Source organism: Dyella sp. AtDHG13, from assembly GCF_003201105.1.
Taxonomy (GTDB): domain Bacteria; phylum Pseudomonadota; class Gammaproteobacteria; order Xanthomonadales; family Rhodanobacteraceae; genus Dyella; species Dyella jiangningensis_B.
This window is the reverse complement of the sequence record NZ_QICJ01000002.1, coordinates 172,688-229,242: the sequence shown is the minus strand read 5'-3', so window position 1 is coordinate 229,242 and position 56,555 is coordinate 172,688. Positions and strand designations below refer to the sequence as shown.

The 56,555-nt window shown below is 65.1% G+C and carries 54 protein-coding genes and 1 tRNA gene (2 of these 55 running past the window's edge); 17 read left to right on the top strand and 38 right to left on the bottom strand.

Annotated features, from left to right (window positions below):
* The 13 genes from BDW41_RS03810 to BDW41_RS03750 form a co-directional block, all read right to left on the bottom strand.
* Window positions 1–192, bottom strand: partial view of an EexN family lipoprotein gene (locus BDW41_RS03810; RefSeq protein ID WP_074546724.1) — the 5' portion only. 84 nt of this gene lie to the left of the window's left edge; only the first 192 of its 276 coding nucleotides appear in the window; it begins with the start codon at window positions 190–192; the stop codon falls past the left edge of the window.
* A complete protein-coding gene (locus BDW41_RS03805) occupies window positions 189–1,118 on the bottom strand; it encodes a LysR substrate-binding domain-containing protein (RefSeq protein ID WP_074546723.1) in 930 nt (309 codons plus the stop codon). The genes BDW41_RS03810 and BDW41_RS03805 overlap by 4 nt, the downstream gene beginning before the upstream one ends.
* Before the next feature lie 96 nt (window positions 1,119–1,214).
* Window positions 1,215–2,144 carry a copper homeostasis membrane protein CopD gene (gene copD / locus BDW41_RS03800; protein ID WP_110301525.1) on the bottom strand — a complete coding sequence of 310 codons (930 nt, stop codon included), beginning with the start codon at window positions 2,142–2,144 and terminating at the stop codon, window positions 1,215–1,217.
* Window positions 2,145–2,148: 4 nt separating this feature from the next.
* On the bottom strand, window positions 2,149–2,535 hold the full coding sequence (gene copC / locus BDW41_RS03795) for a copper homeostasis periplasmic binding protein CopC (RefSeq protein WP_074546722.1): 387 nt from the start codon (window positions 2,533–2,535) through the stop codon (window positions 2,149–2,151).
* A gap of 134 nt (window positions 2,536–2,669) precedes the next feature.
* The gene (locus BDW41_RS03790) at window positions 2,670–5,156 is read right to left on the bottom strand and encodes a heavy metal translocating P-type ATPase (RefSeq protein WP_074546721.1); all 2,487 of its coding nucleotides are present in this window, start codon (window positions 5,154–5,156) and stop codon (window positions 2,670–2,672) included.
* 276 nt (window positions 5,157–5,432) lie between these two features.
* Window positions 5,433–8,609, bottom strand: coding sequence for a CusA/CzcA family heavy metal efflux RND transporter (locus BDW41_RS03785; RefSeq protein ID WP_074546720.1), 3,177 nt, complete (start codon window positions 8,607–8,609; stop codon window positions 5,433–5,435).
* Window positions 8,606–9,907, bottom strand: coding sequence for an efflux RND transporter periplasmic adaptor subunit (locus tag BDW41_RS03780; protein WP_074546719.1), 1,302 nt, complete (start codon window positions 9,905–9,907; stop codon window positions 8,606–8,608). The genes BDW41_RS03785 and BDW41_RS03780 overlap by 4 nt, the downstream gene beginning before the upstream one ends.
* Entirely contained in the window at window positions 9,904–11,175 is a 1,272-nt protein-coding gene (locus BDW41_RS03775; protein WP_074546718.1) for a TolC family protein, read from the bottom strand. Before BDW41_RS03775 ends, BDW41_RS03780 begins: the two co-directional genes overlap by 4 nt.
* A gap of 80 nt (window positions 11,176–11,255) precedes the next feature.
* Complete coding sequence (locus BDW41_RS03770) at window positions 11,256–11,675, bottom strand: hypothetical protein (RefSeq protein ID WP_074546968.1); 420 nt, start codon at window positions 11,673–11,675, stop codon at window positions 11,256–11,258.
* A 186-nt stretch (window positions 11,676–11,861) separates the two neighbouring features.
* Window positions 11,862–13,904: a DUF4396 domain-containing protein gene (locus BDW41_RS03765; RefSeq protein WP_074546717.1), complete on the bottom strand. Its 2,043-nt coding sequence runs from the start codon at window positions 13,902–13,904 to the stop codon at window positions 11,862–11,864.
* A 123-nt stretch (window positions 13,905–14,027) separates the two neighbouring features.
* Window positions 14,028–15,146, bottom strand: a complete 1,119-nt coding sequence (locus BDW41_RS03760) for a c-type cytochrome (RefSeq protein ID WP_074546716.1) — start codon at window positions 15,144–15,146, stop codon at window positions 14,028–14,030.
* 11 nt (window positions 15,147–15,157) lie between these two features.
* A complete protein-coding gene (locus BDW41_RS23650; protein ID WP_233496762.1) occupies window positions 15,158–16,441 on the bottom strand; it encodes a copper resistance protein B in 1,284 nt (427 codons plus the stop codon).
* Window positions 16,438–18,210: a copper resistance system multicopper oxidase gene (locus BDW41_RS03750; protein ID WP_074546715.1), complete on the bottom strand. Its 1,773-nt coding sequence runs from the start codon at window positions 18,208–18,210 to the stop codon at window positions 16,438–16,440. Before BDW41_RS03750 ends, BDW41_RS23650 begins: the two co-directional genes overlap by 4 nt.
* A gap of 260 nt (window positions 18,211–18,470) precedes the next feature.
* Here BDW41_RS03750 and BDW41_RS03745 point away from each other — a divergent pair, with 260 nt between their 5' ends.
* Window positions 18,471–19,154, top strand: coding sequence for a heavy metal response regulator transcription factor (locus BDW41_RS03745; protein ID WP_074546714.1), 684 nt, complete (start codon window positions 18,471–18,473; stop codon window positions 19,152–19,154).
* Window positions 19,144–20,580: a Cu(+)/Ag(+) sensor histidine kinase gene (locus BDW41_RS03740; protein ID WP_074546713.1), complete on the top strand. Its 1,437-nt coding sequence runs from the start codon at window positions 19,144–19,146 to the stop codon at window positions 20,578–20,580. The genes BDW41_RS03745 and BDW41_RS03740 overlap by 11 nt, the downstream gene beginning before the upstream one ends.
* Before the next feature lie 292 nt (window positions 20,581–20,872).
* Here the strand turns inward: BDW41_RS03740 and BDW41_RS03735 are convergent, their stop codons facing one another.
* The 9 genes from BDW41_RS03735 to BDW41_RS03685 all read right to left on the bottom strand — a co-directional run bounded on the left by BDW41_RS03735 (window position 20,873) and on the right by BDW41_RS03685 (window position 28,208).
* On the bottom strand, window positions 20,873–22,834 hold the full coding sequence (locus BDW41_RS03735; protein ID WP_074546712.1) for a relaxase/mobilization nuclease and DUF3363 domain-containing protein: 1,962 nt from the start codon (window positions 22,832–22,834) through the stop codon (window positions 20,873–20,875).
* Between the two features lie 436 nt (window positions 22,835–23,270).
* Window positions 23,271–23,858, bottom strand: coding sequence for a S26 family signal peptidase (locus tag BDW41_RS03725; protein ID WP_074546710.1), 588 nt, complete (start codon window positions 23,856–23,858; stop codon window positions 23,271–23,273).
* A complete protein-coding gene (locus BDW41_RS03720; RefSeq protein WP_074546709.1) occupies window positions 23,855–24,388 on the bottom strand; it encodes a DUF2840 domain-containing protein in 534 nt (177 codons plus the stop codon). Before BDW41_RS03720 ends, BDW41_RS03725 begins: the two co-directional genes overlap by 4 nt.
* Complete coding sequence (locus tag BDW41_RS03715; RefSeq protein ID WP_074546966.1) at window positions 24,385–24,636, bottom strand: chromosome partitioning protein ParB; 252 nt, start codon at window positions 24,634–24,636, stop codon at window positions 24,385–24,387. Before BDW41_RS03715 ends, BDW41_RS03720 begins: the two co-directional genes overlap by 4 nt.
* Complete coding sequence (gene parA, locus BDW41_RS03710; protein ID WP_074546708.1) at window positions 24,633–25,271, bottom strand: ParA family partition ATPase; 639 nt, start codon at window positions 25,269–25,271, stop codon at window positions 24,633–24,635. Before parA ends, BDW41_RS03715 begins: the two co-directional genes overlap by 4 nt.
* A 241-nt stretch (window positions 25,272–25,512) precedes the next feature.
* Entirely contained in the window at window positions 25,513–26,349 is an 837-nt protein-coding gene (locus tag BDW41_RS03700; RefSeq protein ID WP_199535269.1) for a replication initiator protein A, read from the bottom strand.
* 26 nt (window positions 26,350–26,375) lie between these two features.
* Entirely contained in the window at window positions 26,376–26,657 is a 282-nt protein-coding gene (locus BDW41_RS03695) for a helix-turn-helix domain-containing protein (RefSeq protein ID WP_199535268.1), read from the bottom strand.
* Window positions 26,658–26,782: 125 nt separating this feature from the next.
* Window positions 26,783–27,535: a DUF2285 domain-containing protein gene (locus BDW41_RS03690; RefSeq protein WP_074546704.1), complete on the bottom strand. Its 753-nt coding sequence runs from the start codon at window positions 27,533–27,535 to the stop codon at window positions 26,783–26,785.
* A gap of 322 nt (window positions 27,536–27,857) precedes the next feature.
* Entirely contained in the window at window positions 27,858–28,208 is a 351-nt protein-coding gene (locus tag BDW41_RS03685) for a DUF2958 domain-containing protein (RefSeq protein ID WP_074546965.1), read from the bottom strand.
* 317 nt (window positions 28,209–28,525) lie between these two features.
* Between BDW41_RS03685 and BDW41_RS03680 the strand changes: the two genes are divergently transcribed.
* Window positions 28,526–28,819: a helix-turn-helix transcriptional regulator gene (locus tag BDW41_RS03680; protein ID WP_074546703.1), complete on the top strand. Its 294-nt coding sequence runs from the start codon at window positions 28,526–28,528 to the stop codon at window positions 28,817–28,819.
* Between the two features lie 71 nt (window positions 28,820–28,890).
* On the opposite strand, the gene BDW41_RS03675 is transcribed toward BDW41_RS03680, so the two are convergent.
* On the bottom strand, window positions 28,891–29,205 hold the full coding sequence (locus BDW41_RS03675; protein ID WP_074546702.1) for a DUF736 domain-containing protein: 315 nt from the start codon (window positions 29,203–29,205) through the stop codon (window positions 28,891–28,893).
* A 780-nt stretch (window positions 29,206–29,985) separates the two neighbouring features.
* Here BDW41_RS03675 and BDW41_RS03665 point away from each other — a divergent pair.
* Entirely contained in the window at window positions 29,986–31,035 is a 1,050-nt protein-coding gene (locus BDW41_RS03665; RefSeq protein WP_074546701.1) for a DMT family transporter, read from the top strand.
* A gap of 123 nt (window positions 31,036–31,158) precedes the next feature.
* On the opposite strand, the gene BDW41_RS03660 is transcribed toward BDW41_RS03665, so the two are convergent.
* The 4 genes from BDW41_RS03660 to merR all read right to left on the bottom strand — a co-directional run bounded on the left by BDW41_RS03660 (window position 31,159) and on the right by merR (window position 35,534).
* On the bottom strand, window positions 31,159–31,362 hold the full coding sequence (locus BDW41_RS03660) for a hypothetical protein (RefSeq protein ID WP_074546700.1): 204 nt from the start codon (window positions 31,360–31,362) through the stop codon (window positions 31,159–31,161).
* Between the two features lie 62 nt (window positions 31,363–31,424).
* Complete coding sequence (locus tag BDW41_RS03655) at window positions 31,425–33,461, bottom strand: ParB/RepB/Spo0J family partition protein (protein WP_074546699.1); 2,037 nt, start codon at window positions 33,459–33,461, stop codon at window positions 31,425–31,427.
* Window positions 33,462–33,542: 81 nt separating this feature from the next.
* Window positions 33,543–34,370, bottom strand: a complete 828-nt coding sequence (locus tag BDW41_RS03650; protein WP_074546698.1) for a DUF932 domain-containing protein — start codon at window positions 34,368–34,370, stop codon at window positions 33,543–33,545.
* 744 nt (window positions 34,371–35,114) lie between these two features.
* Complete coding sequence (merR, locus tag BDW41_RS03645) at window positions 35,115–35,534, bottom strand: Hg(II)-responsive transcriptional regulator (RefSeq protein ID WP_074546697.1); 420 nt, start codon at window positions 35,532–35,534, stop codon at window positions 35,115–35,117.
* A 74-nt stretch (window positions 35,535–35,608) separates the two neighbouring features.
* On the opposite strand from merR, the gene merT reads away from it, so the two are divergent.
* Genes merT through merA form a run of 3 tightly spaced genes read left to right on the top strand, consistent with a single transcriptional unit; the run spans window position 35,609 to window position 37,955 of the window.
* Window positions 35,609–35,959, top strand: coding sequence for a mercuric ion transporter MerT (gene merT / locus BDW41_RS03640; RefSeq protein WP_019183730.1), 351 nt, complete (start codon window positions 35,609–35,611; stop codon window positions 35,957–35,959).
* A 12-nt stretch (window positions 35,960–35,971) separates the two neighbouring features.
* Entirely contained in the window at window positions 35,972–36,250 is a 279-nt protein-coding gene (gene merP, locus BDW41_RS03635; protein ID WP_012480190.1) for a mercury resistance system periplasmic binding protein MerP, read from the top strand.
* Window positions 36,251–36,260: 10 nt separating this feature from the next.
* Window positions 36,261–37,955 carry a mercury(II) reductase gene (gene merA, locus BDW41_RS03630; RefSeq protein ID WP_074546696.1) on the top strand — a complete coding sequence of 565 codons (1,695 nt, stop codon included), beginning with the start codon at window positions 36,261–36,263 and terminating at the stop codon, window positions 37,953–37,955.
* A gap of 82 nt (window positions 37,956–38,037) precedes the next feature.
* On the opposite strand, the gene BDW41_RS03625 is transcribed toward merA, so the two are convergent.
* From BDW41_RS03625 to BDW41_RS03600, 6 genes are all read right to left on the bottom strand, one after another.
* Window positions 38,038–39,378: an ISL3-like element ISStma11 family transposase gene (locus BDW41_RS03625; RefSeq protein ID WP_019183731.1), complete on the bottom strand. Its 1,341-nt coding sequence runs from the start codon at window positions 39,376–39,378 to the stop codon at window positions 38,038–38,040.
* Window positions 39,379–39,574: 196 nt separating this feature from the next.
* Window positions 39,575–39,970, bottom strand: coding sequence for an ATPase (locus tag BDW41_RS03620; RefSeq protein ID WP_074546695.1), 396 nt, complete (start codon window positions 39,968–39,970; stop codon window positions 39,575–39,577).
* A 331-nt stretch (window positions 39,971–40,301) separates the two neighbouring features.
* Complete coding sequence (locus BDW41_RS03615; protein ID WP_074546694.1) at window positions 40,302–41,366, bottom strand: PDDEXK nuclease domain-containing protein; 1,065 nt, start codon at window positions 41,364–41,366, stop codon at window positions 40,302–40,304.
* Window positions 41,363–42,562: a site-specific integrase gene (locus BDW41_RS03610; RefSeq protein WP_074546693.1), complete on the bottom strand. Its 1,200-nt coding sequence runs from the start codon at window positions 42,560–42,562 to the stop codon at window positions 41,363–41,365. Before BDW41_RS03610 ends, BDW41_RS03615 begins: the two co-directional genes overlap by 4 nt.
* Before the next feature lie 287 nt (window positions 42,563–42,849).
* A complete protein-coding gene (infA, locus tag BDW41_RS03605; RefSeq protein ID WP_019466733.1) occupies window positions 42,850–43,068 on the bottom strand; it encodes a translation initiation factor IF-1 in 219 nt (72 codons plus the stop codon).
* A 143-nt stretch (window positions 43,069–43,211) separates the two neighbouring features.
* A complete protein-coding gene (locus BDW41_RS03600; protein ID WP_074546692.1) occupies window positions 43,212–43,487 on the bottom strand; it encodes a polyhydroxyalkanoic acid system family protein in 276 nt (91 codons plus the stop codon).
* A gap of 205 nt (window positions 43,488–43,692) precedes the next feature.
* Between BDW41_RS03600 and BDW41_RS03595 the strand changes: the two genes are divergently transcribed.
* The 5 genes from BDW41_RS03595 (at window position 43,693) to kdsB (ending at window position 49,011) form a co-directional block, all read left to right on the top strand.
* Window positions 43,693–44,460, top strand: a complete 768-nt coding sequence (locus tag BDW41_RS03595; RefSeq protein ID WP_074546691.1) for an FHA domain-containing protein — start codon at window positions 43,693–43,695, stop codon at window positions 44,458–44,460.
* Between the two features lie 99 nt (window positions 44,461–44,559).
* Window positions 44,560–45,645, top strand: a complete 1,086-nt coding sequence (gene serC / locus BDW41_RS03590) for a 3-phosphoserine/phosphohydroxythreonine transaminase (RefSeq protein ID WP_074546690.1) — start codon at window positions 44,560–44,562, stop codon at window positions 45,643–45,645.
* A 78-nt stretch (window positions 45,646–45,723) separates the two neighbouring features.
* On the top strand, window positions 45,724–46,812 hold the full coding sequence (gene pheA / locus BDW41_RS03585; protein ID WP_074546963.1) for a prephenate dehydratase: 1,089 nt from the start codon (window positions 45,724–45,726) through the stop codon (window positions 46,810–46,812).
* Window positions 46,813–46,854: 42 nt separating this feature from the next.
* Complete coding sequence (gene aroA, locus BDW41_RS03580; protein WP_074546689.1) at window positions 46,855–48,159, top strand: 3-phosphoshikimate 1-carboxyvinyltransferase; 1,305 nt, start codon at window positions 46,855–46,857, stop codon at window positions 48,157–48,159.
* A gap of 78 nt (window positions 48,160–48,237) precedes the next feature.
* Window positions 48,238–49,011, top strand: coding sequence for a 3-deoxy-manno-octulosonate cytidylyltransferase (kdsB, locus tag BDW41_RS03575; RefSeq protein WP_074546688.1), 774 nt, complete (start codon window positions 48,238–48,240; stop codon window positions 49,009–49,011).
* A 4-nt stretch (window positions 49,012–49,015) separates the two neighbouring features.
* On the opposite strand, the gene BDW41_RS23500 is transcribed toward kdsB, so the two are convergent.
* Complete coding sequence (locus BDW41_RS23500; protein WP_199535267.1) at window positions 49,016–49,174, bottom strand: hypothetical protein; 159 nt, start codon at window positions 49,172–49,174, stop codon at window positions 49,016–49,018.
* 64 nt (window positions 49,175–49,238) lie between these two features.
* Entirely contained in the window at window positions 49,239–49,658 is a 420-nt protein-coding gene (locus BDW41_RS23315; RefSeq protein WP_074546687.1) for an energy transducer TonB, read from the bottom strand.
* Between the two features lie 190 nt (window positions 49,659–49,848).
* Between BDW41_RS23315 and BDW41_RS03565 the strand changes: the two genes are divergently transcribed.
* The 4 genes from BDW41_RS03565 to BDW41_RS03550 all read left to right on the top strand — a co-directional run bounded on the left by BDW41_RS03565 (window position 49,849) and on the right by BDW41_RS03550 (window position 53,040).
* Window positions 49,849–50,322, top strand: coding sequence for a low molecular weight protein-tyrosine-phosphatase (locus tag BDW41_RS03565; RefSeq protein ID WP_074546686.1), 474 nt, complete (start codon window positions 49,849–49,851; stop codon window positions 50,320–50,322).
* Between the two features lie 17 nt (window positions 50,323–50,339).
* Window positions 50,340–52,166, top strand: a complete 1,827-nt coding sequence (gene uvrC / locus BDW41_RS03560) for an excinuclease ABC subunit UvrC (RefSeq protein ID WP_074546685.1) — start codon at window positions 50,340–50,342, stop codon at window positions 52,164–52,166.
* Between the two features lie 129 nt (window positions 52,167–52,295).
* Window positions 52,296–52,904 carry a CDP-diacylglycerol--glycerol-3-phosphate 3-phosphatidyltransferase gene (pgsA, locus tag BDW41_RS03555; RefSeq protein ID WP_074546684.1) on the top strand — a complete coding sequence of 203 codons (609 nt, stop codon included), beginning with the start codon at window positions 52,296–52,298 and terminating at the stop codon, window positions 52,902–52,904.
* Window positions 52,905–52,964: 60 nt separating this feature from the next.
* Window positions 52,965–53,040, top strand: a tRNA-Gly gene (locus tag BDW41_RS03550).
* A 363-nt stretch (window positions 53,041–53,403) separates the two neighbouring features.
* Here BDW41_RS03550 and cycA read toward each other — a convergent pair.
* The 3 genes from cycA to BDW41_RS03535 all read right to left on the bottom strand — a co-directional run bounded on the left by cycA (window position 53,404) and on the right by BDW41_RS03535 (window position 56,258).
* The gene (cycA, locus tag BDW41_RS03545; protein WP_074546683.1) at window positions 53,404–54,816 is read right to left on the bottom strand and encodes a D-serine/D-alanine/glycine transporter; all 1,413 of its coding nucleotides are present in this window, start codon (window positions 54,814–54,816) and stop codon (window positions 53,404–53,406) included.
* A gap of 76 nt (window positions 54,817–54,892) precedes the next feature.
* On the bottom strand, window positions 54,893–55,621 hold the full coding sequence (locus BDW41_RS03540) for a 2OG-Fe(II) oxygenase (RefSeq protein ID WP_074546682.1): 729 nt from the start codon (window positions 55,619–55,621) through the stop codon (window positions 54,893–54,895).
* A gap of 97 nt (window positions 55,622–55,718) precedes the next feature.
* Complete coding sequence (locus BDW41_RS03535) at window positions 55,719–56,258, bottom strand: DUF2058 domain-containing protein (RefSeq protein ID WP_074546681.1); 540 nt, start codon at window positions 56,256–56,258, stop codon at window positions 55,719–55,721.
* A 135-nt stretch (window positions 56,259–56,393) separates the two neighbouring features.
* Here BDW41_RS03535 and BDW41_RS03530 point away from each other — a divergent pair, with 135 nt between their 5' ends.
* A protein-coding gene (locus BDW41_RS03530) for a DUF202 domain-containing protein (protein WP_074546680.1) crosses the window boundary here: on the top strand, window positions 56,394–56,555 show its start. It continues 222 nt past the right edge of the window; 162 of the gene's 384 nt are visible here — the first part of the coding sequence; its start codon is at window positions 56,394–56,396; its stop codon lies beyond the right edge, outside the window.

Below are 56,555 nucleotides of genomic sequence, written 5' to 3'. Positions count from 1 at the left end.
GTTGCACAGTTCGTCGCCCAGCTTGGCACGGTCAGTTTTGCACTGCTCGCGCAGCGCCTTCAACCGCTCGGGGTTGGCAGCGAGAGATTCCACCGTTTCGGTTGACGAGGACGTAGGCGCCGTTCCGGTCTGCTCTGTTTTTCCACAGGCGACCAATGTCGCAGCAACTGCGAGTGGCACAAGAATCTTCATGGATCGGTCTCCTCTAGTGCATCGGGGCGCGGCAGTACGACGGGCGGCCCGATGGTTCTGGCTCTCTCGATAAAGCGCGCCAACGTCTCCGAAGGCTCACTGTCCGGACGAAGTAGATAGGTGGTGAGCATAGTCGTTCGCCCAGCCAGCGGGCGTGCCACGACGCCCGGTTCGCGGCTGGCTGAGATCTGCGAACCGCCGGCCAGGCCCAACGCGTAGCCCGCCGCCACGAGGGCCATCATGAGATCGATGGATGCCACTCGTTCGGCGATCAACGGCTCTTGATCGACCCGTCGCAGCACGCGCTCGATCTGCTTCGCATAGCCTTCGCAAGCATGAGGGTCGCCAAGCACCAGGGGATAGCGCAGCACCTCATCGAGTGGAATGCGTTTGAATGTCAGCAGTGGATGCCGCGCTGGCACGGCCACCATCAACGGGTCGTTCCAAATGGCTTCAGCAATGAAGCCATCGGAGACCTCGTCCGACCGAGCAAACCCTACGTCGTACAGGTCGTCGTGAAGACCTTTGAGTTGCTGCGCCAGCGGAACCTCGGACAGACGTATCTCGATTTCGGGTTCCTCTTGGCGGCACAACGCCAAGAAGGTCGAAAAGCGCGACGGCGGGATGCCGTCCGACAACGCGACCCGCAACTGGCTGTGAAAGCCGTTGACGGCAGCCTTCACACTGTCGCGCGCCTGCTCCAAGGCAGTGAAGACACGCGGGACGTGCTCCAGAAATAGTTTGCCTGCGCGAGTCAGGCGAGTGCTGCGGGTAGTGCGCGCGAAAAGCTGGGTGCCCAAGTCCTCTTCCAGCTCCTTTATGGCACGCGATAAAGGCGATTGCTCGATATGCAGCCGCTCCGCCGCGCGCGCGAAGTGAAGCTCCTCTGCTACTGCCAGGAAACAACGCAGATGACGAAGCTCCACTAGCTTATCTCCTATGGGCTTTTCTACCCAGCTACGTTTCAACCGACTACAGTTGCTGACGTGCTCTTAGCCTCCGCAATGAAGGTGTTGAAAACCTCATGGCGCGGCAGGGTCCAGAATCCCGAGCCACGCGACGCACGCCAGGACCACCACCGCCAAGGCGATCTCGGCGAACAGGCTGCGGCGTAAGATCTCGACAGCCTCGGCGTGCTCCCCACCAGTCGCCAATGCCGCTTCCAGGCGCGGACTCAGCCGATAACGGTTTGCGGCTGCCAGCACGAGCATTCCCGCTAACAACGCGAGTTTCCCCAACAGCAATCGGCCGTAGAACGTCGTGACGATGGGGGAAAGCGAAGGACCCGCGATCAGCACGTAGTTGACGGCACCGCTAAGCGTCAGCGTTGCGACGATCACAGTTCCGATTCGAGCAAATCCGTTCGACGTTCTGCTCAGGATTTCGATCGAACTGCGAGTGTCGTCCGGCTTGATAGCAGAAAGCATCAAGAAAGCGAGCAACGCCCCGGACCAAGTACCGGCCGCCCATAAATGAGCGATGTCCGCTGTGAGATGCATGTAGCCGCGCACACCGTCGTCCATCGCCCCGTGTCCCGACCACGCGAGCGTGGCGAGAGCTATACCGCTTGCAGTGGTTAGTCCGACGAAGCGGGAAGTCATGTTCCGCTTCGTCGTAGCAAGCACGACGCAAGCCGCCAAGGCAAATATGCGCACTATCCAAGCGACACCCATGTGGGTACCCGTCAGCATCATGCTGAAGATGTCGCTCGACAATTCACCATAGCTCTGCGCGCCAGACATGGTCTTGGCCAGAACGGCCATGCTCAATAGCGACAACACGATGCTGATGGCGGCCGCGCACCCGATCACGGCTCGAAAGCGGCGCGCGATCGGTGAAGATCGCTCGCTTCCGTGCAAGGCGTAGACGCCGAACGCGGCGACGCCGAACGGCGTCGCCATGTTCGCATAGAGCGCGAAGCGCAATGCGATATTCAGCCAGTCATCGACCACCGGTTCATTTCACCTGGAAAGTGAAGTTGCCGGTGATCGTATGAGTGTCCGACGAGACGGCGCGCCACTCCACGCGATAGGCACCTGGCTGCAACGGTTGCGCCGGCGTGATGACCATGGTCTTTCCATCGCTGGCGCCCGACACGTTCACACTGACCTTCATGGGTCCGTGATCGGCCATGCCAGGCATGCTTGTCATGACGAGACTCGCGGCAGAGAGCTTCGTAACGAGAGTTTCGGAGAACTTCAGCTCAATGTTCGACGGCGCGGCAACTTCGGACTTGTCCGCTGGCGTCGAGGAAAGCAGCTTGGGATGGGCAAATGCTGCCGTGGCGAGCAGTGCTGCACTGAGGAATACGGCGACTTTGGATATGAAACGTGGCATGGACATGGTGGCTCCTTTGCGTGACTTGAACTGCTGAGTGAGTGTGGTGGGCCAATACAAAACCTGACGGCGATTTAGCTTCGATTTGCGATGTGCGACTTCAATGCGGAACTCCTCTGTTTAGGCGAAGGGATGATTTTTCACGGCCTGTCGCGCCGCAGCCGAAGCGCGTTGCCGACGACCGAAGCCGAACTCAGGCTCATCGCCAATGCGGCGATCAAAGGCGACAACAACCAGCCCGTGACCGGATACAAAACACCGGCAGCGATAGGGATGCCCAGCGCGTTGTAGAAGAACGCGAACACGAGGTTTTGCTTCATGTTGCGTACCGTGCTCACGGAGAGCGCACGCGCAACGACGATCCCGCGCAGATCGCCCTTGACGAGCGTCACTTGCGCGCTGTTCATCGCCACGTCGGTCCCAGTGCCCATCGCGATACCGACGTCCGCCTTGGCGAGAGCCGGCGCATCATTGATGCCGTCGCCGGCCATGGCGACGATGCGACCTTCTTTCTGAAGGCGTTCGATCAGCAAGAGTTTGTCTGCCGGCTTGACCTCGCCATGCACGTCGTCGATGTCGAGCCGCGCACCTACCGCCTTGGCGGTGGTCTTGCCATCGCCAGTCGCCATGATGACGCGCAGGCCCGCTGCCTTTAGCGCAGCAAGAGCTTCGGGCGTGCTGGCCTTGACCGGATCGGACACCGAAAGCAGGCCGGCGAGCTGGCCGTCTACGGCCAAGTACATGACACTGGCGCCCTCGGTGCGAAGCGTCTCGGCCTGCGGAACAAGCGGTGCGACCGACACGCCCACTTGCTCCATCAACACCGTATTGCCTAGCGCCAGTTGCTGGTGTTCCACGTTGCCACGCACGCCCAGGCCGGAACCCGACTCGAAGGTCTGAGGCTTGACGAGAGTCAAGCCTTGGGCACGTGCGGCCTGCACGATGGCTTCAGCCAGCGGATGCTCACTGCCTTGATCGAGGCTGGCAGCAAGGCGCAGCACCTCCTCGGCTGCGAAGCCGGCGGCCGGTATCACGCAGTTAAAGACGGGCCGCCCTTCGGTCAACGTGCCGGTTTTGTCGATAACCAGCGTGTCAACCTTGCGAAGATTCTCAATAGCCGCCGCGTCGCGGAAAAGAACACCCTGTGTTGCGGCACGGCCGGTTGCGACCATGATCGACATGGGTGTCGCGAGTCCTAGCGCGCAGGGGCAGGCAATGATCAACACAGCTACGGCATTGATCAGTCCGTAAACCCAAGAGGGTTGTGGCCCGAAAAATCCCCAGACGAAGAAAGTTGTGATGGCAATAGCAACGACAGTCGCCACGAAGTATCCGGCAACGATGTCCGCCATGCGCTGCATCGGCGCCTTGGAGCGCTGGGCCTGCGCAACCATCTGGACGATCTGCGACAACACGGTTTCCGATCCGATCCGCTCCGACCGCATGACAAGCGAACCATGGGTGTTGAGCGTCGCCCCGATGACCTTGTCTCCTTCGCGCTTGCTGACTGGCAGCGGCTCGCCCGTCAGCATGGATTCGTCCACCGAGCTGGTGCCCTCGAAGACCACTCCATCGACGGGGACTTTCTCACCTGGCCGAATGCGCAGCAGGTCGCCGACGTGGACATGGCTAAGCGGTATGTCCTCCTCGCCACCGTCAGCGCGGATGCGGCGCGCAGTCTTCGGGGCGAGCCCAAGCAAGGACTTGATTGCGGCGGAGGTCTGCGAGCGGGCTTTGAGTTCCAACACTTGGCCCAGCAGGGTGAGCGAAATGATGACGGCTGCGGCCTCGAAATAAACGCCCACGCGACCCATGGACATGAAGGACTTCGGAAACACCTCCGGCGCGACCGTTGCGACCACGCTGTAGATGAAAGCCGCGCCCGTGCCGAGGCCGATGAGTGTCCACATGTTCGGACTGCGATTGATTACGGACAGCCACCCGCGCGCGAAGAATGGCCATCCGGCCCACAGAACGATCGGCAACGACAGCACCAGCTCGACCCAGCTCTGCACCGTCATGTCCATGAGATGCAGGCGCTCGCCCAGCATTGCCAAGGCCAGGACCACCAGCGTCAGGGGCAGCGTCCACCAAAAGCGCCGTGAAAAGTCGCGTAGCTCCGGGTTATCGTCGTCGAGTTCGGGCAGTAGCGGCTCTAGGGTCATGCCGCATTTGGGGCAGGTGCCCGGATGATCCTGGCGGATCTCGGGATGCATCGGGCAGGTATAGACCGTCCCAGGTGCCACGACCGATGGCTGTTGAGCGGTTGGACTGGATTGATGGCAGCTGTGAGTGAGGGTGTCGTTTCCGGCGGTGCTAGAAATGTCGCTGACGTACCGTGCTGGATCGGCGTCGAACTTGCGCTTGCAGCCCGCGCTGCAAAAGAGGTGCGTGTGTCCGCGATGAATGGATCGGTGCGCCGACTGTGCAGTAACCGTCATGCCACAAACCGGGTCACGCCGCGTCGTATCAGTCGGCAATGCGGAATCGGATTGAGGCAGGCCATCGCCTTGTACGGGCACGCCGCCATCAGGGCTGTGGCTCCCAGGTGTCCCGAGGGCTGCAGCACTCAGGGGCACACCCTCTTGCGAATGAGCGTGTTTCGATGGCTTGCCAGGGTGGTTCATAGGGATGCTCCCAACCTTTTGGATGGACCAATGCCTACGCCCAGCCGCCGGCCAAGCGATGGCCGGCAGATAGAGGCGGCAGCCGAATGCCAGAAATGCCGGTCCCAATGAAATTCGTCATCGGGAAACTGTAGGTAGCGGCTGCTGTCGGGCGAATGACCTCCCCGTTACCTTTCTGTAATCGTTATGTCATTCAATTGGGCGCGCCGGCCGGCGATCCTGATACGTAGGCGTAGTCACGCCGCCGAACGTCAGGGCTTTACGGGCGCGATCGCGTCAGGACTGCTCCCGATAGGCACTGGGCTTCGGGCTCGACTGCTTGGCCCTGTGCAGCCGGTGCCGCATCAGAAGCTGGAACGCTGCGGGCAGCACGAGCATGGACAGCAGGGGCGCGGTAAGCATGCCGCCGACCATCGGCGCAGCGATGCGCTGCATCACTTCCGAACCGGCCCCGTGGCCGAGCAGGATTGGCAGCAGACCGGCCAGGATGACGGCGACGGTCATGGCCTTCGGCCGGACCCGCTGCACCGCACCTTCGCGGATCGCCTCGTCCAGTTCGGCCAAGCCCGCGTGCGGATCGGTGGCCATCCGGCGATCCCACGCGTGGCGCAGGTACAGCATCATCACGACGCCGAATTCGGCGGCGACCCCGGCCAGCGCGATGAAGCCGATCATCGTCGCCACCGACACCGCATGGCCGAGCAGCCAGATCAGCCACAGTCCGCCCACCAGCGCCAGTGGCACGCTGGCCATGATCAGCATTGCCTCGCTGGCTCGACGAAACACGACGTAGATCAATACCAACACGATCAACAATACGACCGGCACCACCAAGGTCAGTCGCTGCATTGCCTGCGCCAGATACTCAAACTGACCCGACCACGACAGCGTGACGCCTGGCGGCAGGCGCACCTCGCGGGCCACGGTCCGCTGTAGATCGGCCACCACCGCACCGAGGTCTCGGCCGGCGGTATCGACGTAGACATAGGTTGCCAGTTGACCGTTCTCGCTCTTCAGCATCGGCGGCCCGCCGACGACCTCAATATCGGCTACTTGGCCCAGCGTCAGCTGCGCGCCGTTTGCTGCGACGATCGGCAACTGCGCCAGCGCGGCCAGCGAGTCGCGCGCCGCGCGTGGATAGCGCAGTACGATCGGATAGCGCTCGCGCCCCGCGACCACCTGGTCGATCGGGTCGCCGCCAACCACCGTCGCCACCAGCTGCTGCACCTGCTGCTGGCTCAGTCCGTAGCGAGCCGCTTCGGCGCGGCGGACTCGCACGTCGATGTAGCGTCCGCTGGCGGCGCGTTCGGCAATCGCCGAGCCCACACCGGGTACGTTACGCGCGACCGCCTCGATCCGGTCGGCCACCGCTTGCAGGCTAGCCACGTCGCTGCCTAGCACCTTGATCCCGATCGGGCTCTTGATTCCGGTGGCCAGCATGTCAATTCGGTTGCGCAACGGCGGCACGAACAGGTTGGTCAGACCCGGCACGTGCACCGCTTGATTCAGCTCCATCTTGAGCTTGTCCATCGTCATGCCGGGACGCCACTGCGCTTTCGGCTTGAACGTGATCGTGGTTTCGAACATCTCTATCGGCGCTGGATCGGTGGCCGTGTCGGCACGGCCAGCCTTGCCGAACACATGCTCGACCTCAGGCACGGTCTTGATCATGCGATCGGTGAGCTGCAACAGTTGCGCGGCCTTGCCCGAGGACAGGCCCGGCAGCGCGGTAGGCATGTACAGCAACGTGCCCTCGTCCATCGCAGGCATGAACTCGCTGCCGAGCCGGCTAATAGGCAGCAGTGCGGTAAGCAGCAACAGTCCGGCCAGCGTAAGAGTCGTCTTCGGATAACGCAGCACCGCTTCCAGGATCGGCCGGTACAAAGCGATCAGGCCGCGGTTGAGCGGGTTGGCGTGCTCGGGCCGGATGCGCCCGCGGATCAGGTAGCCCATCAGCACCGGCACCAGTGTCACCGCCAGCCCGGCCGCTGCCGCCATCGCGTAGGTCTTGGTGAACGCCAACGGTTTGAACAACTTGCCCTCCTGCCCGGTCAGCGCAAACACCGGGATGAAGGACAGTGCGATGATCAGCAGGCTGACGAACAGCGCAGGACCCACTTCTGCCGCAGCCTCGGCGAGCAGCGACCAGCGCACCTGGCCCCGCGGTTCGTCGCCGCCGTGCGCGTCGCGCCAGTGCTCCAGATGTTTGTGCGCGTTCTCGATCATCACCACTGCGGCGTCGACCATCGCACCGATCGCGATGGCGATGCCGCCGAGCGACATCAGGTTCGCGGTCACGCCCTGCAGGTGCAGCGCGATGAAGGCGGCGAGCACGCCCAGCGGCAGGCTGACCACCGCCACCAGCGCCGAGCGCAGGTGGCCGAGGAACAGCAGGCAGACCAACGCGACCACCAGGAACTCTTCCAGCAGCTTGTCCCAAAGGTTCTCCACCGCTGCGTCGATCAACTGTGAGCGGTCGTAAGTCGGCACGATCTCGACGCCGGCCGGCAGGCTGCGCTTAAGTTCGGTGAATCTCGCCTTGACCGCCTCGATCGCGGCCTTCGCGTTCTTGCCCGAGCGCAGCACGACGATGCCGCCGGCCACTTCACCCTGGCCGTCCAGTTCGGCGACGCCGCGCCGGAAGCTCGGCCCACGCTGTACCGTGGCGACCTCGCGCAACAGCACCGGTACGCCGTTTGCACCGGTGGTGACGGGTACATTCTCGAAGTCCGTGCGGCTGCGCAGGTAGCCTTCACTGCGCACCATCAGCTCCGCCTCGCCTTGCTCGACCACCGAGCCGCCGCTGGCACCATTGGCCGCGCGCACCGCATCCACCAGTTGTGCAATCGTGATGCCGCGTGCGGCCAGCGCCTGCGGATCCGGCACGATCTGCCAGGCGCGCTCCATGCCGCCCAGGCTGGCCACCTCGGCCACGTCCGGAACGGTCTTCAGTTGGTAGCGTAGGAACCAGTCCTGCAGCGCACGCAACTCGCCGAGATCGTGCTGGCCGGTGCGATCGACCAGGGCGTACTCGTAGATCCAACCCAAGCCGGTGGCATCGGGTCCCAGCGACGGGTTGACCCCGGCCGGCAGGCGGTCGCGCACCTGGCTCAGGTACTCCAGCACACGCGAGCGGGCCCAGTACAAATCCGTGCTGTTGTCGAACAGCACATAGACGTAAGAATCGCCGAAGAACGAGTACGCACGCACTGTGCGGGCGCCAGGCACCGACAGCATCGTGGTGGCCAGCGGATAGGTGACCTGATCCTCCACCACCTGCGGCGATTGCCCGGCCCAACTGGTGCGGATGATCACTTGGGTATCGGATAAGTCCGGCAAAGCGTCCAGCGGCGTGCGCACGACCGAGAACACCCCGACCGCGGCGAGCGCCAGCGCGGCCAGCAGTACGAAAACGCGGTTCGCGATCGCCGCGCGGATGATGGCGGCGATCATGGGTGATCTCCCGGATGCGCGGGACGGGACGTGGCGTGATCCACCTCGCTTGAGGCCGGTACCGGCGATCCTCGTTCGTCACCCAAGCGTTCCAGCGCGCCGGACAGACTGGCCTCCGAATCGATCAGGAACTGGCCCGACACGACGACCTTCTCGCCACCGTGGAGGCCGGTCAAAATCTCCGTGAAGCCATCAGCCGAGCGGCCCGTGCGCACGGCGAGCGGGCGGAAATGGCCGTCTGCTTCCACCACGATCACCCGCGTCTGCTGGCCGGTTGCGATCAGTGCGTCGTCGGGCACCACTGGCAGCGCCTCGCCATCGGCCGGACGCAGTTGCACGACAACGAACATGCCCGGACTCAGCCGGCCATCCGGGTTTGCGAGTACGATGCGCGCTCGCTGAGTCCGCGTGACGTTATCGACATCCGGCAAAAGCGCCTCAACGCGGCCGTGAAACTCCTGACCGGGCAGTGCGTCGGCCGTGACGGTGACGGATGTACCGCCGCGCACGGCGCCTGCGACCGCCTGTGGCAGCGCCGCTTCGACCCAGACCGTAGCCAAGTCGCTCAACGTCATCAGCGTTTGCCCGGCGCTCACCCGCTGTCCCTCGCGCACATCCAGCGTGGTGACAACGCCCCTCCGAGGCGCATGCAGCGTGATCGCCGCTCCCGCACCGCCGCGTGCTGCGCGGATGTCCGCGGAATCCAGGCCCAGCACCTGTAGCCGCTCGCGCGCGGCGGCGCGCAGAGATTGCGCATCGGCTGACTGGGCGCCCTGCAGCGCGTCGTACTCGGCCAGCGCGCTGCTCCACTGCGGCGCCAGCAGCTCAGCCAGTGATTCGCCTTCTGACACTTGCGTGTACGGCGCACGTACCCGCAGTTTGCTGACCACCGCATCGACGCGGGCGCTGACCGTGACCGTCTCGCGGGAGTTCCATGCCACCGTGCCAGGGACTTTCACCACTGCGGACAGCACGCGGCGTTCGACCGGCGCGATGCGCACGCCCAGATTCTGCACGACGGCGGGATCGATGCGCACCACGCTCGGGTCCGTCGCGGCATCGGCATACTTCGCCACCATTTCCATGCCCATCGGCGACAGGCCCGGCTTGTCGAAATGTTGTTCCGGCACCATCGGGTCGTACCAGTACAGCACCTTGCGGGCAGCCGCCGACACAGGCGCCGACGGATGGGCTGTCATGGGCGCGGTGGCGGCCTGACGACGGCCACCGAAATACCCGACCACGAGCAATACGGCAGCCGCGATGACGGCGGCAAAGATGATCAACGGACGCTTCATGGCGTCACCTCCGCAGGAAGCAGGTAGGCAAGCGAGGCCCACAACCGTGCGCGTGATGCCAGCGCGTCAGCGTAGTTCAGGCGCAGCTCGATCTCGGCGCGGCGTGCATCCAGCCACGGTTGCAGCGAACTTCCGGCGCGGTAGCCGGCCAGCGCGGTTCGTGCGCGGTCGCGCGCGAGCGGCAGCAGGGTTTGCTGGTAGCGCTCGATCTGCCCATCCCAGCCTTGCCAGCTGGCAATCGCCCGCGTCACCGCTTCGCGCTGGGCGCGGCGCGCGTCTTCGTGATCGGCTTGCACGGCGTCGCGTTGCGCCAGGCGGGCGCTGATGCCGCGGTCCTGCCGGTCGTGCGTGAACAGCGGCAGGCTGACCCCTACCTCCAGCATCACCATGTCCGACATGCCAGGCGCGCGCTTGCCGTAGCTGGCACTCACGCTCCAGTCTGGGTGTTTCGCTGCGCGAGCCTGGTCAAGCGCCGCCTGCGCGAGTTGCTCACGCGCGGCCCACGCTTGAAGCGGCGCCTGTTGGTCAACGCTGGACACCAGGCGATCGGCGGTTACCGGCAGCCGGCTGAAGTCCTGCGTCGCGGCAAGCACGCCGGGCGGCACTCCCAGCCATCGTTGCAGGCCGGCTTGCGCAGCCGCCAGATCGGCGTCGGTCGCTTCCAGTCGATTGTCCAGCGCAGCGAGTTCGGCCTGCGCCGCCAGCGCATCGACGGCGCTGCCTTCGCCGCCGCGCAGGCGCGCTTGTGTGATCCGCACAGCCAGCGTCGCCTCGTCGTGCAGGTCGAGCAGCAGTCCACGCCGCTGCTCGATCGCCCACACGTCGATCCACGTATCGGCGATGCGTTCGCGCACGTTTTGCTCGACGGCCACGCGCTCGGCCTCCGCCGCGTCTACCTGCGCGGTGGCCAGCGACCGCTCGGCCGTGCGCGCTGCACGCGATGGGATCGCCTGCGTCACGCCGATGGTGCGCATGGTCATTCCGTCCGACCGCAAGCTGAATGCGCCCGGTTCGGTGACGGGAAAGTTGGAAAGCCCGAACTTCAGGGTGGGATCCGGCAACCGGCCAGCCCGCACGGCTTCCTCGTGCGCAGCCGCGGTGTCGCTGGCGCGCGCCTCGATTTGCGGCGCCCGCGCCAAGCCCTGCCGCACTGCCGCCTCCAGCGTCAGCGGTGGTTCGGCGGCATGCGCGATCGCAGCTGCCGCTCCCCACACGAACAAAGCCAAGGCCGTCACCCTCGGGTGACGGACGAAATGAATGGACAACATGGGTGAACACTCCGTTGATCTGCAATTCGCGCCGTGCCGTGCGGCATGGCGCCCGTCGGTGGATGCCGCGACGCGTCAGATCAAATGAGGAGTGAGCAGAACAACAATCGGGGGGGTACGAGTGGCGGCGCGCAGAAGCGGTTGCGTCGAATCAGGCTTCGCTCCGACGGCAACGCCACGATGGCTATGGACAGCACTTCCGGTGGCAACATGGCCAGCGTGCTGAACGGTACCGAGGCGGTGCGCATGTCCGCCTGCGTGGCATGGTCGGGCTGGCAGTGTGGGCGACAGAGCGGATCGGCCGCCGGCGCTGCCATACCCTCGCAGCCGTCGCCCATCCTCGCCATCGCAGACGTATGCGCCGCGGCCGCGGCCGCGCCAACCGCTGCCGGCACGGCCCCACACGCGTAGGCTGCCATCGCTACTTGCTGCCATAACAACAGCAGGGCCACCAGCCACGACAGACGGCGACGAGTACGAGGGCGGAATGCGCGTTTCATGCCCGAGTCACGATAGTGCATTCCCGTCGGGTGCGTCATTGATCCAAGTCAAACGGACAGCGCGGCGCAACCGATGTGCGGCGGGCGCTCGTCCTCGCGGCCCATGGCTCGCAAAGACCAGGATCGGGCCATCGCAGGCGATCAGCACCACATCGTAGCCTTCGGGCCGCACCCATCTCCGTGATCCTACAGTGCAGGCGACGGCAGCGAGCGGCCGTTGGCGTCAAGCACGTCGAGCACCATCATCAATCCGCCTCCGCCTTGCTGTTCCTGGTTGTTGTTGGTCGTGTGATGCGGGATATGGCAGTGCACCAGCCAGCGACCTGGCTTGCGCGCGGTCCAGATGACGTCGTACCGCTGGCCGGGGCCGACATTCACGGTGTCGGCCTGGAACTGGGCATCCGGCGGCAGATCCACCCCATCGCGGGCGACCACGGTGAACGGGCCGCCATGAATATGCATCGGGTGCACGAAATTGGTGTTGCTACCGACGAAACGTATCTTGATCGTTTCGCCCAGGCGCATCTTTACCCTGTCGGTGGACGGATAAGCCTTGCCGTTGATCGTGAAATAGTTGGGCAGACCGCCTTCCATGTTCATTGCCGGATAGGTGACGCCGTCACGCACGAGCCACTCCTGCAGCAAGAGGGTGTACTCGTGATCGGCTTTCACTTCTTTCGCTGGATCAGCCGCGGCCGTTGCCTCTTCGGATGGCAGATTCAATGCGGCGAGACGCTTGAGGTTGTCCGGGTTATGGGTGGGGTGCACGATCAGTGCACCATATAGGCCGAGGCTCTGCTGGCGATCCGGATGATCGTGCGAGTGATAAAAGTAGGTGCCTACCTGCGCGACCACATAGTCGTATGTGAAGGTGGCGCCGGGCGCGATCGGCTTCTGCGTGACCACGGCCGGACCGTCCATCGTGTTGGGCACAATCAGTCCATGCCAATGCAGCGTGGTCGATTCGGGCAAGTGGTTGGTGACTACGAAACGAACGTGATCGCCTTGTTCAAGTTCGATACGCGGACCGGGCACCTGGCGATTGACCGCGTAGGCGTTTACCGGTCGATCGGCGAGGATGTTCCACTGGATCACTTCGAGATCGAGGTGAAACACCTTTACCCCGTCAACGATCTGCGGTTGCAGCGGGCGATCGCCCTGCGCATCCACTGCGGCGGTGTACACGCTATCGCGCGGATCGATGGCTGCCATGTCGCGCATGGTCGCGGCCGGCGTCTCCTGCGTGGTGATCATGCCCGGCGGCATGATCAGCCTGCCGACCTCGTGAGCGGACAGTCGCATGTTGAAGAAGGCTGAGGGAAACGTCGTGCCCGCGATCAGCATCAGACCGGTGAAGGCAGTGACCGCCACCAGCTGTGCGCGTGTCGGCTTCTTGTCTCCGCCGTGCATGCTGTGGTCCGAGGGAGCCCCGCGCTTGTCGTCATCCTTTCCCATGGTCGCTGACATCGTCATGTGGCCGGCGTCCATCGAGGCCATCGCCCCATGATCGTGTGACGCGCCTTGCGACATCTGAGATGGCTCATCGTGTCGTGCACTGGCAGGAGGGCGTACCGTCATCAGCCCATGCTTCATGCCGCGCGCCACCAGCCACACGTTGACCGGATAGCACAACGCGTAACCGGCCGTGACGCCGAGCGACATCACGAACCAGAACAGCGGTTCGCCCGGCCACATCGCCCGCATGTCGCGTCCCATCATGAGAACCACCATGACCGGTGCCATACCGGCCATCATCGCGTTCATCGAAATGAACTCAGGCATGAAGGACTTTCGCACGTTCTCCACGTACGAACCGCCCATCATCTTTCGCATGAACAGCGACTGGAAAATCAGCAAGCCGAACAGGAAGCCGGCCGCGTATTCGATAATGAGATCGACCCACATCGGCAAGCCGATCAGCGACACCACAACGGCCGCCAAGATAATGCCGGTGGCGTCGCCGGCGACGCAGTGCACGGCCGAGCCCACACCCTGCTTCCACAGTGGCCGCACGAACGCTTCGTGCGTGCCCGGCGTCGGCTCCTTGTCCGCCATCACGTAGAGCAGCAAGCCGATCGGCCCCATGTACAGCGTCACCAACACGAAGCCCCACTTCATCACGGTGGGTTCGGGATTACCGCGGAACTGATCCCATGCGACGTATGCAGCGGAAAGCACCGCGATTGCGAGCCACGCATAGACGAAAACATCAATCGGTTGGATCAGCATGTCGGCATCCTAGATTCTGCGCGCCGGCGGCACCCGTTCCCATCGGGGCTAGCACCGCCATACATCAAAGTCGACCAACCTTGCCGGAGCGCGGGAATGCGCGGGCAAGCCATTGCTTCATGATCATTCCCCCGACACCGGTGTGGATTGCCACTGGATCGAAACGATCTTCCAGTTCTTGCCGTCCTTCTTGAGGCTGAGCACTTCGCGGCTGCGCAACGTGGTCGGCTTGCCCTTGAGCGTGGTCTGGATGTCACTCTCGCTGCCGACCATCGCGGTACCGCCCATGGGCATGGAACCGAGCGAGACAGGTGTGATTTTCGCGTTCTTCAGGAATGCGATGTCCTCGCCGAGGTGGCCATTGGCGTAGTCGTCACGCGTCTGGATACGGCCGCCCTCACTGATGGTGGCGTTGGCTGCTAGCAGCGCGAGTGCGCCTGCGCGGTCGCCGTGCTGCAGGGCCTCGTGGAACGCCTTGGCCACGGCCTCTGCCTCCGGCACCGCCTTCGGTTTCATACCGTCCAGCGACAACGGTGCTTCGGCTGCGGGCGCAGCGGCTGCCGTGTGACCGTGCCCGTCTTCTGCTGCCGCTTTATCGTTGTGATCAGCGTCGCCGGACATGTCCATCCCCTGCATGTCTGGTGCTGCGGCATGAGCGCCCTCGTTGGCGTGGCCGCCATGACTGTGGGCATGATCGCCCTCGTCGTCCATATCCATGTCCTCATCCGGCGGCGCCTTGGCCACGATGGCTTTGTATTCGGCCGGCGTCATGCCAGGCAGCTTCTCCAGAAAGGCCACCATGCTCCAGATGGTCGGGTCGTCGTGGCCGGCCTTGCCCCACGCCGGCATCGCGCTCATCTTGATGCCGTGCTTGATCACCCAGAAGGCGTCCTTCGGATCGACGTGCACCTTGGAGAGGTTGGGAGGCTGCGGGTACATGCCCACCCGCAGCTCGGAGTCGTTCACACCGGGCGAAAGATGGCAGCCCGTGCACATCGCCGCGTACTGGCCGGCGCCTTTCAGGATCAGTTGCGGGTCTTCGAGGTTGGGTACGCTCAGATCGTTCGAGCGCAGGTGGATCGAGCGGTTCCGCAGGGTTTGCAGCACGGCGAACACCGGCTTGGTGTGATGGTCGTCCGCGCCGATGTTATAGAGGCCGGAATAGACGAAGGCGCCGGCACCGACGGCCAGGACCCCCAAGGTGACGGCGACCGTGATGAGGTATGCGCTGTGCTTTTTCATAGGTCAATCCCTCAGAACCAGAAGCGGACGCCGGCCACGATCTGCCGGTCGAGTACGGGTTCGTGATCCTGCCGAGCGTAGTCGGCCGTGGTGCCGACACGGCGGACCCAGCTCACGCCGATGTACGGAGCAAACTGGCGGTGGATCTCGTAGCGCAGGCGCAGGCCGAACTGCACATCGGACACGCCACTGCCGATGCGTCGTAGCGGGTCGTCCTTGCCGTACAGGTTGATCTCGGCTTCCGGCTGCAGGATCAGCCGCTGGGTGAACAGCAGTTCGTATTCGGCACGCAGGCGCGCGGCGGTGCGACCGCCGGCGCCCACGTAAGCGGTGGCCTCCAGCTCGAACCAGTACGGCGCCAACCCCTGCACACCGAACGCGGCCCATGTCCGCTTCGGGCCCTCGCCGAAATCCTGGCGCGCGCCGAGCTGGGTGCCCCAATAGGTGGCAATGCTGTGATTCCAGAAGGCTTCCAGCCCACCATCGTCCAGCTTTCCGCGGCTGCGTTCGCCTTCCGTACGAATCCACAGCTTGTTCGTGTCGTTGCCGTACCAGCCTTCGGCTTCCCAGGCTTGACCATTCGCGTCGCGGCCGTGGAAAGCCTCCAACTGGTCGATCAGCAACATGCCCAGCGGCGTGTTGTCGGCCATGTCCATGCCCTGCATGGAGCCGTAGCCCACACCGTCGGAATAGTCGGGACTACGCGCATCAGGGGGCGGGCTGCCACCTTGCATGGGGCCCATCGTCATTCCCGACATCGCGCCCATGCCGGCCATGCCGCTCTGGTCCTTCTGCGACATCGCACCATGATCCATGCCGGCCATGCCAGCGTGATCCATTCCTTTCATCGCCTCCGGACTCATGCCGGTCATCGACCCGTGATCCATCCCCGACATGTCGCCGGTCGTTGTCGTCGATGCAGCCGGGTTGGCGGGTTTCTGCATGCCCTGCATGCTGTCGTGATCCATGCCGGGCATGGCGCTGTGGTCCATACCTTCCGCGCCGTTCATGGGGCTGGGAGCGGAGGTCGCCGGAGCGGGAACGGGTTTCTTCTTAGCCTTCTTGACGGGCGTTTTCGTCGCCGGTTTTGCTGTGCTGCTCGGGGCTGCGGGCGTCGGCATGCCGGACATGCTGCCGTGTTCCATGCCGGGCATGGAACTCATATCCGTGGACGAGGTACCGCTCGCAGGCGGTGCGCTCTGCGCCATGACCGCCAGAGGAAATGCCAGCAACAGCGCGGCCAGCAACGCCGAACGATGCGGAACAATTAGGTCGTCGCGACGAGGCATGTTCATGACACCACCACCTCGCGGAACATGCCCGCTTCCATGTGATACAGCATGTGGCAGTGATAGGCCCAGCGACCGAGGTTGTCGGCGCTCACTCCGTAGGTAATGCGCTGCGCGGGTTGCACGTTGATGGTGTGCTTGCGCACCTGGAATTTACCGTCCGGGCTTTCCAGCTCGCTCCACATGCCGTGCAGGTGGATCGGGTGGTTCATCATGGTGTCGTTGACCAGCACCACGCGCAGTCGCTCGCCGCTGCGGAAGTGCACTGGCGTGGCGTCGGAGAACTTCACGCCGTCGAACGACCACATGTAGCGCTCCATGTTGCCGGTGAGGTGCAACTCGATCTCGCGGCTGGGTTCCCGTTTGTCGATGGAGCCGCCCAGGGTGTGCAGGTCGGCGTAGGTGAGCACGCGGCGGCCGTTGTCGCGCAAGCCCGTGCCCGGATCGTCGAGGTTGGTACGCGGCATGTCGACGTGCATGTCGACGCCGGGATTGTGGTATTCGGTGCGGGCATGGCGCACCACCGGTGCGGCCGCCGCTGCCATGCCGCTCATGTCCATGCCGGTCATGCCCTGCATCCCGGTCATGCCCGACATCCCTTGCATATCGCCGTGTCCGGCGCTGCCCTGCGCCATCGCGCCCATCATGTCCACCATGCTCACGGGCATGCGCGGATCCATTGCCGGCACGGTCGCTTCCATGCCGATTCTCGGCGCCAACGTGCCGCGCGCGTAGCCTGTGCGGTCGATCGACTGGGCGAAGATCGTGAACGCCCGGTCTTCCTGCGGCTCGACGAGCACGTCGTAGGTCTCCGCCACTGAAATGCGGAACTCGTCGACTGGCACCGGCGCCACGTCCTGGCCATCGGCGGAAATCACCGTCATCTTCAGGCCGGGAATTCGCACGTCGAAAATCGTCATCGCCGAGCCGTTAATGAAGCGCAGCCGGACCTTTTCACCGGGCTTGAACAGGCCGGTCCAGTTGCCCGCCGGGGCGGTGCCGTTCATCAGGTAGGTATAGGTGTAACCCGAGACGTCGCTGAGATCCGTCGGATTCATGCGCATCTGATTCCACATCTTGCGCTCGGCCAGCGCCTGACGAAGCCCCCGATCGCGTACGTCGCGGAAGAACTCGGGTGCGGTGGGCTGCGCGAAGTTGTAGTAATCGCTCTGGCGCTTCAGCGTGGCGAAGATGTGCTCGGGGCTGGCGTCGCTCCAGTCGTTGAGCATCACCACGTAGTCGCGGTCACTCGGGTTGCGCTCCGGTCCGGCCGGGTCGATCACCAGCGAACCGTACAGGCCGGTCTGTTCCTGGAATCGCGAATGTGAGTGGTACCAGTAGGTGCCGCTCTGGCGTACCGGGAAGCGATAGGTGAAGGTTTCGCCCGGCGCAATGCCGGGGAAGCTGATGCCCGGTACGCCATCCTCGCGGAAGGGCAGGATGATGCCGTGCCAGTGAATGGACGTGGGTACCCGCAGCCGGTTGGTCACCCGCAGCGTGACGGTGGTGCCTTCCTTCCAGCGCAGGGTCGGCCCCGGAATGCCGCCATTGACCGTGGTGGCGACCCGTGGCCGGCCGGTGTAGTTGACCATCGTCTCGGCGATATCCAGCGCAAAGTCGGTCCCGCTCAGGGTGGCGGGCTGACCCGCGCTGGCCAGCGCCCAGGCTTTTGACGGGCGCAGCAGACCGAGCGCGGCGACCGTGCCGCCGAGGGCGAGACCATGGACGAAACGACGCCGCGACAAGTCCATCGGGGGCGGGTAAAGGGATTTCATGCGGCTCCTCTAGAGTCATCGCTTTGACTTAGCTGTGGGTCCGCCGCGAAGCTGGGTGCAGAAAGGCGCGGTCTAACACCACCGGTCAATCGTAGGGAGCGGCCGCTGTCGAACCAGTGACGCGATGATTACATTGATGTAATACTTTCGTCATGTTGGCGGCAGGAGCGCTAAGCTAGCTTCCACGCGAATGGACAAAAATCCCAACGTGACTTGCGAAGTTCGAAGACGCGAGCACGACAAACTGGTGTGAGTGTGCGATGAAGCTGCTGGTCGTCGAGGACGAGAACAAAACTGCGGACTACGTCCGCCAAGGCTTGGCCGAAGCCGGCTTTACCGTTGACCTTGCCCGCAACGGGCTCGATGGCCACCACATGGCCATGAACGAGCACTACAACCTCGTCATTCTGGACGTCATGTTGTCTGGAATGGACGGATGGCAAATCCTTCGGGAGATCAGAGCCTCCGGCAGCCAAGTCCCCGTGTTGTTTCTCACTGCGCGCAGCAACGTGGACGATCGTGTCCAGGGCTTGGAACTCGGCGCAGACGATTACCTGGTCAAGCCGTTCGCATTTTCCGAGCTGCTGGCTCGCGTACGCACCCTGCTGCGCAGGGGCATTGCACCCATGCACCATGATCGTATCCAGATAGCAAATCTTGAGCTGGATTTGGCGCGCCGGCGTGCAACGAGAGCAGGACGCAGGATCAATCTGACGAACAAGGAGTTTGCGTTGCTTGAGCTGTTGGCGCGGCGTCAGGGCGAGGTGCTCCCTCGTTCCCTGATCGCTTCTCAAATCTGGGACATGAATTTCGACAGTGACACCAACGTGATCGATGTTGCCATTCGCCGGCTACGCGCAAAGATCGACGACAACTTCGAGCCAAAGCTCATCCAGACCGTGCGGGGAATGGGCTACATGTTGGATGTTCACGATGACGGCTAGACTCGCCATTTTCCGTCGTCCTGCGTCGCTGGCATTGCGCGTGACCACGCTCGTCGGGGTGGCCATGACGGTCGTATTCCTGGCCTTCAATTGGGTCAGCGACCAGTCCCTCAAACAGCACTTTGCAGAAATGGACGGAGACGAGTTGAACGTCGTATTCAACTCCGTCGTCCGGGCGTTGCGCGAAGTGGATTCTGACGCCGATAAAACCGCTCTCCAGCGCGCCGTGAGAGGACATCACGGAGTTTATTACTACGTGGCAGATGCGAACGGCAACACGGTTTATGCGGAAGACATTGGTCCGGACCTGTCACGGCTGGTCGCGATCAGCAAACCTGTCGATCATGTAGACAATCGGAACCTGAAGATCTGGCAGGAGGGCGGGAAGTCCTACCGCGGAGCCGTTGTTCGTGTGGAAGCGAATGCCGACCATAAAGCCTATCTCGTAGCCGTTGCGGCAGACATCGGCATACATCTTGTCTTTCTCAAAAGTTTCGAACGGATGCAGATATGGGCGGTTTTCATCGTCATGTGCATCGCGATACTGGTCGCATGGCTCGCGGTGCAATGGGGACATCTTCCGATACGAAAGACGAACGCGGAGATCCGCAAAATTAGCTCGTCAAAGCTGGACATGAGGCTGAATCCCAAGGACGTCCCGATCGAACTTGAGGAACTGGTCATCTCGTTCAACGACGTGCTGGGACGGATTGAAGACGGTTTCGCGCGGTTGGCGAATTTCTCCGCCGATATCGCCCACGAATTGCGGACCCCGACGACCAATTTGACGACGCAGACCGAAGTGGCGCTTAGGCAAAGCCGGTCCACCGCGGAGTACCGTGAAATCCTTTACTCAAACCTGGAAGAGTTGAACCGCATGAGTCGAATGATCAGCGATATGCTGTTCCTCGCTCAGACGGAGAACGATCCGCGGAATCTCCATCTAACGGATGTGGATCTGGCGGAACTGGTCAAAGGGATATTCGAGTATTTCGAGGCATGGGCGGAAGATCGAGAAGTGTTGTTGCAACTTCACGGATGGGCTGCGCCGATTCGAGCAAACCGAGAAATGTTGCTTCGCGCACTGAGCAATCTCTTGTCGAACGCGATTCGCTATACGCCACGGGGCGCATCGGTCACGGTGAGACTGGTCCAAGGCGTATCCGCCACCACCGTCACGGTCGAGAATCCTGGCGATAAGCTCCCTCCAGAAGTCTTGCCACGACTTTTCGACCGCTTCTATCGCGCCGATCCCTCGCGTCAGCGTAAAGGAGAGGGAGCCGGCTTGGGGCTTGCCATTGTCAAATCAATCGTTGAAGCACATGGAGGCAAGGTGCTCGTAACGTCTGACGATGCGATGACTAAGTTCCAGGTTACGTTGCCCCATATCGCAGCGACCATTCGTCCGGCGTCAGGAAAGCTCTAGCCGATACATCTTCATTGTGCGTCAAGAAAGGGCCGGCCCGTGTTGCCGACCGATCTCCGATGTTGTCGTACCAGCGCGTTCTATCGCTTATGGAAGGCAAATCCATCGCCCCTTAAAAGCGTGTCGGCTCGGTTCCGATCTCGGGTACCGATCCTAAGGCCGCCTCTTCAAAGAGGCGGTTTTCTTCTTGTGCGCTTGGTCGCTCGGCCGCGCTGGACTCCTCGATCCCAATCGGGGGGCGTCGATCTTCGACGGCAACGAAGGGGACGCCGCCATGCTGGTGTTCGCTGGCTCAATTGATGGAGGGTCCGCGACTCCGACCGAACTCCCAAGATACGTTGCTGCCCCTTACCGTCGCGGCAAGCTGCTGTCCTAGCCTCTGGTCGATTACCGGCTTCCACGGCACCAAACTGAATCCCTTGCCGTCATCGAGCATCGCGTAGCGCCCGCTGGCGAGCGTGAGGCTGCGGCGGTAGATGCCCGCCGCGCGCTCGCCGTCGGCTAGCGGCCGATGTGTCAAGCCAGTTTCCGCCGCGATTTCCTGCGCGACCTTCGCCAGCTCGCGGCCGCGCAACGTCGCCAACAGGTTCCGCGGCAGGATCACCCGCTGCCCGCGATGCTCGGCTAATCCCTGTTCGGCCAGGAAGTCGGCGCGCTGGCGCAGCGCGTCCTTGATCTCGGCACCGAAGCCCAAGTCGCCCAGCCCCTTGCCACCGCCGACCAACTGCTGGTCGAGCCAGGTGGCACCGATCACGCGCACCTGCCGTTCGATCGGCAGGTGCGATTTCAGATCCACCGCCACGCCGCCGCCAAGACGCTGCGCGTCGTACTGGCGGCCTCGTTCGGCCAGGTCGCCGGGGACGCGCCAGACGCCTTCGGCCTCGCGCTCCACGATGCCGGCGCGGCGCAGGGCTTCGAGACGGCGCACATGCGCGGCCACGACCTCGCGCGGGTCGCGGTCGGGCGTGACTTGGCCTTGGGCGACGGCCAGGTGATGATCGGCGCGGTACACGCCATCGACGACGAGCGCGGCGATGTTGCGGTCGGCGGCGCGTACGTCGGCCGCGCCTTTCACTTCCACCACGGCACCGGCCGGGTACTGCTCCAGCTCCGACCTCGGCGGCAGCGCGACGTAGTACGCCTTGCCGTCGGTGCCATCGACGATCAGATAGCCCTTGTCGTACAGCTCGTCGGCCAGCCCCTTGCCGGCGACTCGGCCGACAAGCGTGCGGCCGTCGTTGTTCGGTTCGAACACGGCCAGCTCGCGAGACTTGCCACTCATCGCTCGCTGCATGGTGCGGATGATGTCGCCGCGCTCGCCCATCGCCCGCAAGGTCGGTTCGGCCTCGGCATGGATGGTCCACACTCCGGGCTGCGGCTCGGTCGCCAGACCCATGCGCTGCAAGCGTTGCAGGCGGCCGATCAGCACTTGCCGCTGGCGTTGCAGACGAGGTTCGGCGAAGCGTTCGACGCGCACCAGGCCGTCGTCGCCGGCCTCGCGCTGCAAGGTGCGATCCAGCCCCGTCCATCGCTCCTGTTCCACCTCGCGCTGGATGGCGCGCTGCATCTCCAGCTCGGTACGCGGCCCCAGCCATTCGGTCGCCAGCTCCGACGCCCGCCGGCGCATCCCCTCGGCGATGTAGTCGCGCGAAATGATGAGGTCTTTGCCGGTGTCGTCCTTGCCGCGCAGGACGACATGCGAGTGCGGGTTGTCCGTGTTCCAGTGATCGACCGCCACCCATTCCAGCCGCGTGCCCAGGTCGGCCTCCATGCGCGCCATTAAGTGCCGAGTGTAGGTGCGCAGGTCGTCGAGCTGTTCGGCATCCTCCGGCGAGACGATGAACCGGAACTGGTGGCGATCATCGGCGCCGCGCTCTTTGAACGCTTCGAGGTCGGCATCGTCGGTCGTCGGCCCGTAGGCACGGCCCGGCCCGCCCTGGCGATCGACGCCTTCGCGCTCAATGTAGCGTAGGTGCGCAACGGTCGAACGTGGCCCGGCCTGCGCCAGATTCACCAGCCGGGCCTTGATTGTCACGCGCCGCGCATTTGCCCCAAGTCCCCGCCCGGCGAAGCGCGCCGCGACGTGGCCGCGGCCCAGCCGGGAACCGGGGCGCTGCCCGACCTTGCCGGCCGCCTTGCCGAGCTTCGCGCCGGCCTTGCTGGTCTGGCGCAGCACCTTGTTGATGAAGGCATCGCCGCGCTGTTTCGGCGCACCGGGACGGACGCGGAAGCGGTCGTCGTCGCGCTGGCTCATGGCGTAGCTCCATCCAAGACCGGCGCAGTCCAGCGGACGAAGCACGCGACTTCGCCCATGCGAATGCGGCATTGCGCACCGTCGCGGCACGCTGCCACCCCCTGGTGCGTGCCGCGCCACCCCCATGTGCAGACACGGTTTTCAAGCGGCCATGTGCCGCGACCTTTTATCTTGCCTTCCGCCTTCGCCCTGCGCTGACGCTCCGGGCATCGGCGGCCCGGCGGCGCTGCGCTGCTTGCAGCCAGCGCGCCGGCGAACGCGGCCACGGCCGCAGGCCGGGCGCGTCCGAGGCAAGACGCCTGCACGTGGGGACGCCGCGCCGGATGTTGCGCGAAGTGCGGCGCGGATGCGTTCGCACGACACGCGCTACGACACGGCGACGGCCAGCGGACCGACACGCCGGATGGCACGATAAAGCGCAGCGAATCGGCGGCCATCATCGGCGTGTCTCCAGCCAGAGCGGATGCGCGACGCCGAGCGCGGCGGATGCGGGTATCGGGCCGAAGTAGCGGCTGTCGAACGACGCCGGGTTGGTCACGCTCAGCAGGAACAGCTCGCCCGATTCGAGGCGGCGGCATTGCTGCCAGGATGGCAGCGGCCGCCCCATGCGGTCGGACGGCAAGACGGCGGCCACCGGCACGCCGTCGATGCGCACGCTGCGACCGACGATGCACACCTGCTGCGGCGCGACCGCACCGATGCGTTTGAGCAGCGGTACGCGCGTCGGCAAGTAGCCTCGCTGCGCGGCCAGCGCAGCAGCGGCGGCCGGCAGCGGGACGAGCACGATGCTGTCCACGGACAACGGACGTGGCAGCGCGTCGGTGCGATGTTCGAGCGGATCGACGCGATACCAGCCGACCGCCACGCTGTCGGATGGGTTGTAGGTCAAACGCGGCAGCGGCGACACGAAGGACGCCCAGGCCAGCGCAGCGAAGCCACAGGCGGACAGAGCCGCCAGCACGATGCGAGCGCGTCGGCGCGAGCGAGGATGCGGTGTGGTGCTGGATGGGGAAATGGCCGTCATGGCAGCGCCCTCCCTGCCAGCCAGGCGGCGTGCCGCTCGGCGGTGTATGCGGGCACCGGCAAGCGTGCAGCGAGCCGGTTGCCGAGCGTGCGCCAGTACGCGGGCGACACGTCGGCAGGCGCGATGCCCTGCACCTCGATGGCGTCGAGCTGTGCCAGCACCGCGCGCACGGCGGGTTCGCCCTCGGCGTGCAGCAGCAAGCGCGCGCCGGGCAACACGCCTGGGATACGCTGCGCCGCGTCCAGCGGCATGCAAGCCTGCATCACCATGAGCTGCCAGCGGGTCGTGCCGTAGTCGTTCGCCTGCCAGCGGATACGGCAGAACATCGCACCCGGCAGGAACACCGCGACACGCCGCCAGCGGTCGAGCCGGACGATGCGCGACGGCTCGCCGAAGCGCAGGTAGAGGTCGATACGCTGCTCAACGTGGACAAGCGAAACGCGAGTCAGCGGCGCGACGCCGGCCTGGCCGGCGAGCAGCGCGGGCGACGGCGGCGGCGCAGCCGTGGCCGCCAGAGCGGATGCTTTCATGAGGTCTTCTCCGGGAACTCGCGTTCCAGCAGCGCGCGCAGCAGCTCGGCGACGGTCACGCCTTGCGTGAACGCCGACACCTTGATGCGGGCGCGCATCGCGGGCGTGATGTCGAGGGTCAGGCGTGCGGTGTAGAGGTCGCCTTTCTGGAGGCCGTCGGCGTCGCCTTGGCGAACCCACGCCTCGGCGTGCGGGTTCGCCGGCGGACGTGCGCCGATGGCGATGCGTTTGCCGTTGCGCTGGTTCATGTCGGCCACCGCAGCAGCTCGTCGGTCAGCGCGGCGATCTCGCGCGCGGCGGCGCTGTCGGGCGCCGTCTCGCGTGCGAGCCGGCCAGCGGCCACGCTGTCGGCGAACACGATGCGCTGATGCACTTCCGAGTGCAGCGCGGGCAGCGGCTGCTCGGCGAGCGCGCCGCGTGCCTCGCGACCGATGATGGTGGTGCTGACACGCCGATTGACGACAAAGGCCGCGCGCAGCGCCGGCCGGAACACCTGCGCTTCGCGGATCAGCGCGACCATCTCGGCAGAGGCCCACAGGTCGTAGGGGCTGGGCTGCACGGGAATCAGCACGCGCTCGGCCGCCAGCAACGCGGAGCGCGCAAGCGCGGCGATGCGCGGCGGGCCGTCGATGACGACGTGGTCGGCGCGGCGGGCCAGCTCCGGCGCTTCCTGGTGCAGCGTCTCGCGGGCGAGGCCCACGGCGCTGAACAAGCGCGGCAAGCCTTGCTGTGCACGCCGCTGCGTCCAGTCCAGCGCCGAGCCTTGCGGGTCGGCATCGAGCAGAACGACGTGCTGACCGCGCATTGCCAGCTCGCCGGCGATGTGCGTGGCAAGCGTGGTCTTGCCGACGCCGCCTTTCTGGTTGAGCAGCGCGACGATCATGCCGCGGCCCTCCGTGTTGGCTGGCCGGCCGGAGCGTGCCGTTTCGTGGTTGTCCACCGAAACGGCGCGCTCTTACCAAGAGTTAGAGTCTTTAAGTTAGGGAAGTTAGAGCACGCCGAAACCCGCGCCAGCATTGGCTTTCCGGCGATTTCGCACGCCTGATAGCACGAGTGGGACACGCCCGATAGCACGATACGCGGCACGCCCGATAGCACGAGGCCGTCCACACGATTTCCCCGAGTTATCCCCGTGCCGTGACCGGCACGGGCCGGAAGGTCAGCAGTTCCATGCCGCTGCCCGGCATCCGCTCGATGCCGAGCACGTAGCCGGGCAGCGACTGGCGCGCGACCAGTACGCGCAGGTCGCAGGCGAAGTCGTAGGGCTTCGCCGTGCTGCCGGATTTCTTGTGCAGGTGCCGGAAGTCGAATTGCCAGCCACCAGGCTGCTTGCCGCCGTGCTTGCGCACGAGCCGGTACAGCCACCGCTCGATGCCGCCGGTCAGCCGGAAATACGCCGGGTCGATGGTCAGCACCAGGGCGGCGTCGAGCACGCCGGCATAGAACCAGTCCGGCAGGATCAGCTCGATGCCCAGCGGCGTGCCGCGGGCATCGGCCAGCTCCTTCCATTCGTTGATCCACGAAAAGCGATGCAGGCGCCGCCCGGTCGTCTCGCGGATGGACGTCGCCACGGTGGTCGATTGCAGCCGGTCGAGCGCGGCCTTGAGGCGCTGGTAGTCGCGCAGCGACACGCCGCGTCCGATGAAGCGCAGGATCTCGTAAGGCGTCGCGTGCATCAGGCGCGACGGGCGCAGACCCGCGTCGCGCGCTTCCACGATCTGCGAAGCCGCCCAGATCAGCACGTCCGCATCCCAAATCGTGGCGATACCGTGTTCCTGCGTGCCCTCCACGCGCACCGTGACGCCGCCGGCGCGGAAGTCGATCGGCGCGGTGCGCCGCGACTTCGCCAGCGAGAAGAACGGAAAGGCCATCAAGTCCTGGCTGTCGCGCGGCGCCATGCCGTCGCCCGGCAAGGCGCGGAACAGGTCGAGCTGTTCCCGCTCCCGCGATGGGCTGGGCATGACGATGGCCACCGGCGAGCCACCGATCAGCGCGCACGGCTGTCGGCCGAGTGGTGCTCGGCGTATTCGGGGTCGGAGGTGGCCTCGAAGCTGCGCTGGTCGGCCCAGGCATCGAGGTCGGCCACCGCGTACATGACGCGGCGGCCGAACTTGCGGAACTTCGGCCCGCCGCCGATCACGCGCTGCTTTTCGAGCGTGCGCGGCGACAGCCGCAGGTACTCGGCGGCTTCGTCGTTGGTGAGGTAGCGCTGGGGTTGTGCGGGCGTGGTGGTGGCAGCGGCAGCAGGCCGCAAGGGGGCGGGTCGCATCGAGTGAACCTCCATCGGTCAGAAGCGCCGGCAGCACCAGCGCAGCCGGATGGAGGCAGTCTCAAGATAGCGATGCGTTGCGCGGAGGGTCGTCTTGCAGCGCAGGCAAAGCGACCCTCCCCAGGTCATTCGAGTTGCGCAAGGCGGCGGTAGCCGCCGCGCATCAGCGATCGGCCGCGCCGAACGAGGCGGCGCACGCGCGAGCGCAGGCCGCCGTCGGCGTACCAGCCGGCGGTCACGGCTTCGGCGCCGAACAGTCCTTCGGCCGTTTCGCGCAAGGACGCGCCCGCGAGGGTCGCGTCGAGCGCCTGCAAGGTGTGCAGCTCCAGCAGCGCGGCCGGCGTGGGCCGGGAACGGGCCGTCGCCGCAGGTGCGTCGTCCGCGGTCGCCAGCTTATCCAGCTCGGCCGTGATCGTGCGGTAGCTCGCGCAAGGCGCGACGCACGCGCGGATGGCGTACAGGTAGGCCATGCCATCGGCCAGGCCCGGCGCCAGTGCGAGTCGCAGGCAACAGCCGGGCCAGCGCGCCGTCAGCACCAGACGCTTGCCGTCATGGAGCAGATGCTTGTGGCCGGGGATGCGCCAGAACTCGAAGGCGTCCGCCTGCGGCGGCGGGTCGGCATCCGGGTAGAGCTGGAGCACGCCGGCATGGTCGGGGAACCAGTCCGGATGTGCATCGCGTGCATCCAGTGCGGGGTCTTCCAGCAGGCGCAGCCCCCAGGCGTGCGCCGCCTCTGGCTGGCGGCGACGGCGTAGCCAGTCGCGCCGGTAGTCGGGATGGCGACGCAGGTACTCCCAGGCGAGCGCGGGACCGTCCAAGTGCAGCACGTAGAGATACGCGGCAGTCGGATACCAGGCTTCGGCGCTTCGATCGGCCATGACGCGACCTCCTATTCAACAGGAACGTCGCCACGGGCGTTGAACGCGGGAGCTAAGGCTTCAGCAGCATCGAAGTGGTATCAGAAGGCGTAAGCTGAAATTGTGAAAAGCGGTCGACACCGATTAGCTCCGAAGTTTGCATAAGTCGTCCGAGTGCGACGGCTGCGCCGCGTAGAAATGGCGCGCAACGCCACACACCCTGCCGAAAGCCACGTCGCGCACCATGTCTTTTTTGGTCAGGATCGCACCCGACTGGTGCAAGGACGCCGATCCAGACCTTGGCCGTCTTGAGCTAGATCGAAAAAGACACAATGCGCCCCGATTAGTCGGGGATGGAGCCATCGCGCTGCGCCAGCCTGACGTATTCCGAAAGCGGCCGTGCCGCGTGGAAATAGAAGTCGCGCCGGACCGGCCGCTGCTGCGGCCCGACGATGCCCGCCAGGTCGGATAGCTTGATCGTCCCCAGCGCCGGCATCCCAATACCGAGGTCGATCAGCCCCCAAGCGGTATCCCCATCGACAGGATCGAGCGCGGCCAACAGCCAAGTCGCGTGCGCATCCGGCGTAAACAGTCGCACCGCTGGTATTGGGTCGATGTTCTGACCATCGGCGAGCGCTGCGCCGACGGCGAGCAGCTGCACCCGTTGTTTTTCGGTGACGAGCGGCTGGATCAAGGCCGGTACCCCCACGAATCCGACGATGCGCAGATGCGCTTTTCCGCGAAGGCGCAGAACCAAGGAAGCGGATGCGTGCTTTCGCGCAAAAGTACCGAGGCACAAGCTACCGAATCCGTACGTGCATGGAAACGTCGAAGCGGAATTGTGTGGGTCAGAAGAGACACGGATGCGGTTCCCCGATTCTGTCGGAATCAGCCAATGCGGCTTTCCGTAAAGGCACGAATACGGAAGTCAACAACACCAAATGAACACTATAGATTGTAGTCCTATAGGGCGCAATCGGCTGTCATCTTGGTTTTTCGGGGAAACCATAGGTGACGGCGAAACACTCATTGGCAACGGCGATACGGACGGTCAGGAAAGCGCGGGGCTTGACCCAGGAAGCGTTCTCTGACGTGTCGAGCCGTACCTACATGAGTTCGCTGGAGCGGGAGCAGAAAAGCCCGACCCTGCACAAGCTGACCGAGCTGTGCGAAGTCATGGAAGTGCATCCGCTCACGCTGCTGACGCTGGCCTACGCCGGCGACAGCACGCGCAAGGCCGATCAGCTTCTGGCGCAGGTGCGCCAGGAGCTTGAGGCCGTCTTGAAAGAACGCGACGCGCCATAAGCGCGTGCGTGACGTGCTGCTCCTGGCAGCACGGCGCCCCGCCGCAATGGGCGGGGCGCGGTGGGTGGCCGTCAGGCCGCCTGCGGCTTGCTGCGCGACCAGATCAGGTCGTGCGTGCCGTTCTCGCTTTCGATCAGGCGGGCATAGACCGTTGCCGGGAACGAAGGATCGTCGAGGGTCACGGACAGGTAATCCCGCCCGGCCTCGCTGGTCTTCTTCCACGCCGCACCGATGTCGTGGCCGGCCGCCTGCAGGCGGAAATCGGGGGCGTTCTCCTTCTCGCCCTTGTCGTTGGGAACCAGCTTGACCTTGACGTGGAGCGTCAGGGTGCGGAGCGTGCCGGTGAAGCCGTCTTTCTCTGCGGTGAAGGTGCCGATGTTAGCCATGATGTTTTCTCCTTTCGGGTTGAACAAGGTCGCGCCGGTGCGTCCTTGTTGTGATCCGGCCGGCGGGGGATGGGCTGGCCGCACCGCTTGCGGTCGCAACGCAGTGGAGAACCTGGAAGCGAAAAGAATTTGTCCCGCGAGGAAGCCGCGCAGCGGCGGGGAAATTGTTTTCGCTGGAAGGTTGCGGCCATGAAGCCCAAGGCGAAGCCGTGCCCTCGCCAGGATTCACAACAAAGCAAGGACGCACGGGCCGCCTGTCCCGAAAGGAGACATGGCCGACTCGGCATCTCCGCGCGACGGCTGCACCGGCTTGCGCCCTGGCGCGGGCAAGGCCAACACCCCAACGAAAGGCGAGAACGCCCTTGCCGCAGCTTGCGGCGACGTGCTTGAGGCGTGGCGTGGAAGCTCCATAGGGCGGCCGGGCGGCGTGTCGGTGAACCGTCCTTCGTGACGTACAGGCGGCGAACCGCCAGCGTCGAGGACGGCACGCCTGGGCACAACCTGCCGCAGCAAGCTGGGGCGTAGCCTCACAAGCCCCGCCCCTTGCGGCGGGGCGCAGCCTTCCTCGCAAGCGAAGCGCGCAGCGCCGCAGGCGCGAAGGCGTGCGGGATTGAAGCCGAATGGCCGTGACGGCGAAGACGGCATGGGGCGCAGCCCGAAAGCCCGGCGGCGCCCTTGGCGTCGTCACGCCAACGCGATTCCGGCAACGAAACTGGAAAAGCAAAGTGCAAACCCAGTGTAAGGTGAAATTCTTGGACGCATTGATGACAGGCTTTCCCCATGACAAGCCATCCCCCGATTCTGGCTGCGCTTGCGGCCGCGCTGCTGTTCGGTGCCAGCACGCCCTTTGCGAAACAGCTTGCAGGCGACATTTCCCCGATATTGCTCGCTGGCTTGCTGTACCTCGGCAGCGGCATCGGGCTTTGGGTGGTTCGCCTCATCAGGGATCGCGGCTTTGCCGCGCCTGATCTGCCGGCGCGAGAGTGGCCCTGGCTGCTAGGGGCCATCGCCAGCGGCGGCGTGCTCGGCCCCTTGCTCCTGATGGTGGGCCTGACCCACACTTCGGCAGCCGATGCCTCGCTGCTGCTCAATCTGGAGGCGGTACTGACCGCGGTGCTGGCGTGGGTGGTCTTCCGCGAGAACGCCGATCGGCGCATCGTGCTGGGCATGCTCCTCATCGTGGCGGGCGGCCTGCTGCTGGCATGGTCGCAGCACGGTGGCACGGTACAGAGCAGCGCACTGGGCAGCTTCGCCGTGGCCGGTGCCTGCCTGTGCTGGGCCGTGGACAACAACCTGACGCGCAAGGTGTCGGCCACCGATGCCGTCTTCATCGCAGGCACCAAAGGGCTGGTGGCCGGCATCACGAATTGCACGCTGGCGTTGGCGCTGGGCGTCACGCTGCCGGCCTGGCCGCGCATGGCCGAAGCCATGAGCGTCGGACTGGCCGGCTACGGCGTCAGCCTGGTGCTGTTCGTCCTGGCGCTGCGCGGCCTCGGCTCCGCCCGCACGGGCGCGTATTTTTCGACCGCGCCTTTCATCGGGGCCGTCGTTGCCATCGCCGTCTTTCAGGAACCGACCTCGGCGGCCTTCTGGCTGGCGGCCGTGCTGATGGGCGTCGGGGTCTGGTTGCACCTGACCGAACGGCATGAGCACCTGCACACGCATGAACCGCTGGAACATGTCCATCGGCATGTGCACGACGAACACCATCGCCATGAACACGCCTTCGCGTGGGATGGCGTAGAGCCGCATTCACATCCGCACCGGCATGCGCCGATCACGCATCGCCATCCCCATTTCCCCGACGTGCATCACCAGCACAGCCATTAGCGGCGCAAGGCATTGCGCCGCTAATGGCTGTCGGGCTTTGACACCGGGCGCGGCCACGGCCGCGCCCGATTTGCGTTTCACCGCGCCCAGGACGGAACGGCCTGGGCGCGGTGCTGATCGCGTTTATTCCTTCGTCTCGATGAGCCACCACACGGCACGCGGCAAGGTGTGGCCCGTGATGGGGTGAATGTCGGTGAGATCGGCGCGGGCCGTCCAGCGCGGACGGTAGCCGCGCACGTCGCCGTCGCCGTGCCAGCGGCGGGCGCGCACCGTGCCGGGGGCGTAGATCGCCGCCATGCGCGGGCGGCTGGTGGTGATGCGGGTCATGGGGACTTCTCCTTCCAGCGAAGCGCCCCGGTCGAGGCCGGGGCGCTTGCCTTCGGCGCGGGTCAAGCGGCCAGCGCCTCGGCGGGTTCATCCGCCATTGCCTCGGCATCCTCCGGGGCGTCCTGCTCCGGGCCTGTCTCCTGCGAGCCTTCGGCCTTGAAAATGGCTGGCATCCAGCCCGTACCATCGGCCAGCCGCTCGGCTTCGCTGGCAATGTCGGCCTTCTTGAGCTTCGCCAGCCGGGTGATGGAATCCGGCGCAAACGCGCCCACGGCATCCAGAATCACTGCCTTGGAAACGTGCTTGAAGTAGCCTTCGGCGGTCGGCTTCCACCATGCGGCCATGTCGAGGCCCACGGCCTGCGCCAGTTCCGCGCCGGGTTGGTGCGGGGTGGCGCGCGGCGTCACCACGTCCACTGTGGAAGCCACGCACACGGCCAGCAGCCGCACCAGCTCGTCTTGCGGCTTCGCCAGCAGCGCGGCGAGCAGTTCGGCGCTGTCCTGCGGCAACGCTTCGCCCGCGACTTCCTGCGCCGTGCGCAGCGCCACGGCGGCAGGCGATTCCGATACGTCTGGGGCAAGGCTTTCCAGTCGGTCTTGCGCTTTCAGACTCACGCCGAGCGGCAAACTGTCATGGTAGTGACCGTCCTGCAGGATGGCCTGCACCATGCCATGCACCAGCGCAGCCAGCGCGACGTGCGGATGCCGGGCGACTTCGATTTGCAGCGCCGCCGTGCGGTGGGCGCTCAACCGCTGCGCCAGCCGGTCGGAGACGTTCACGGCCTTGGGCGTTTCGTCGTTGGCATCGCCTTCGTCCTCGTTCGCGCTTCCGCCCTCCGCGAAACCCTGCCGCAGCCGGTGCAGCGTGCGCAGCGCCTTGGCCTCGGCCTCGCGCAACAGCCCGCGATAGATGACAGCTTCGCCATCGCGGTCGATGGTGACGATGGCACCGGCCACGGCGCGCACGTCCGGCGCGTAGTCCTGCAAGGCGTCCTCGATGGCTTGCAGTTCCCCGGCCACCTGCTCGCGCCGTTCTTCCAGCGTTGCCACCTTGTCCTCGTCCTCGGCGTCGTAGGCTTCTTCCAGCGTCGTGTCGATCTTGTCGAGACGGCCTTGCAACGAGGCGATGCGGCGGGCCTCGCGCGCGCTCGGTTCGCGGCGCTGGCGCGGCGCGTTCTGGAACGCCTGCCGTTCGGCGTGGCTGATGTGTGGCACGGCCTCCACCCACGCCCAACCCTCGGCGCGCACGTCCTCGGCGTGCGCGTCGAGCTTGCCGCGCACCAGCGTTTCCAGCAGTGCGGCGTCGGTGAGGTAGGTTCCGGCATCGCCTTCCGCGAACAGGTCGCGGCGGATGCCGCCGCCCGCCTCGTTATAGGCGTCCAGCCCGACGAAGCGCACCAGCGGATGACTGGCGCTGATTTCGCGTTCGGTCAGGCGCTCGCGCAGCGCGGACGCGCCGCGCTGCCATTCCGGCGCACCGTAGAACGCGGCTTCCTGCGCGGCGTGGTCGTCCGTAATGGTCAAGGCCATCAACTGTTCCAGCGTGACGCCACCCGCACGGTAATCGTCCAGCAGCCGCGCCGAGACGTTGGCGAGCTTCAGGCGGCGCTGCACCACCAGCGGGGACACGCCGAAGTCGGCGGCAATGTCTTCGATGGGGCGGCCTTCCTTCACCAGCGCGGCGAACGCCTCGAACTGGTCGGCGGGGTGCATCTGCTCGCGCAGCAGGTTTTCCGCGAGGCTGACGGTACGCGCCGAGGCATCGGGCACCAACAGGCACGGCACTTCGTAGTCGGCGGGGATGCGCTTCTTCTTCGCCAGCAGCTTCAACGCGGTCAGGCGGCGGTCGCCGGCAACGACTTCGTACTGCTCGCCATCGGCGGCGAGGATGACGATGAGGTTTTGCAGCAGGCCGACGCGGGAAATGCTCGCGGCTAGTTCGGGGATGGACAGGCGCGGCGTCCTGCGCGCGTTGCGCTTGGAGCGGCGCGGCTGCAACTGCGAGAGCGGAACCAAGATCAGATTCTTGGTCGGGGCGGCGGCTTCCAGCGGCGCGGCGGTTTCGATGGCATGGGCTTCGGCTTTGGTAACGGCGTTCATGGTGATGACTCCAATCAGTTGAGGGATGCAGCGCGGAGAAAAAGCGGCAAGGGCTGCTGCCTGCCCCTGCCGCCGTGGGGTTCAGGCTTTCAACTGGCGCAGGCCCTCGGCCAGCAGCCACAGGGCGCGGTTCAGGCGCAGGTCTTGGTCGATGCCGTGCACGGGGCGGGTGGTCTGGCGGCGACCGTTGGCGCTGCGACCGTGCAAGCCGCCGCGCAAGAGGTTTTCCTGCGTGCGGTTGAACACGCTCCACAGGTCGCGGCGGTCGTCGTCGAGACGGCGCGGCGCGAGCACCTGCGTTTCGGTGATGGGTGCGGGCTTGTCGGGGGCGTCGTACTTCAGCGCCAGCGCGGCACGCGCGAACACTTCGGCTTCGCCGGTGTCCAGCGTGACGGCCTGCATGACATCGCGGGATTCCTGCGCGCGGTCGAAGCCGTGCAGCACTTCGTATGCGCCTTCGATGACGTGCGCGGCTACGTCGCCCTTGTGCGGCACGCGCACGTCGGCCACGGTGTCACCGCATACCAGTCCGTTCTTGCAAACGAACCGGAACATGCCGGCGAGCATTTGGTAGCTGCTCGTTCCGTCATGGGAGTTCAGCAGGATGATTTCGTTGGCCTCGCGGCCGTTGATCTGGCTGGCGTGGCGCAGCCGGATCATGTGCTTGGTGTAGTCGCGGCGGTCGTCCTGCCGCACGCGGGTCTGCGTCACCATGAAAGGCTCGAAGCCTTCGCTGCGGAGTTCGCGCAGCACGGTGGCAGTGGGGATGTAGCTGTACCGTTCCGAGCGGCTTTCGTGCGGGGCGTCCGCGAAGATGGACGGGGCTACGGCGCGGATTTGGTCATCCGACAAGGGATGTTCCGAGCGCAGCACCGGGGAGCGGGATGCGAAGCGGGAAGCAAGTTGCATGGTCGTTCTCCTGACAAGGGTTGCTGTCGAAAAAGCCACCACCGGATTCCTAGATTCGGAGCCCGCCTTTCGGCTTCTCCGGTGGGGTCGGCGCGGAGACCTGGGCCGGCCTCGTTGCCACCGTCTTTCCTGAGTTCATCGCCCGCGACGGTCAGGAGCGCGCGGACGGGGGCCGTCAAGGAGACAAGCGCAGGGTTGGTGCGGCCCGCAGGCGCAGCCGAGGACACGGCCCTGCGCGCCTTGACGGCACACGGCCGCGGGCTACAGTCGCGGACAAGGTGATGAAGTCAGGAAAGGCGGATCGACAGGCGACGGCCGCTACGTTGGCGCAGACACCACGCAAGCGAAGCGCGCAGGCCCGGATCTCGGAGCCGGGCCGAAGGCCGCGCCGGCGCAGCCGGGGCGGCGGCATTGCAGGGGCGCCAAGCGCAGCGCGGCGGGGATAGCCCGCAGGGCTTTCCCCTGGAGTGCAAGCGCAGCGCGCAGCGCCGAAGGCGCGAAAGCATCGACATCAGACGCAGCAAAAAGAAAGGGTATCCGGATTTTAGTGTGGGAAGACCGCACTAGCCCTTCTTGTCTGACAGCTCTCGTTCGGTAGGTTTCTGGTATCGCAAGGCTTACGCGCTTTTAGCCTTCAGTGTGGGCTTTGTCTGGCGCATGTCGGTGCAAGGAAACAATCAGTGGCAGGTCACCTTGCCCCCGGCTCGAACTGGGGTTTGAGGCGCAGTGGAACGGAAAACCGGGTTAAGCCACGCGCCTAGCTCCGTGCAGAGAATCGATCAGCGGGCACGACACAGTGCCTCGCTGCGCATGGCACTCGTTGACCAACCGTGACAGCACCGCTTCGATTCGCGTCAGGTCCGCCATCTTGGTGCGCACGTCGGTGAGCTGGAGCGCAGCCAGCTCGGCGGCTTCGCTGCAGTGAGTGCCGTCCTCAAGCTGTAGGAGTTGGCCGACTTCGTCCAGGTTGAACCCCAGCCGCTGGGCGGATTTCACGAAACGCACCCGCGCCACGTCCGCCGATCCGTAGCGGCGAATACTGCCGACGGGCCGACCTGGTTCTGGCAATAACCCCTTGCGCTGATAGAACCGGATGGTCTCCACGTTGACCCCAGCGGCCTTGGCGAAAGCCCCGATGGTCAGTGTTTGCGGATCGTTCACCATCGCGCTTGACTCCGTACTTGACTACGGAAGTAACCTTAGCGCATCACGCAACGTCTCGGAAGGAGATCCCTCACATGGCAGACCCCAGCAACGGCCGCGGTGCACTGGCCGCCGGTGGCCTCGCCGCCATCCTCGCCTCGACCTGCTGCCTCGGTCCGCTGGTGCTGATCACGCTGGGTTTCTCCGGCGCCTGGATCGGCAACTTGACCGCGCTGGAACCGTACCGGCCGATCTTCATTGGCGTGGCGCTCGTGGCGCTGTTCTTCGCGTGGCGTCGCATCTTCCGGCCGGCTCGCGCCTGCGCGCCGGACGACGCATGCGCCGTGCCCCAGGTGCGGACGGCCTACAAGGTGATCTTCTGGATCGTCACCGCCCTGGTGCTGATCGCGCTCGTGTTCCCCTACCTCATGCCCCTGTTCTACTGAAAGGAGATTGCCATGAAGAAACTCGTCGCATTGCTCGCTCTGACCGTTGCCCTCAGCGCTCCCGCCTGGGCCGCCACCAAAACCGTCACGCTGTCGGTGCCGAGCATGACCTGCGCCACCTGTCCGATCACGGTCAAGAAGGCGCTGACCAAGGTCGAAGGCGTCATCGAGGCCAAGGTGACCTGGGAGCCCAAGGAGGCGGTGGTAACCTACGACGATGCCAAGACCACTCCGGCCGCGTTGACCAAAGCCACCGAGAACGCCGGCTACCCGTCTACCGTCAAGAAGTGAGCACACGCTCATGACCGAGGCGATCACGCTGCACATCGATGGCATGACCTGCGGGTCGTGCGCCGAGCACGTCAAGCAGACCTTGGAAAAGGTGCCCGGCGTGCGTTCGGCCTCAGTGTCCTACCCACAGCGCCGGGCCGAGATTGAGGCCAGCGTAGGTACCGCCGCGGACGTGACCTCGCTGGTCGCGGCGGTATCCGCACTCGGTTACCGAGCGCAGCTTGCCGATGCGCCGGGGCAACCCAGCGACCTGCTGAACAATGCACAAGAGCGGCTGGGCGGCGAACCAAAGCGCGAGGACGATGAGGCTGCACTGCACGTGGCCGTGATCGGCAGCGGCGGCGCGGCGATGGCGGCGGCGTTGAAGGCCGTCGAGCAAGGGGCGCGTGTGACGCTGATCGAGCGCAGCACTCTCGGCGGCACCTGCGTCAACGTCGGATGTGTGCCGTCCAAGATCATGATCCGCGCTGCCCACATTGCGCATCTGCGTCGCGAGAGTCCGTTCGATGACGGCATTGCCGCCGCCTCGCCGAAGATTCTGCGTAAGCGCTTGCTGGCTCAGCAGCAGGGGCGCGTCGATGAACTGCGCCACGCCAAGTACGAAGGCATCCTGACGAGCACCCCGACCATCACCGTGCTGCGCGGCGATGCCCGATTCAAGGATGCGCACACGCTGACCGTGGCAACCGCTGACGACGGGATGCGCGAGGTGAGTTTCGACCGCTGCCTCATCGCCACCGGGGCCAGTCCGGCGATTCCACCGATCCCGGGCTTGAAAGACACGCCCTTCTGGACGTCGACCGAAGCGCTGGCCAGCGACACGATCCCCGATCGGCTGGCCGTGATCGGCTCGTCGGTGGTGGCCGTCGAACTCGCGCAGGCCTTTGCCCGGCTGGGCAGCAAGGTGACCATGCTGGCGCGCAGCACACTGTTCTTTCGCGAAGACCCCGCCATTGGCGAGGCCATCACGGCCGTGTTCCGCGCCGAAGGCATCGAAGTGCTGGACCACACCCAGGCCAGCCAGGTCGCCTATGAGGATGGGGAATTCGTGCTCACCACCGAACGCGGCGAACTGCATGCCGACCGGCTGTTGTTCGCCACCGGCCGCACCCCAAACACCCGCACGCTCAACCTCGACGCGGCCGGTGTGGTGGTCAATGCGCAAGGCGCCATCACCATCGACCACGCGATGCGCACTACCGTGCCGCACATCTATGCCGCCGGCGACTGCACTGACCAGCCGCAGTTCGTCTACGTCGCGGCGGCGGCCGGCACCCGCGCTGCAATCAACATGACGGGTGGCAACGCGACGCTGGATCTGACGGCGATGCCGGCGGTGGTGTTCACCGACCCGCAGATCGCCACCGTGGGCTACAGCGAAGCCGAAGCGCACCACGACGGTATCGAGACCGACAGCCGCACGCTGACGCTCGACAACGTGCCCCGGGCGCTGGTCAACTTCGACACGCGCGGTTTCATCAAGCTGGTTTCGGAGGCCGGTTCGGGACGACTGATCGGCGTGCAAGCGGTAGCCCCGGAAGCAGGCGAGCTGATCCAAACCGCAGTACTGGCGATTCGCAACCGCATGACGGTGCGAGAGTTGGCCGACCAGTTATTCCCCTACCTGACGATGGTCGAGGGGCTGAAACTCGCGGCACAAACCTTCACCAAGGACGTAAAGCAACTGTCCTGTTGCGCGGGGTAGTGGCTGGGCCTCTTACCTATGCTTCATCGGCTGAATCACAAATTCAGGCTGAAGCGCCGCCTCTTGCACAATGGGCTGAGGACTATTCGAAATACCCCTCTTCGAGTAGCCGCGCCAGCGTCGGGAGATAGGGGCCGTACTCGACCACGCGCGTGATCTTCTTCTTGCGCGTTGCCGCCGTGGTCATCCGCTGGAACACGAAGTCCGTGGTCATTGGGTCGTCGTCATCGACCAACACGGTTTCGATAACCGAGCCATCCTTGCGCGCCTTCTTGTCGTAGAGCATGCGCGCCCGAAGCACCTCGAAGCTGTAACCCCTGCCCATGCGGTTCATGTCTTTGGCCACTCGGTTGACTGACTCAGTATAGGCATTGGTAATCGGCTGCTCGAAGTAGGCGAAGATTTCGTCGTGCCAGTTGTGCACGGCGGTGGTCAGGTCCTTGAACGTGGCCGCCAATTCGGTCGGAATATTGGCCTGCCACTTCGCGCAGGCGGCTTCTGCTGCTGGGCGGGTCTTCTGATCCCAGATCGACAGAAATCCTTCCTTGAGCGCGTGGGCTTCGCTTAGGAGCGGGAACTGTTGGAACCATTCCCGCATCCGGTCCATATCTCTCCCTGTCAGGTCGTGCTGCCGCTTGAGCAGCAGGAACCGCTCGTCCTTGAGTTTGAGGCGCTGCCGGGTGGACAAATCCTTGCGAATGCGCTTGCGCAGCTTCTCCAGCGCGTCGTTCGCCATGCGCTGGATATGGAATCGATCGACCACGATCCGGGCCTGTGGCAGCGTGGCGCGCACCACCTGCCGATAAACGTGGTACATGTCCATCGCCACCCACTCGACCGAGTCCTTGTCCCGCAGGTCGCGGAAATAGGGCATCAACTCGGCTTTGGCCCGGCTGGGGCGGATATCGAACACGGTCTTGCGCTCGACGTTGGTGATCATGGCCCGGTACTGGCCGATGATCTTGAGCTCGTCGATACCCAGCACCCGCGGCGTCCGGAACTGGGTCTTGGCCTCGACCTCCTCGATGAAATCGTCGAAGACGTGGCGGACCGTCTTTTCGTCCACGGCTACTTCCCGGGCAAGGGCCGCAAAGGTCTTGGAGAAGGACTGGTCGCGGATATAACGCACCAGACGCGCCGTGGCTTGGCGTTTTCCATCAAGGTCCGCCACAGGCTCAAACAAGGTCTTGGTGCAGCTTGTACAGCGATAGCGACGGCGCTGGATGAAGATCACGACGGGTTTGCCGTGCGTCGGTGTGTCCTGAAACGACTGTTCCTGTGAGCCGTGACCATGCAGGCGTCCGGTCTTGCACAGCGGGCAGGTCACCCACTGATTGACGCCTTCGGCCTTGACGACGTAACTGTCCTCGCTGGTCAGGATTTCAAGCGTCTTCAGGCTTCGCAGCTGGAGAAAGTCCGTCACTCAGCACCTTGGGCGAACCCACACTGAAATCCGACTTTTACTCTAGCACATCCGCTCAGCCGTCCAACACCAAAATCCATTCTTTGAAAGTGATAGCTACAAAGACCCAAGGAGCCAGAACCCACACCAGATTCCGGATACCCAAAAGAAAGGCGCGTCGCCCCGAAGGACGATGCGCCGGGTTGTCGGCGTGCGATCAGTTCGCCGCCGGTGCAACCATCGACTGCAACTGCTCAATGACGCCGGGTTCGACGAACACGCACGGCTGGTTGGCTGCGATCGGCAAGTTGAACACGCGAGCGAACACCTCGCGTTTCAGGTGCGCCAGGCGACCCGTGCGATATGCCTGTTCGGGCTTTACGTTCGCACCGCCCGCCGGCGAGCCGCTGCGCTGCGGATCGCATTCGATGAGTGCGACAAAGCCATCGTCGGACAGCTTCTGGTGTTCGGCGCACAGGCCCCAGCCGGTGGCCGTGTGGTGCTCCATGCTCGCGCGCAGGCGGCGATCCAGCAGGATGGCGCCGGTGTCGAAGCGAACGCCGCAGACAAGGCAAACGTGTTGTTCAAGGGAAACGTGCGATTTGTCGTTCATGACGATCTCCGGTTGCACGGGCGGAATTGCCCGGAACCGTCGCCAGCACGGCGCAGCGCAAGCAGTCAGGGGGCAAAGCCGGCCGCCAGGACGCCAGCGCGCTATACGCGCGCAGCCCTTGACGGCGAGAACGCCGTGATACGGTGAAGGGAACAGCAAGACCGCCCCACACTCCGCCCGACAATCCGCAGTGCAAGTGGAGCGCGCAGGCCCGCGAGGGCCGAAGGCGTCAGGGATCAAAGCCGGATGGCCGCGACTCGGCACGAGGCGCGGGGCGAAGCCCGCGAGCCCGACGGCGGAACGCCGGGACGCACGAATGCTTTGAATGGAACTACTCTTTGTCCTTCCTGCGCTGCTCGATCCGCAATTGCGCTCGATGGGTAGCTTGCTGCAGTCGCTCCACCAACACGGCGCGCGGCGGCAAGCTGGTCAGGTATTCGGCGACATGGATGCCGGACTTGTCCAATTCCAGCAACTCGATCTGCTCGCGCTTCTTGCCGGTGCAAAGGATGATCCCCAGCGGCGAAGCTTCCTCCGGCTCCCGTTCGTACTTGTCGAGCCAGCGCAGGTAAAGCTCCATCTGCCCCTTGTAGGCGGCCTTGAAGTCTCCGATCTTCAACTCCACCGCTACCAGCCGCCGCAGCTTGCGGTTGTAAAACAGCAGGTCAAGGTGGAAATCATCGTCGTCGATCTGGATGCGCTTCTGTCGGGCCACGAAGCTGAAACCGGCGCCCAGCTCCAGCAAGAACGACTCCATTTCGCGGATGATCGCCGCCTCCAGATCGCCTTCCTGCCAGGTGTCCCGCAATCCCAGGAAGTCGAGGATGTACGGGTCGCGCATGACCAGGGCGGGCGACATGCGCTGCGCATCGCGCATCGTGGCCAGCTCCTTCGCGATCGTCTCGCCCGGCTTCTTGGATAGGGCCGTGCGTTCGTATAGCATCGAGTCGATGCGCTCGCGCAGCGTCCGCACGCTCCAGCGTTCGGCGCCTGCCATCTGCGCGTAGTAGTCCCGCTGGAGCGGGTCTTTCAGCGGGATGAGGGCGATGAAATGCGTCCAGCTCAATTGTCGTATCAGTGATACGACAATCTGCTCGTCGGGAAAGGTGGCGGCGAACTGCACCATACGGCGCAGGTTCTTGACCCCGAAACTGCTGCCGTATTCCTTCACCAACTGCGCCGCCAAGGTCAACACGACTTCCTCGCCGTAGTCGGCCCGCCGGCCCTCCAAGACTTGCGTGTGGATGCGCTGGCCGATGCGCCAGTAGAGCATCGTCAACTCGCTATTCACCGTCGAAGCGGCGCGCTGCCGCGCCGCCTCGATCAGTGTCCGAATGTCACTCAGCAATGCCGACGGCACTGCGGACGATGCCACGGATGACCGGCGCCCGTTCATGCCGCCCCCTCGGCCAGCTGGCGAGCGCCCGTAATGGCTTGGCGCCGGCTCGCCACCAGCTCGGCCGCATCGCGCACCGGCTTGTCCTCGGTGTGAACGTAGTGCATGAACATCGCCACGGTTTTGTGGCCCGTCAGCTTCATGCCTACCTTGGTCGGCACGCCAGAATTGGCAATGTCGGTCGTCGAGCGATGGCGGATGCCGTGCGTGCCGACATGTGGCACACCGGCGGCCTTGAGCACGCGCTTCCAGCCGCTGTAATGCTCGCCAAAGGTCAGGTGCTTGCTCGGGTCGTTGGGCGATGGCAGAACGTAAGGACAGCCTTCCCGACGCGGCGCTGTCGAAAGCAGCCGATAGGCTTCCGCGCTCATGGGCTTGGAAATGCCGCCGGTCTTGCTGTCGGGCCACACCACGCGCCGCTTCTCGAAATCCAGCCAGTCCCATTCGAGCGGGCAGATTTCGGAACGTCGCGCGGCGAACTCGAATTGCAGGCGGATCGCCAGCGGGATGACATAGTTTTCGAGCCCTTCCGCCTCCAGCTTCTCCAAGTGGCGGAAGATCAGTACCAGCTCGTCGTCCACGATGAGCCGGGTTTCCTTGCCAGGTGGGTACATCGGAACGTGCCGGCACGGGTTGGTGCCATCCGGTCGCAGGCCCCATACCTCTGCCATGTTGAACATCTTGCGCAGCACTCCGAAGGTGCGGTTGGCTTCGGCCGGCTTGTAGGCCAGTTTTTTCATCAGTGCCGCGATGTCGGGACGCTTTACGTCCTGCACCTTCATCCGGCCCATGATAGGGATGATGTTGCGGTTGATGACGCCCCAGTAGCCGCGCTGGGTGGTTGGCTTGTTGCGTTGCTTGGAGTAGTCCTCCATGAAGGTGTGGCAATACTCCTTCATGGTCGGTGCCTTGCGGGCGGCGGTCTTGGCCGCGCCGGGATCGCCGCCCCGGCGTACTTCGGCCAGCCAGTCCTGCGCCATGACGCGGGCCTGCTCGACGGTTAGTTCGCCGAACAGTCCCAGGGCGGGCTTGCGACGCTGGCCGGCGTTCGTACGGTACTGGAGCATGAACACCTTGCGACCCGCTGGAGTAATCTTGCAGAGGAAACCCGGCACGGCGGTATCTCGCAGTTCAACCGCCTGCGCTCGGGGCTGCGCCGCATCGACGGCGCTCTTGGTGAGTTTGATCTTTGCCATGCTGACTCCTCCGGCACCCCGGTTTCCAGGTGCCACGTGGGAGTCACGCGGGCGGAAGCCGGGTCAAGTTGCTGAAAGCACCGGCATAGGATGGACTGACCTAAGTCCTTGATAAACCTGCCACAGCGAGCCAGGTCGTAGTCCAGCGAAGTTCGGTGCTGGAGTCATCGTGAAACAAAAAAGGCCACGCATGGCGCAGCCTTTTCGTCGTCCGCCATGGGCTCACTCGGCGAGCGGCTACCGGCGGCTGCTTTCCTCGCCCTGAGTGGGGCGCAAGTTAAGCGGAATTACTTCATGCGGTAGGTGATGCGACCCTTGGTCAGGTCGTAGGGGGTCATCTCCACCTTCACCTTGTCGCCGGTGAGGATGCGGATGTAGTGCTTGCGCATGCGGCCGGAAATATGGGCCGTAATGACGTGGCCGTTTTCCAGCTGCACGCGGAACATGGTGTTGGGCAGGGTCTCCTGGACCGTGCCTTCCATTTCGATGACGTCGTCTTTGGCCATGCGTTCCGGTGGGGGCAGGGCAGCCGTCGTGGCCGCGTAAGCCGACGATTATGCCACGGAAGTTCGCGGGATGCTCTGTTCAGTTCAGGGAGCGTCCCAACCCGTTGATATCAAAGCCGCCGGAGGGGACGAACCGTGCGGCCTCAGCCGAAGTGCTCGTCGAGCTTGCGACGGATCTCCTGCTCGACCATGCCCTTCAGCGGCGCCAGCATCATGCCCAGTTCGGCCGTGACCTGGATGGCGTCGCTGCCGACGGCAATGCTGCCGTTCACGCCGGGACGGGCAAAGCGCAGGGTATCGCCCTGCCATTGCCCTTCCATGCCGAACTTCTCTTGCATGCGGGCCGCCACCTTGTCGACCACCGCGCGGGCCTCGGCCACGGAAAGCTGGTGCGGACGGCGGATGTCGATCTTGGGCATGGGCGGGTTTCTCCGGATACAAGACGGCCATGGTATGCCAGAAGGCGGACCGTAGGCTGACTGTCGTCCATCCCCGCGCTGGTGGCCTGAATCAGGCGCTTCAGCGGCGCTGATCCAGGCCGTTCGCGCGGAATGGATCAGAGCATCCTTAATTAATGGCGCAGGCATCTGCTAGAGTCCCGGCCGTCCATCGACTGGTTCACTGATGCGCATCGAGTTTCCCAATTCGCCCCGCGAGGATTTCCACTGGGACGGCCCTGCGTTGCGCGTCGGCAGTGCTCCGGACAACGACTTGATCCTGGCCGCGCATCAGGCCGGTGCCTACCACTTGCGCATCCAACTGGACCGCCGTGGCTGGGTGCTGCAGGTGCTTCCGCAAGGCAATCGCATCTACGTCAACGCGCGCCCGGTGCGTGAGAAGGCGTTGCTGCGCGCGGGCGACATCCTCAGCGTTGGCGATTGCCGCATGCTGCTGCGCGCGGATGAAGAGCCCGCGCACAACCTGCCTGTTACGGTGCCCGCCGAAGGCCGCTGCACCGTGGCCTTGCGCGCGGTGGCGGGGCCGCTTTCCGGCCGCGTCCTGTCGCTGCAGGAGAAGCTGGAACTGGGCCCGCACGGTCGTATTCCGCTGGAATTGCCGCAGGGCGAAACCGCGTCGCTGGCGGTGTTCTGGCGCGACGGCCAGCTGATGCTGGAAGCGGGGCAGCAATCGGCGCGTTATCCGTTGCGCGTGAACGGCGTACCCGTCACCCAGGCGGCCTTGCGGCCGGGCGACCAGATTGGCCTGGGCATGCATCGTTTCGTGGTCGACGCACCGGGGCTGGAGCCCGAACCGGAAATCGCGCCGCCCGAGCCCGAACGACAGCACTTGCCCGAAGAGGACGCCGGCCCGCGCGGCGAAGTCTGGTGGCTGATCGCCACGGCGGCGGTGTTGGCGCTGGGCATCGCGGTGGCTTTGCTGGTGCGTTTCTGAGGCGTCCCGCGGGCGATTTACCGACCTTCGCTCCTTGGTTGACCTTGCGTTGCTGCGACGCGGCATAATGCGGCGATCTTCCTGCCAAAGGCGTCGTCAGTGAGCAGACTCTGGAATTTCAGCGCCGGCCCGGCCGCGCTGCCGCAACCGGTACTCGAACGCGCCCAGCGCGAGCTGCTGGACTGGCAAGGTTGCGGTGCCTCGGTAATGGAGCTTTCCCATCGCGGCAAGCTGTTCATGGGGCTGGCGCAGCAGGCCGAGGCCGATCTGCGCGAGCTGCTGGCGATTCCCGAGAACTACGCCGTGCTGTTCCTGCAGGGCGGCGCCACCCAGCATTTCGCGCAGATCCCGATGAACCTGGCGGGCGAGGGCGACAGCGCCGATTACGTCGTCACCGGCCATTGGGGCGAGAAGGCCGCCAGCGAAGCGGCGCCGTACGTCAAGGTGAACGTGGCCGCGAGCAGCAAGGGCGAAAACTACCTGCGCCTGCCACCGCGCGATACCTGGCAGCTCGATCCGCGCGCGGCCTACGTGCATTACACGCCGAACGAGACCATCCACGGCGTGGAGTTCCATGACATTCCGCAGGTCGGCGACGTGCCCCTGGTGGCGGACATGTCCTCGGACATCCTCTCCGGCCCGATCGACGTATCGAAATTCGGCCTGATCTACGCCGGCGCGCAGAAGAACATCGGCCCGTCGGGCCTGGTGATCCTGATCGTTCGCCGCGACCTGCTCGAGCGCGCCACGCGCCCGATGGCGCGCATCTTCCGTTACGCCGACCACGCGGCGAACGATTCCATGCTCAACACGCCCAACACCTGGGGCTGGTATCTGGCGGGCTTGACCTTCCAGTGGCTCAAGGAGCAGGGCGGGCTGGCGGCGATGCGCGAGCGCAACGCGGCGAAGGCGGCGCTGCTGTACGACGCCATCGACGGCTCCGCCGGCTACTACCGCAACCCGATCGAACACGCGTCGCGCTCGCGCATGAATGTGCCCTTCACCTTGCACGACAGCGCGCTGGACGCGGACTTCCTCAAGGAGTCGGAAGCCGCCGGCCTGCTCGCGCTCAAGGGGCACAAGGCGATCGGCGGCATGCGTGCGTCGATCTACAACGCGGTGCCGCTGGAAGCGGTGCAGGCGCTGGTGAGCTTCATGCAGGATTTTGCCAAACGTCACGGATGAAACCGTTGCACGGTGGTGGGGTATCGGGGATAGTCCCTGGTTCCCCATTTGGACTTCTTTCCCTCCAAGCCGCACGACATGACCGACAAGAAATCCTCGCTTTCCGACGTGCGCGAGCGCATCGACAGCATCGACCAGCAGATCCAGCAGCTGATTTCCGAACGTGCCGGTTGGGCGCAGGAAGTGGCACGCGTCAAGGGCGAAGGGCTCTCGGCCATCGACTATTACCGGCCGGAGCGCGAAGCGCACGTGCTGCGCATGGTGGTGGATCGCAACCACGGGCCGCTGTCCGACGTGGAGATGGTGCGGCTGTTCCGCGAAATCATGTCCTCGTGTCTGGCGCAGGAAGATCCCCTCAAGGTGGGCTTCCTTGGCCCCGAAGGTACCTTCAGCGAGCAGGCGGTGCGCAAGCACTTCGGCCACGCCGCTTATGGCCTGCCGCTGGGCAGCATCGAGGAAGTGTTCCAGGAAGTGGCGGCGGGTCATGCCGATTTCGGCGTGGTGCCGGTGGAGAATTCCGGGCAGGGCATGATCCAGGTGACGCTGGACATGTTCCTCACCTCCGACGCCACCATCTGCGGCGAAGTGGAATTGCGCGTGCACCAGTGCCTGCATTCGCTGAACGGCAAGCTGGAAGGCATCAAGCGTGTGTATGCGCACGCGCAGTCGCTGCAGCAGTGCAAGACCTGGCTGCGGATCAACCTGCCGGGCGTGGAATGCGTGGCGGTGAGCAGCAATGCGGAGGCCGCGCGGCTGGCACGCCATGCGGATGACGTGGCCGCCATCGCCGGCGAAACGGCCGGTCGCGTGTATGGCCTCAAGACCGTGGCGCAGGCCATCGAGGATCGCGCGGACAACACCACGCGCTTCCTGGTCATCGGCCGCTCGCTGTTTCCGCCGTCGGGCAATGACCGCACGTCCCTGCTCATCACGGTGAACGACAAGCCGGGCGCGCTGTATCACGTGCTCAAACCGTTCGCCGAGCATGGCATCAGCCTCAACCGCATCGAATCCCGTCCGGCCCACTCGGGCAAGTGGCAGTACGCGTTCTTCATCGACGTGTCCGGCCACATCAACGACGAGCCGATGCAGGCCGCCATGAAGGAAATGGGCGAAGCCGCCGCGCAGGTGCGCGTGCTCGGCTCCTACCCGGTGGCGCTGCCCTGATATCTGCCGGGCCGCTGCTCGGCGGCCCATGGAGAAATTTCCGTGACCCGACTCGACTGGACCAGTCATCACGCCCGTGCGCTGAAAGGCAGCGTGCGCGTGCCCGGCGACAAATCCGTATCGCACCGCGCGCTGATGCTCGGCGCGCTGGCGGAAGGAACGTCCCATATCCGCGGTTTCCTCGAGGGCGAAGACACGCGCGCGACCGCCGCGGTGCTGCAACAGCTGGGCGTGCGCATCGATGCGCCGGCCGATGGCGAACGCGTGGTGCATGGCGTGGGCCTGCATGGCCTGCGTGGCACCACGGCGCTGCTGGATTGCGGCAACGCCGGCACCGGCATGCGCCTGCTGGCCGGGCTGCTGGCGGGGCAGGCATTCGACAGCACACTGGTGGGCGACGAATCGCTGTCCCGCCGCCCGATGCGCCGCGTCACCGATCCGCTCGCCCGCATGGGCGCGAAGATCGACACGCAGGAAGGGCTTCCGCCGCTGCGCATTCATGGCGGCCAGTCGCTCAGTGGCATTGCCTACACCTTGCCGGTGGCCAGTGCCCAGGTGAAATCGGCCTTGCTGCTTGCCGGGCTGTACGCGCAGGGGGCGACGGAAGTGATCGAGCCCCATCCGACGCGCGACTACACCGAGCGCATGCTGGCGGCCTTCGGCTGGCCCATCGACTTCGCTCCCGGTCGCGCACGGCTCACGGGTGGGCACACGCTGCGCGCCACCGACGTGGACGTGCCGGCGGATTTCTCCTCGGCGGCGTTCTTCCTGGTGGCCGGCAGCATCGTGCCCGGCTCCGAGCTGCGCCTGCCGGCCGTAGGCCTCAATCCGCGCCGCACGGGACTGCTGCAGGCTCTACGCCTGATGGGCGCGGACATCCGCGTGGAGAACGAGCGCGAGAGCGGCGGCGAGCCGGTGGGTGACCTGGTGGTGCGGCATGCGCCATTGCACGGTATCGAACTGCCCGAAGCGCTCGTGCCGGACATGATCGACGAATTCCCCGCGCTGTTCGTGGCGGCCACCGCCGCAACGGGCAAAACCGTGGTGCGTGGCGCGGCCGAACTGCGCGTGAAGGAATCGGATCGCCTGGCCACCATGGCGGCAGGGCTGCGCGCCTTGGGCGCCACCATCGACGAAGTGCCGGACGGCGCGACCATCGAAGGCGGCCGGCTGGGCGGCGGCACCATCGAAAGCCACGGCGATCACCGCATCGCCATGAGTTTTGCGGCCGCTGGTTTGATCGCGGACGGCCCGGTGCGGATCAACGACTGCGGCAACGTCGCCACGTCGTTTCCGGGTTTCCGGGAACTGGCGAACGGTTGCGGCTTCGACCTGCGCACGCTCTGACGATACGCAAGGGCGCGCGACGCTACTCGCCCGCCGACGGATGAGCCGCTACGCTTGCGGCTCCATCCCGAGGTCATCATGTCCGTCGCCACGCCTTCCTTCATCGTCGCCATTCCCGCCCGTTACGGCTCCACGCGCCTGCCGGCCAAGCCCCTGCGCGCGATCGCGGGCGTGCCGATGGTGGTGCGCGTGGCGCAGCGGGCGCTGGATGCTGGCGCCGCGCAGGTGGTGGTCGCCGTGGACGACCAGCGCATTGCCGATGCCTTGCAGGGGCAGGGCGTAGATGTGTGCATGACGCGCAGCGACCATGCCTCCGGCAGCGATCGCCTGGCCGAGTGCGCCGAGCACTATGGTTGGGTCGACGACGCCATCGTGGTGAATCTTCAGGGCGATGAGCCCTTCGCCCCGGCCGCTGGCATACGCGAAGTGGCACGGGCGTTGGCCGAGGACGACGCGCCGATGGCCACGCTGGCCACGCCCATCACCGAGGCCCACGAGCTGTTCGATCCGAACGTGGTCAAGCTGGTGCGTTCGGCCACGGGACGCGCGCTGTATTTCAGCCGTGCGCCGGCGCCGTGGGCGCGCGATGCCTTTGCGCTCGATAGGCACGTATTGCCGCCGAACGTGCCGTTCCTGCGCCATATTGGCATCTATGCCTACCGCGCGGGCTTCCTGAAGCGCTATACGACGCTGGAGCGCACGCCGCTGGAACAGGCCGAATCGCTGGAGCAGCTGCGCGTGCTCGAGCACGGATTTCCCATCGCCGCCCGACTGACGCCGGAACCGTTTCCGCCGGGCATCGATACCGAGGCCGACCTGGAGCGCGCGGAGCGCTGGCTGGCCGCGCGCTGAGCAGTCAGCGCCGGCGGCGCACCAGCATCACGAACAGGCCGCCAAGCGCCAGTCCAACCACCAGCCCGATGCCGGCGCCCCACAGGGCGCCGTTGGTGCCGGCGACGGCGCGGCCGATAAAGAAGCCGAGCACGAACAGGATGGGAAGCGGCAGGCAGCCCATGGTCGGTGGCGGATTCCCTCGCTGCGCGTTGGCGGCTGAGCGTGTCAGGCCAAGGCGAAGCGGATTACTTGTTGAAGGTGATCGGGACCTGCACGTAGCCCTCGGCCGGCACGCCCTGCTTGATGGCGGGCTTGTACGACCAGCCCTTCACGGTGCGGATGGCCTCATCGTCCAGCGCCTTGGCGCCGGAGGACATCATCACGTGAAACGACTTGGCCTTGCCGTCGGCACCGACCTGCACCATCACCACCACCGTGCCCGAGGCGCCGGCGTTCTTCATGGCGGCGGAATAGCGCGGCTGAGGCTGCGGCTTGTCGTCGTCGACGCTGGCCGGCTGGTCGGCGGATGCGCTGTCGGCATGGCTGGCAGCGGTCGAGGCGGCCGCCGGCGCGGCTGCGTTCTGCGCCTCGGTGTCCGCGATGGCGGACTGGCTCAGGATGATTGCGGCAACGCAGGCCGCTGTCGTCATCAGCTTGCTCTTCACGTCCTTCCTCCCTGTTAGCCGCCCAAGCATAGTCGGGCCGCGCGTATCGCAACAATCGTGTCCTACGGCACACGGTCGGGGCTTGATAGCGCGCCCGCGTGCAGCCATAACGTTGGACTGGCCTCCGCACGGGTGCGGCGCCGTGCCGACCCTGCGCTCCTGTCCGGCTCCGAAAGAGACCTTGCCTCCGATGAATGCCAGCGAAAATCCGTCGATCTTGTTCGTCTGCCTGGGAAACATATGCCGTTCCCCGCTGGTGGAGGCCGTGGCGCGCCAGCGCGGGGCCGCGGCGGGCCTGACGTTGACGCTGGCCTCCTGCGGCACGGGGCGCTGGCACGTGGGCAAGGGCGCGGACCCGCGCATGGTGCGAGCCGCGGCCGATGCGGGGTACGACCTTTCGCCCCATCGGGCGCGCCAGGTACAGCCTTCCGATTTCGAGCAGTTCGACTGGGTGCTGGCCATGGACCGCGACAACCTGGAGGCCCTTGAGCAACTGCGGCGCGGGCGCGGCGCGCAAGCCACCCTGTTCCTGCCCTGGGCCGGCGTGACGGGCCTGGATGAATTTCCCGATCCGTACTTCGGCACCGAGCACGGCTTCCGTGACGCCGTGAGGCTGGCGGAGCAGGGCGTGGATGGCCTGATCGCGCGCCTGCGGCGCCAGTGAACGGATAGAATGGCGTGATGCAGTCCACTCCGCCGCAGGCCTTCGATGGCAAGGCTTTCGTAAAGACCCTCACCACCTCGCCCGGCGTCTATCGTTATTTCGACGAGGAAGGCGACCTGCTGTACGTCGGCAAGGCCGGCAACCTGAAGAAGCGCGTCGGCAGCTATTTCCTCAAGCCGCGCATGGAGCCGCGCATCGCGGCGATGGTGTCGCAGATCGCGCGCGCCGAGATCACGGTGACGCGCACCGAGGGCGAGGCGCTGCTGCTGGAATCGCAGCTGATCAAGTCGCTCAAGCCGCGCTACAACATCCTGCTGCGCGATGACAAAAGCTACCCGTACATCTATCTGTCGGGCGGCGAGGATTATCCGCGGCTGGCCTTCCACCGCGGCGCGCGCAACATGCCCGGGCGCTATTTCGGACCGTACCCCAGCACCTTCGCCGTGCGCGAAAGCCTCAACCTGATGCAGAAGCTGTTCAAGGTCCGCCAGTGCGAGGACAGCTATTTCAGGAACCGCTCGCGCCCGTGCCTGCAGCACCAGATCGGCCGGTGCACCGCGCCGTGCGTGCAGCTCATCACGGTGGACGACTACCGCAACGACGTGCGCCACGCGGAGATGTTCCTCGAAGGGCGCAGCAGCGCGGTGATCGACGAGCTGGCCAGCCAGATGGAGCAGGCCAGCAAATCACTGGAGTTCGAACGCGCGGCCTCGCTGCGCGACCAGGTGGCGGCCTTGCGCAAACTGCAGGCGGAACATCACGTGCAGGGCGCCAGCGCCGACATGGACGTGCTGGCCTGCCGCATCGAAGCGGGCCTGGCCTGCGTGAGCGTGCTGTTCTTCCGCAACGGCATCAGCCTGGGTACGCGCGACTTTTTCCCACGCCTGCCGCTGGATGCCGAGCCCGCCGACGTGCTGGAACAGTTCATCGCGCAGTACTACCTCGACCGCCCGGTGCCGCGCGAACTGATTCTTGGCGAGACGTTGCCGAGCCAGCAGATCCTGGGCGAGATGCTGGCGCAGCAATCCGGTCACGCGGTCGAGCTGAAATCGAGCGTGCGCGGCGAGCGTGCGCGCTTCCTGCAGATGGCGGAACGCAATGCCCAGGCTTCGCTCACCGCCAAGCTGGCCAGCCGCCAGACGCTGGGCGCGCGCTTCGACGATCTGCAGAAGCTGCTGGAATTGAGCGAGCCGCCGCGCCGCATCGAGTGTTTCGACATCAGCCATACGCAGGGCGAACTGACGGTGGCGTCGTGCGTGGTGTTCGGGCCGGAGGGGCCGGAGAAGTCGCACTACCGCCGTTTCAACATCACCGGCATCACGCCGGGCGATGACTACGCGGCCATGCACCAGGCCCTGGTCCGGCGCTTCCGCAAGGTCGCCGAGGGCGAAGGCGCCAAGCCCGACGTGCTGCTGATCGACGGCGGCGGCGGGCAGGTGGCCCAGGCGCTGGACGTGCTGCGGGAGCTTGGCGTGACGGGCATCCACGTGGTCGGCGTGGCGAAGGGGCCGGGCCGCCGTGCGGGTGAGGAAACGCTGGTGCTGGCCGATTCCGGCCGCAACCTGCATCCCGGTCCGGCATCGCCGGCCCTGCACCTGGTGGCGGCCGTGCGCGACGAGGCGCATCGCTTCGCCATCACCGGGCACCGCAAGCGCCGCGAGAAGGCGCGTGAACGCAGCGTGCTCGAGGACGTCCAGGGCGTCGGCGCGCGTCGCCGGTCGGCTTTGCTAAAGGCCTTTGGCGGCCTGGCCGGCGTGGAGGCGGCGGGCGTGGAAGAGCTGACCCGCGTGAAAGGCATTGATCGCGGGCTGGCCGAACGCATTTATGCTGCACTCCATGGCTGACCGGCGCGCACGCGCACGCGGCATGTCATTCCGGCGAAAGCCGAAATCACGCATGATCGAGGGCAGGGCAACAGCCGATTCGATGATGGCCGATTCACCCTGCTGACTGCTTCGACCCGGAAAGGATTTATGCGCATCAACCTGCCCACCTGGCTGACCCTGTTCCGCGTGCTGCTGTTGCCGGTCATGGTGGTGGTGTTCTATTGGCAGTTTCCGGGCCACAACATCACTGCAGCCATCGTGTTCCTGCTGGCCGCCATCACGGACTGGCTGGACGGCTACCTGGCCCGGCGCATGAACCTCACCTCGGCGTTCGGGGCCTTTCTGGATCCGGTGGCCGACAAGCTGATGGTGGCGGTCACCCTGTTCCTGCTGGTGGAGACCCACCGCGGCGGCTGGCCGGGCATCCTGATGGCGGTGACGGCGGCGATCATCGTGGGACGCGAGATCAGCGTCTCGGCCCTGCGTGAATGGATGGCCGAGATCGGCATGCGCTCGACGGTCAGGGTGGCCTTCATCGGCAAGCTGAAGACGGCCATGCAGATGGTGGCCCTGGTGGTGCTGATCGTGCAGCACGAAAAGAGCGCCGAGGCGCTGCGCCTGTACCACATCGGCGAGGGCCTGCTGGTCATCGCCGGCATACTCACCATCTGGTCGGGCCTGTACTACCTGCGAGCCGCCTGGCCTAGCCTGCAGGGTGACGGGACGGGCCGCCCGCTGCCCCGCGGCGAAGACTGAACTTCTTTGTGACAGGTGCTTGACGGCCGCGCATTACCCATTACAATGCGCGACTCCGATGCGGGAATAGCTCAGTTGGTAGAGCACGACCTTGCCAAGGTCGGGGTCGCGAGTTCGAGTCTCGTTTCCCGCTCCACATTCGATGGATCGAAGCATCGCGGTCCACCAAAGAAGCAGCTTTGATGGCTGCTTTTTTGTTGCCTGAAAGAAAGGCACCGAAGCCATGTAAGGTTTTCGATGCGCCGAGGGACTCTCCGAACCCGCTTACGAAAGGAGATCGTCCCATGGCAGCCGTCCTCGAAAGCCCCGCCCTGGCTGTACCGGCGCGCAGAGTGGCCCACTGATCCCGCGCGGTGGCAGGCCGATCCCAAACTCAAGCTGATACTGGTGCTGCAATTTGCCGTGAATGGACCGTTGGTGGCTGCGATCCTCGCGTTTTGCATCTGGTACATCAGGCGCCAGCGTGCGGGCTGCGTGAATCCGCACGCTGGCTCCTGTGTCAGTGGGTGAGCTTGCGATGCTCGATGGCCTGCTTCCGGTAGAACGGATAACAGATGCCCAGGCACACGAACCACACGGGCGTATAGATCAGGCCCTGCAAGGTGTCTTCCTTCTGCGCGAACACCCATAGCACGAAGGCGAAGAAGGCCAGTACCAGCCAGCACATGAGCACGCCGCCGGGCATCTTGAAGATCGATGCGGCATGGCGCTCCGGGTGCAGTTTCCGGTAGCGCATGTAGGCGATCATGATCAGCGACCACACGAAGATGAAGCAGATGCTGGAAATGGTGGTGACGATGGTGAAGACCTTCATGACGTCGCCTTCCTGGTAGAGCAGGAAGACGCCGATGAAGAGCAGTGCGCAGGAGTAGGCCAGGCCGTTGGCCGGCACGTTGGCGTTGCTGAGCTTGGCGAACGGACGCGGCCCGAGCTTGCCGGCGGAAAGGCCGTAGAGCATGCGTCCTGTCGAATAGATGCCGCTGTTGGCCGACGAGGTGGCCGAGGTGAGCACCACGAAATTGATCAGGCTGGCGGCAATCGGAATGCCGATCAGCATGAACAGGTTGACGAAGGGGCTGCGGTCCGGCGCCACCTGGTTCCAGGGCGTCACCGTCATGATCACCAGCAGGGCGAGCACGTAGAACACGATCACGCGGATCGGGATGGAGTTGATGGCCTTGGGCAGCGTCCTTTCCGGATCGCGCGCCTCGGCCGACGCGGTGCCGACCAGCTCGATGCCGACGAAGGCGAATACCGCGATCTGGAACGCCGCCATGAATCCGCTGCCGCCATGCGGGAACCAGCCGCCGTGGGTCCACAGGTTGGAGACCGCGGCCTTGGCGCCCGAGGGCGAGGTGAAGCCGATGGCGATCAGTACGATGCCGATGGCGATGAGCGCCACGATGGCGATGATCTTGACCAGCGCGAACCAGAACTCCATTTCGCCGAACAGTTTCACCGTCAGCAGGTTCAGGCTGAGCAACAGCCCGATGCATACCGCGCCGGGCAGCCACAGTGGAACGTGCGGCGCCCAGAACTGGATATAGCCCGTGATGGCCGCCACGTCTGCGATGCCGGTGACTACCCAGCAGAACCAGTAGGTCCAGCCGGTGAAGAAGCCGGCGCAGGGGCCCAGCAGGTCGTAGTTGAAATCGACGAACGACTTGTAGTGCAGGTTGGACAGCAGCAGCTCGCCCATCGCGCGCATCATGAAGAACAGCACGCTGCCGATGATGGCGTAGGCGAAGATCACGGAGGGGCCCGCCAGGCTGATGGTCTTGCCCGAGCCCATGAACAGGCCGGTGCCGATGGCGCCGCCAATGGCGATCAGCTGTAGGTGGCGGTTGCGCAGGTTGCGCTGCAGGTGGTGCTCGCTGCCTTGCGCGGCAACGGCGGTCTCGTGGTTCTGCATCGGCGGTCCGGTCCCCTCGGAGGCGTGGCGAAGGGGCCATCCTAAATGATTTCGCGACCGGGCTAACCCGCGAGGGCTACTGCGCGTCGTGGAAAATCACGCCCAGCGTATGGCGCTGCCCCTCGCGGACCCGGCTGACACCGTGCCGCATCGCCACGCGGTAGGTGCCGCGCGTGCCGTGGACGGGCCGTTGGTTGACTGCGAAGATCACCGCGTCGCCCTGGCGCAACGGAACCACTTCGATGCGCGACTGCATGCGCGGGCGTTGCTCGGTCAACACGAATTCGCCGCCGCTGAAATCGCGTCCGGGTTCGGAAAGCAAGATGGCCACCTGCAGCGGAAATACGTGCTCGCCGTACAGATCCTGGTGCAGGCAGTTGTAGTCGCCGGGGCCGTAGCGCAGCAGCAGCGGAGTGGGGCGCCGCTGCTCCGCGGCATGGCAGCGGGCGAGGAAGATGTCGAGCGAGTCGGGAAAGCGGGCGTCGATGCCCAATTGCGCATTCCACGCGTTCGCTACGACCGCAAGGTGCGGATAGATCCGCGTGCGCAGCCGTTGCACGAGTGCAGGGAGCGGATAGGCAAAGTACTTGTACTCGCCGCGTCCGAAGCCATGCCGGGTCATCACCACGCGGCTGCGGAAACCTTGCTCCTGCGCGTACAGCGCCGATATCGCGACGCACGCATCGGGTTCCAGCAAGCCGGGGAGCACGGCGTTGCCCGAGGCGTTCAATTGCTCGGCAACCGCGAGCCAGTCGCAGTCATGCAGGCGTTGATCGAGCGGATGCGTGGTGGATGTCGTGATCATGCGAAGGCCAGGGTATACACACGATCAGCATGCCCAACGCATACGGACGAAGCCATCCGATTCTTGCGCCGCATTGCGTAACGGCTCGAGCAGGCGATTACCAGATCAGGTCGTCCGGCACCTTGAACTGGCTGTAGAACTCGTCGTCCTCGCTGGCCGGCTTGCTGTCCGTGGCCTTGCCGTGATCCAGCACGATCAGCGTCGCGTCGCGCTCGCGGATCTTGTCGGCAGCGCCACGTGGCAGCAGTTCGTAGCCATCGCCCGAGCGCACGAGTACCAGGATGCCCTTGGCCAACTGCGTGCGCAGGGTGTCATTCACCAGCATGCTGTGGATCTTGTCCCCATCGGTGAAGCGGTAGCTGATCTCGCCTTCGCGCTTGACCTTGTTGGCGTCGATGATCTGGCGCACTTGTGCGGCGATTTCGCGCGCCTGTGCCTGCGCGTTGCGCTCGGCGGCCAGGGCGCGGTCACGCTCGGCCTTTTCGGCCTGCAGTCGCTGGGCGTCGATCTTCTCCGCGCTGTCTGGCGTCGCGCCCTTGCCCTGGCGCTGCTTGGCCTGCTCGCGCGCGATCTGGTCGACCTTGCCCTTCTTGGCGAGACCGGCCTTGAGTAGTTGTTCCTGCAGAGGGTTGCGCATGGAAAGGTCCGTAAAGCGTGACTGGCGATTGTAGCGCCGTTCCGCGTTGGCCTCCGAGCCCGCTCAGCGCCGGCGAGACCGCGCGTGGCATCATGACCACGGCAGGGCGCGGGCGCCCGCAGGAAAGGACAGGCCGTGATACCGAACTTCTCCGATCATTCCGCCAACGAGCGTACCTACCTGGCCTGGGTGCGCACCGCGATTTCGGTGATGGCGTTCGGCTTTCTACTGGAGCGTTTCGACATCTTCCTGCTGTTCACCACGCGAGCCTCCGAACACGTGGCCGAGGGGCTCCGC

Coding starts and splice junctions, on each gene's coding strand:
- copC (WP_074546722.1), bottom strand. CDS start 2,535: ATGTCCATGCCACGTTTCATATCCAAAGTCGCCGTATTCCTCAGTGCA.
- BDW41_RS03790 (WP_074546721.1), bottom strand. CDS start 5,156: ATGAACCACCCTGGCAAGCCATCGAAACACGCTCATTCGCAAGAGGGT.
- BDW41_RS03785 (WP_074546720.1), bottom strand. CDS start 8,609: ATGATCGCCGCCATCATCCGCGCGGCGATCGCGAACCGCGTTTTCGTA.
- BDW41_RS03780 (WP_074546719.1), bottom strand. CDS start 9,907: ATGAAGCGTCCGTTGATCATCTTTGCCGCCGTCATCGCGGCTGCCGTA.
- BDW41_RS03775 (WP_074546718.1), bottom strand. CDS start 11,175: ATGTTGTCCATTCATTTCGTCCGTCACCCGAGGGTGACGGCCTTGGCT.
- BDW41_RS03770 (WP_074546968.1), bottom strand. CDS start 11,675: ATGAAACGCGCATTCCGCCCTCGTACTCGTCGCCGTCTGTCGTGGCTG.
- BDW41_RS03765 (WP_074546717.1), bottom strand. CDS start 13,904: ATGCTGATCCAACCGATTGATGTTTTCGTCTATGCGTGGCTCGCAATC.
- BDW41_RS03760 (WP_074546716.1), bottom strand. CDS start 15,146: ATGAAAAAGCACAGCGCATACCTCATCACGGTCGCCGTCACCTTGGGG.
- BDW41_RS23650 (WP_233496762.1), bottom strand. CDS start 16,441: ATGAACATGCCTCGTCGCGACGACCTAATTGTTCCGCATCGTTCGGCG.
- BDW41_RS03750 (WP_074546715.1), bottom strand. CDS start 18,210: ATGAAATCCCTTTACCCGCCCCCGATGGACTTGTCGCGGCGTCGTTTC.
- BDW41_RS03745 (WP_074546714.1), top strand. CDS start 18,471: ATGAAGCTGCTGGTCGTCGAGGACGAGAACAAAACTGCGGACTACGTC.
- BDW41_RS03740 (WP_074546713.1), top strand. CDS start 19,144: ATGACGGCTAGACTCGCCATTTTCCGTCGTCCTGCGTCGCTGGCATTG.
- BDW41_RS03735 (WP_074546712.1), bottom strand. CDS start 22,834: ATGAGCCAGCGCGACGACGACCGCTTCCGCGTCCGTCCCGGTGCGCCG.
- BDW41_RS03725 (WP_074546710.1), bottom strand. CDS start 23,858: ATGACGGCCATTTCCCCATCCAGCACCACACCGCATCCTCGCTCGCGC.
- BDW41_RS03720 (WP_074546709.1), bottom strand. CDS start 24,388: ATGAAAGCATCCGCTCTGGCGGCCACGGCTGCGCCGCCGCCGTCGCCC.
- BDW41_RS03715 (WP_074546966.1), bottom strand. CDS start 24,636: ATGAACCAGCGCAACGGCAAACGCATCGCCATCGGCGCACGTCCGCCG.
- parA (WP_074546708.1), bottom strand. CDS start 25,271: ATGATCGTCGCGCTGCTCAACCAGAAAGGCGGCGTCGGCAAGACCACG.
- BDW41_RS03700 (WP_199535269.1), bottom strand. CDS start 26,349: ATGCCCAGCCCATCGCGGGAGCGGGAACAGCTCGACCTGTTCCGCGCC.
- BDW41_RS03695 (WP_199535268.1), bottom strand. CDS start 26,657: ATGCGACCCGCCCCCTTGCGGCCTGCTGCCGCTGCCACCACCACGCCC.
- BDW41_RS03690 (WP_074546704.1), bottom strand. CDS start 27,535: ATGGCCGATCGAAGCGCCGAAGCCTGGTATCCGACTGCCGCGTATCTC.
- BDW41_RS03675 (WP_074546702.1), bottom strand. CDS start 29,205: ATGGCTAACATCGGCACCTTCACCGCAGAGAAAGACGGCTTCACCGGC.
- BDW41_RS03665 (WP_074546701.1), top strand. CDS start 29,986: ATGACAAGCCATCCCCCGATTCTGGCTGCGCTTGCGGCCGCGCTGCTG.
- BDW41_RS03660 (WP_074546700.1), bottom strand. CDS start 31,362: ATGACCCGCATCACCACCAGCCGCCCGCGCATGGCGGCGATCTACGCC.
- BDW41_RS03655 (WP_074546699.1), bottom strand. CDS start 33,461: ATGAACGCCGTTACCAAAGCCGAAGCCCATGCCATCGAAACCGCCGCG.
- BDW41_RS03650 (WP_074546698.1), bottom strand. CDS start 34,370: ATGCAACTTGCTTCCCGCTTCGCATCCCGCTCCCCGGTGCTGCGCTCG.
- merR (WP_074546697.1), bottom strand. CDS start 35,534: ATGGTGAACGATCCGCAAACACTGACCATCGGGGCTTTCGCCAAGGCC.
- merT (WP_019183730.1), top strand. CDS start 35,609: ATGGCAGACCCCAGCAACGGCCGCGGTGCACTGGCCGCCGGTGGCCTC.
- merP (WP_012480190.1), top strand. CDS start 35,972: ATGAAGAAACTCGTCGCATTGCTCGCTCTGACCGTTGCCCTCAGCGCT.
- merA (WP_074546696.1), top strand. CDS start 36,261: ATGACCGAGGCGATCACGCTGCACATCGATGGCATGACCTGCGGGTCG.
- BDW41_RS03620 (WP_074546695.1), bottom strand. CDS start 39,970: ATGAACGACAAATCGCACGTTTCCCTTGAACAACACGTTTGCCTTGTC.
- BDW41_RS03615 (WP_074546694.1), bottom strand. CDS start 41,366: ATGAACGGGCGCCGGTCATCCGTGGCATCGTCCGCAGTGCCGTCGGCA.
- BDW41_RS03610 (WP_074546693.1), bottom strand. CDS start 42,562: ATGGCAAAGATCAAACTCACCAAGAGCGCCGTCGATGCGGCGCAGCCC.
- infA (WP_019466733.1), bottom strand. CDS start 43,068: ATGGCCAAAGACGACGTCATCGAAATGGAAGGCACGGTCCAGGAGACC.
- BDW41_RS03600 (WP_074546692.1), bottom strand. CDS start 43,487: ATGCCCAAGATCGACATCCGCCGTCCGCACCAGCTTTCCGTGGCCGAG.
- BDW41_RS03595 (WP_074546691.1), top strand. CDS start 43,693: ATGCGCATCGAGTTTCCCAATTCGCCCCGCGAGGATTTCCACTGGGAC.
- pheA (WP_074546963.1), top strand. CDS start 45,724: ATGACCGACAAGAAATCCTCGCTTTCCGACGTGCGCGAGCGCATCGAC.
- kdsB (WP_074546688.1), top strand. CDS start 48,238: ATGTCCGTCGCCACGCCTTCCTTCATCGTCGCCATTCCCGCCCGTTAC.
- BDW41_RS23500 (WP_199535267.1), bottom strand. CDS start 49,174: ATGGGCTGCCTGCCGCTTCCCATCCTGTTCGTGCTCGGCTTCTTTATC.
- BDW41_RS03565 (WP_074546686.1), top strand. CDS start 49,849: ATGAATGCCAGCGAAAATCCGTCGATCTTGTTCGTCTGCCTGGGAAAC.
- uvrC (WP_074546685.1), top strand. CDS start 50,340: ATGCAGTCCACTCCGCCGCAGGCCTTCGATGGCAAGGCTTTCGTAAAG.
- pgsA (WP_074546684.1), top strand. CDS start 52,296: ATGCGCATCAACCTGCCCACCTGGCTGACCCTGTTCCGCGTGCTGCTG.
- cycA (WP_074546683.1), bottom strand. CDS start 54,816: ATGCAGAACCACGAGACCGCCGTTGCCGCGCAAGGCAGCGAGCACCAC.
- BDW41_RS03540 (WP_074546682.1), bottom strand. CDS start 55,621: ATGATCACGACATCCACCACGCATCCGCTCGATCAACGCCTGCATGAC.
- BDW41_RS03535 (WP_074546681.1), bottom strand. CDS start 56,258: ATGCGCAACCCTCTGCAGGAACAACTACTCAAGGCCGGTCTCGCCAAG.